General features: G+C 63.9%; 55 protein-coding genes and 2 pseudogenes (2 of these 57 cut by a window edge). 32 read left to right on the forward strand and 25 right to left on the reverse strand.

The genetic code is table 11. The annotated features are described in order from the left end of the window. Positions 1-203: the start of a redox-sensitive transcriptional activator SoxR gene (gene soxR, locus HOP51_RS15875; RefSeq protein WP_234274889.1), read on the reverse strand. Its footprint begins 247 nt before the window's first position; the window shows 203 of its 450 coding nt (coding positions 1-203); the start codon lies at positions 201-203; its stop codon lies off the left edge, out of view. Between the two features lie 320 nt (positions 204-523). On the opposite strand from soxR, the gene HOP51_RS15880 reads away from it, so the two are divergent. Further along, entirely contained in the window at positions 524-2,413 is a 1,890-nt protein-coding gene (locus HOP51_RS15880) for an ABC transporter ATP-binding protein (protein ID WP_234274890.1), read from the forward strand. A 34-nt stretch (positions 2,414-2,447) separates the two neighbouring features. Next, positions 2,448-2,864, forward strand: coding sequence for a RidA family protein (locus tag HOP51_RS15885; protein WP_234274891.1), 417 nt, complete (start codon positions 2,448-2,450; stop codon positions 2,862-2,864). 31 nt (positions 2,865-2,895) lie between these two features. On the opposite strand, the gene HOP51_RS15890 is transcribed toward HOP51_RS15885, so the two are convergent. Beyond that, positions 2,896-3,873 carry a LysR family transcriptional regulator gene (locus HOP51_RS15890; protein WP_234274892.1) on the reverse strand — a complete coding sequence of 326 codons (978 nt, stop codon included), beginning with the start codon at positions 3,871-3,873 and terminating at the stop codon, positions 2,896-2,898. Between the two features lie 312 nt (positions 3,874-4,185). On the opposite strand from HOP51_RS15890, the gene HOP51_RS15895 reads away from it, so the two are divergent. From HOP51_RS15895 to aroQ, 6 genes are all read left to right on the forward strand, one after another. Beyond that, the gene (locus HOP51_RS15895; protein WP_234274893.1) at positions 4,186-5,397 is read left to right on the forward strand and encodes an efflux RND transporter periplasmic adaptor subunit; all 1,212 of its coding nucleotides are present in this window, start codon (positions 4,186-4,188) and stop codon (positions 5,395-5,397) included. A 240-nt stretch (positions 5,398-5,637) separates the two neighbouring features. Beyond that, positions 5,638-8,811: an efflux RND transporter permease subunit gene (locus HOP51_RS15900; protein WP_234274894.1), complete on the forward strand. Its 3,174-nt coding sequence runs from the start codon at positions 5,638-5,640 to the stop codon at positions 8,809-8,811. After that, a complete protein-coding gene (locus HOP51_RS15905) occupies positions 8,804-10,282 on the forward strand; it encodes an efflux transporter outer membrane subunit (RefSeq protein WP_234274895.1) in 1,479 nt (492 codons plus the stop codon). The genes HOP51_RS15900 and HOP51_RS15905 overlap by 8 nt, the downstream gene beginning before the upstream one ends. A gap of 231 nt (positions 10,283-10,513) precedes the next feature. After that, a complete protein-coding gene (gene dbpA / locus HOP51_RS15910) occupies positions 10,514-11,914 on the forward strand; it encodes an ATP-dependent RNA helicase DbpA (RefSeq protein WP_234274896.1) in 1,401 nt (466 codons plus the stop codon). 27 nt (positions 11,915-11,941) lie between these two features. Then, entirely contained in the window at positions 11,942-12,844 is a 903-nt protein-coding gene (locus tag HOP51_RS15915; protein WP_234274897.1) for a PA4780 family RIO1-like protein kinase, read from the forward strand. Positions 12,845-12,897: 53 nt separating this feature from the next. Beyond that, the gene (aroQ, locus tag HOP51_RS15920; protein ID WP_234274898.1) at positions 12,898-13,491 is read left to right on the forward strand and encodes a gamma subclass chorismate mutase AroQ; all 594 of its coding nucleotides are present in this window, start codon (positions 12,898-12,900) and stop codon (positions 13,489-13,491) included. A 263-nt stretch (positions 13,492-13,754) separates the two neighbouring features. Here the strand turns inward: aroQ and HOP51_RS15925 are convergent, their stop codons facing one another. Further along, entirely contained in the window at positions 13,755-16,193 is a 2,439-nt protein-coding gene (locus HOP51_RS15925; RefSeq protein WP_234274899.1) for a membrane-bound PQQ-dependent dehydrogenase, glucose/quinate/shikimate family, read from the reverse strand. Positions 16,194-16,373: 180 nt separating this feature from the next. Here HOP51_RS15925 and HOP51_RS15930 point away from each other — a divergent pair, with 180 nt between their 5' ends. Genes HOP51_RS15930 through HOP51_RS15945 form a run of 4 tightly spaced genes read left to right on the forward strand, consistent with a single transcriptional unit; the run spans position 16,374 to position 23,187 of the window. Then, a complete protein-coding gene (locus HOP51_RS15930) occupies positions 16,374-18,302 on the forward strand; it encodes a TonB-dependent receptor plug domain-containing protein (protein WP_234274900.1) in 1,929 nt (642 codons plus the stop codon). Continuing rightward, on the forward strand, positions 18,302-22,384 hold the full coding sequence (cobN, locus tag HOP51_RS15935) for a cobaltochelatase subunit CobN (RefSeq protein ID WP_234274901.1): 4,083 nt from the start codon (positions 18,302-18,304) through the stop codon (positions 22,382-22,384). The genes HOP51_RS15930 and cobN overlap by 1 nt, the downstream gene beginning before the upstream one ends. A 15-nt stretch (positions 22,385-22,399) precedes the next feature. Beyond that, on the forward strand, positions 22,400-22,912 hold the full coding sequence (locus HOP51_RS15940; RefSeq protein WP_234274902.1) for a MotA/TolQ/ExbB proton channel family protein: 513 nt from the start codon (positions 22,400-22,402) through the stop codon (positions 22,910-22,912). Continuing rightward, on the forward strand, positions 22,909-23,187 hold the full coding sequence (locus HOP51_RS15945) for a DUF2149 domain-containing protein (protein ID WP_234274903.1): 279 nt from the start codon (positions 22,909-22,911) through the stop codon (positions 23,185-23,187). The genes HOP51_RS15940 and HOP51_RS15945 overlap by 4 nt, the downstream gene beginning before the upstream one ends. 10 nt (positions 23,188-23,197) lie before the next feature. On the opposite strand, the gene HOP51_RS15950 is transcribed toward HOP51_RS15945, so the two are convergent. Further along, positions 23,198-23,998, reverse strand: coding sequence for an AraC family transcriptional regulator (locus HOP51_RS15950; RefSeq protein WP_234274904.1), 801 nt, complete (start codon positions 23,996-23,998; stop codon positions 23,198-23,200). A gap of 94 nt (positions 23,999-24,092) precedes the next feature. Between HOP51_RS15950 and HOP51_RS15955 the strand changes: the two genes are divergently transcribed. The 3 genes from HOP51_RS15955 (at position 24,093) to HOP51_RS15965 (ending at position 27,240) form a co-directional block, all read left to right on the forward strand. Beyond that, positions 24,093-25,292, forward strand: coding sequence for an MFS transporter (locus HOP51_RS15955; RefSeq protein ID WP_234274905.1), 1,200 nt, complete (start codon positions 24,093-24,095; stop codon positions 25,290-25,292). 66 nt (positions 25,293-25,358) lie between these two features. Then, positions 25,359-26,177: an aminoglycoside adenylyltransferase family protein gene (locus tag HOP51_RS15960; protein WP_234274906.1), complete on the forward strand. Its 819-nt coding sequence runs from the start codon at positions 25,359-25,361 to the stop codon at positions 26,175-26,177. Between the two features lie 55 nt (positions 26,178-26,232). Further along, the gene (locus HOP51_RS15965; protein WP_234274907.1) at positions 26,233-27,240 is read left to right on the forward strand and encodes a zinc-dependent alcohol dehydrogenase family protein; all 1,008 of its coding nucleotides are present in this window, start codon (positions 26,233-26,235) and stop codon (positions 27,238-27,240) included. On the opposite strand, the gene HOP51_RS15970 is transcribed toward HOP51_RS15965, so the two are convergent. Continuing rightward, positions 27,237-28,046 (reverse strand): helix-turn-helix domain-containing protein, encoded by an 810-nt coding sequence (locus HOP51_RS15970; RefSeq protein WP_234274908.1) that lies wholly within the window; start codon positions 28,044-28,046, stop codon positions 27,237-27,239. The genes HOP51_RS15965 and HOP51_RS15970 overlap by 4 nt on opposite strands. 328 nt (positions 28,047-28,374) lie before the next feature. Between HOP51_RS15970 and HOP51_RS15975 the strand changes: the two genes are divergently transcribed. Further along, positions 28,375-28,695: a DUF1330 domain-containing protein gene (locus tag HOP51_RS15975; RefSeq protein ID WP_234274909.1), complete on the forward strand. Its 321-nt coding sequence runs from the start codon at positions 28,375-28,377 to the stop codon at positions 28,693-28,695. A gap of 162 nt (positions 28,696-28,857) precedes the next feature. Next, positions 28,858-29,295: an META domain-containing protein gene (locus HOP51_RS15980; protein ID WP_234274910.1), complete on the forward strand. Its 438-nt coding sequence runs from the start codon at positions 28,858-28,860 to the stop codon at positions 29,293-29,295. Here the strand turns inward: HOP51_RS15980 and HOP51_RS15985 are convergent. Further along, complete coding sequence (locus HOP51_RS15985) at positions 29,289-29,822, reverse strand: GrpB family protein (RefSeq protein WP_234274911.1); 534 nt, start codon at positions 29,820-29,822, stop codon at positions 29,289-29,291. The two genes, HOP51_RS15980 and HOP51_RS15985, sit on opposite strands and share 7 nt — an antisense overlap. Continuing rightward, positions 29,788-30,810: an AraC family transcriptional regulator gene (locus tag HOP51_RS15990; protein WP_234274912.1), complete on the reverse strand. Its 1,023-nt coding sequence runs from the start codon at positions 30,808-30,810 to the stop codon at positions 29,788-29,790. The genes HOP51_RS15985 and HOP51_RS15990 overlap by 35 nt, the downstream gene beginning before the upstream one ends. A 164-nt stretch (positions 30,811-30,974) precedes the next feature. On the opposite strand from HOP51_RS15990, the gene HOP51_RS15995 reads away from it, so the two are divergent. Continuing rightward, positions 30,975-32,159, forward strand: a complete 1,185-nt coding sequence (locus tag HOP51_RS15995; RefSeq protein ID WP_234274913.1) for an MFS transporter — start codon at positions 30,975-30,977, stop codon at positions 32,157-32,159. 123 nt (positions 32,160-32,282) lie between these two features. Next, positions 32,283-32,486 carry a putative motility protein gene (locus HOP51_RS16000; RefSeq protein ID WP_234274914.1) on the forward strand — a complete coding sequence of 68 codons (204 nt, stop codon included), beginning with the start codon at positions 32,283-32,285 and terminating at the stop codon, positions 32,484-32,486. A 257-nt stretch (positions 32,487-32,743) separates the two neighbouring features. On the opposite strand, the gene HOP51_RS16005 is transcribed toward HOP51_RS16000, so the two are convergent. From HOP51_RS16005 to HOP51_RS16020, 4 genes are read right to left on the reverse strand one after another with little or no spacing between them, the layout of a single operon-like run. After that, the gene (locus HOP51_RS16005) at positions 32,744-33,439 is read right to left on the reverse strand and encodes an aspartate/glutamate racemase family protein (RefSeq protein ID WP_234274950.1); all 696 of its coding nucleotides are present in this window, start codon (positions 33,437-33,439) and stop codon (positions 32,744-32,746) included. A gap of 51 nt (positions 33,440-33,490) precedes the next feature. After that, on the reverse strand, positions 33,491-34,198 hold the full coding sequence (locus HOP51_RS16010) for a DUF899 domain-containing protein (protein WP_234274915.1): 708 nt from the start codon (positions 34,196-34,198) through the stop codon (positions 33,491-33,493). Positions 34,199-34,211: 13 nt separating this feature from the next. Continuing rightward, positions 34,212-34,379 carry a hypothetical protein gene (locus tag HOP51_RS16015; RefSeq protein ID WP_234274916.1) on the reverse strand — a complete coding sequence of 56 codons (168 nt, stop codon included), beginning with the start codon at positions 34,377-34,379 and terminating at the stop codon, positions 34,212-34,214. Then, positions 34,372-34,737: an ArsR/SmtB family transcription factor gene (locus HOP51_RS16020; RefSeq protein ID WP_234274917.1), complete on the reverse strand. Its 366-nt coding sequence runs from the start codon at positions 34,735-34,737 to the stop codon at positions 34,372-34,374. Before HOP51_RS16020 ends, HOP51_RS16015 begins: the two co-directional genes overlap by 8 nt. A 181-nt stretch (positions 34,738-34,918) precedes the next feature. Here HOP51_RS16020 and HOP51_RS16025 point away from each other — a divergent pair, with 181 nt between their 5' ends. Next, the gene (locus HOP51_RS16025; protein ID WP_234274918.1) at positions 34,919-35,818 is read left to right on the forward strand and encodes an arylamine N-acetyltransferase family protein; all 900 of its coding nucleotides are present in this window, start codon (positions 34,919-34,921) and stop codon (positions 35,816-35,818) included. Between the two features lie 22 nt (positions 35,819-35,840). Here HOP51_RS16025 and HOP51_RS16030 read toward each other — a convergent pair whose 3' ends face one another. Together HOP51_RS16030 and HOP51_RS16035 are read right to left on the reverse strand one after the other, a co-directional pair. Further along, positions 35,841-36,560 (reverse strand): SDR family NAD(P)-dependent oxidoreductase, encoded by a 720-nt coding sequence (locus HOP51_RS16030; protein ID WP_234274919.1) that lies wholly within the window; start codon positions 36,558-36,560, stop codon positions 35,841-35,843. A 167-nt stretch (positions 36,561-36,727) separates the two neighbouring features. Next, the gene (locus tag HOP51_RS16035) at positions 36,728-36,967 is read right to left on the reverse strand and encodes a hypothetical protein (RefSeq protein ID WP_234274920.1); all 240 of its coding nucleotides are present in this window, start codon (positions 36,965-36,967) and stop codon (positions 36,728-36,730) included. Between the two features lie 160 nt (positions 36,968-37,127). Here HOP51_RS16035 and HOP51_RS16040 point away from each other — a divergent pair, with 160 nt between their 5' ends. Together HOP51_RS16040 and HOP51_RS16045 are read left to right on the forward strand one after the other, a co-directional pair. Further along, positions 37,128-38,054 carry a LysR substrate-binding domain-containing protein gene (locus HOP51_RS16040; protein ID WP_234274921.1) on the forward strand — a complete coding sequence of 309 codons (927 nt, stop codon included), beginning with the start codon at positions 37,128-37,130 and terminating at the stop codon, positions 38,052-38,054. Positions 38,055-38,295: 241 nt separating this feature from the next. After that, positions 38,296-38,466 (forward strand): annotated as a pseudogene (locus HOP51_RS16045) (transposase); the annotation flags it as partial. Between the two features lie 26 nt (positions 38,467-38,492). On the opposite strand, the gene HOP51_RS16050 reads toward HOP51_RS16045, so the two are convergent. Together HOP51_RS16050 and HOP51_RS16055 are read right to left on the reverse strand one after the other, a co-directional pair. Continuing rightward, a complete protein-coding gene (locus tag HOP51_RS16050; protein ID WP_234274922.1) occupies positions 38,493-39,488 on the reverse strand; it encodes an asparaginase in 996 nt (331 codons plus the stop codon). Positions 39,489-39,504: 16 nt separating this feature from the next. Next, entirely contained in the window at positions 39,505-40,638 is a 1,134-nt protein-coding gene (locus HOP51_RS16055; protein WP_234274923.1) for a DSD1 family PLP-dependent enzyme, read from the reverse strand. 98 nt (positions 40,639-40,736) lie between these two features. Here HOP51_RS16055 and HOP51_RS16060 point away from each other — a divergent pair, with 98 nt between their 5' ends. From HOP51_RS16060 to HOP51_RS16090, 9 genes and pseudogenes are all read left to right on the forward strand, one after another. Next, positions 40,737-41,366, forward strand: coding sequence for a helix-turn-helix transcriptional regulator (locus tag HOP51_RS16060; protein ID WP_234274924.1), 630 nt, complete (start codon positions 40,737-40,739; stop codon positions 41,364-41,366). A gap of 208 nt (positions 41,367-41,574) precedes the next feature. Further along, on the forward strand, positions 41,575-42,537 hold the full coding sequence (locus HOP51_RS16065) for a threo-3-hydroxy-L-aspartate ammonia-lyase (RefSeq protein WP_234274925.1): 963 nt from the start codon (positions 41,575-41,577) through the stop codon (positions 42,535-42,537). A 106-nt stretch (positions 42,538-42,643) separates the two neighbouring features. Further along, positions 42,644-43,057, forward strand: a complete 414-nt coding sequence (locus tag HOP51_RS16070; RefSeq protein ID WP_234274926.1) for a RidA family protein — start codon at positions 42,644-42,646, stop codon at positions 43,055-43,057. A gap of 192 nt (positions 43,058-43,249) precedes the next feature. Beyond that, on the forward strand, positions 43,250-44,464 hold the full coding sequence (locus tag HOP51_RS16075; RefSeq protein ID WP_234274927.1) for a GntP family permease: 1,215 nt from the start codon (positions 43,250-43,252) through the stop codon (positions 44,462-44,464). Further along, positions 44,448-44,675 (forward strand): GntT/GntP/DsdX family permease, encoded by a 228-nt coding sequence (locus HOP51_RS21080; protein WP_407061815.1) that lies wholly within the window; start codon positions 44,448-44,450, stop codon positions 44,673-44,675. The genes HOP51_RS16075 and HOP51_RS21080 overlap by 17 nt, the downstream gene beginning before the upstream one ends. A gap of 19 nt (positions 44,676-44,694) precedes the next feature. Beyond that, a complete protein-coding gene (locus tag HOP51_RS16080; RefSeq protein WP_234274928.1) occupies positions 44,695-45,384 on the forward strand; it encodes an asparaginase in 690 nt (229 codons plus the stop codon). Next, positions 45,384-45,677, forward strand: a complete 294-nt coding sequence (locus HOP51_RS21085; protein ID WP_407061816.1) for a hypothetical protein — start codon at positions 45,384-45,386, stop codon at positions 45,675-45,677. The genes HOP51_RS16080 and HOP51_RS21085 overlap by 1 nt, the downstream gene beginning before the upstream one ends. Before the next feature lie 165 nt (positions 45,678-45,842). After that, positions 45,843-45,956, forward strand: coding sequence for a hypothetical protein (locus tag HOP51_RS21090; RefSeq protein ID WP_407061817.1), 114 nt, complete (start codon positions 45,843-45,845; stop codon positions 45,954-45,956). Between the two features lie 282 nt (positions 45,957-46,238). Continuing rightward, positions 46,239-46,573: pseudogene (locus HOP51_RS16090) on the forward strand (transposase); the annotation flags it as partial. Between the two features lie 143 nt (positions 46,574-46,716). Here the strand turns inward: HOP51_RS16090 and HOP51_RS16095 are convergent. The 4 genes from HOP51_RS16095 to HOP51_RS16110 all read right to left on the reverse strand — a co-directional run bounded on the left by HOP51_RS16095 (position 46,717) and on the right by HOP51_RS16110 (position 49,428). Beyond that, positions 46,717-47,331, reverse strand: coding sequence for a cell wall hydrolase (locus HOP51_RS16095; RefSeq protein WP_234274929.1), 615 nt, complete (start codon positions 47,329-47,331; stop codon positions 46,717-46,719). A 134-nt stretch (positions 47,332-47,465) separates the two neighbouring features. Next, positions 47,466-48,428: an arsenic resistance protein gene (locus tag HOP51_RS16100; protein WP_234274930.1), complete on the reverse strand. Its 963-nt coding sequence runs from the start codon at positions 48,426-48,428 to the stop codon at positions 47,466-47,468. Positions 48,429-48,440: 12 nt separating this feature from the next. Beyond that, complete coding sequence (map, locus tag HOP51_RS16105; RefSeq protein ID WP_234274931.1) at positions 48,441-49,229, reverse strand: type I methionyl aminopeptidase; 789 nt, start codon at positions 49,227-49,229, stop codon at positions 48,441-48,443. Beyond that, complete coding sequence (locus HOP51_RS16110; RefSeq protein WP_234274932.1) at positions 49,222-49,428, reverse strand: ParD-like family protein; 207 nt, start codon at positions 49,426-49,428, stop codon at positions 49,222-49,224. Before HOP51_RS16110 ends, map begins: the two co-directional genes overlap by 8 nt. Before the next feature lie 165 nt (positions 49,429-49,593). Between HOP51_RS16110 and HOP51_RS16115 the strand changes: the two genes are divergently transcribed. Further along, positions 49,594-50,238 (forward strand): MBL fold metallo-hydrolase, encoded by a 645-nt coding sequence (locus HOP51_RS16115; protein ID WP_234274933.1) that lies wholly within the window; start codon positions 49,594-49,596, stop codon positions 50,236-50,238. A 43-nt stretch (positions 50,239-50,281) separates the two neighbouring features. Here the strand turns inward: HOP51_RS16115 and HOP51_RS16120 are convergent, their stop codons facing one another. From HOP51_RS16120 to HOP51_RS16145, 6 genes are all read right to left on the reverse strand, one after another. After that, positions 50,282-51,349, reverse strand: a complete 1,068-nt coding sequence (locus HOP51_RS16120) for a calcium/sodium antiporter (protein ID WP_234274934.1) — start codon at positions 51,347-51,349, stop codon at positions 50,282-50,284. Between the two features lie 73 nt (positions 51,350-51,422). After that, positions 51,423-52,166 (reverse strand): carbon-nitrogen hydrolase family protein, encoded by a 744-nt coding sequence (locus HOP51_RS16125; protein WP_234274935.1) that lies wholly within the window; start codon positions 52,164-52,166, stop codon positions 51,423-51,425. A gap of 53 nt (positions 52,167-52,219) precedes the next feature. Beyond that, complete coding sequence (locus HOP51_RS16130; protein ID WP_234274936.1) at positions 52,220-52,672, reverse strand: DMT family transporter; 453 nt, start codon at positions 52,670-52,672, stop codon at positions 52,220-52,222. Positions 52,673-52,771: 99 nt separating this feature from the next. Further along, positions 52,772-53,524, reverse strand: coding sequence for a class I SAM-dependent methyltransferase (locus HOP51_RS16135; RefSeq protein ID WP_234274937.1), 753 nt, complete (start codon positions 53,522-53,524; stop codon positions 52,772-52,774). Positions 53,525-53,636: 112 nt separating this feature from the next. Continuing rightward, complete coding sequence (locus HOP51_RS16140) at positions 53,637-54,896, reverse strand: hydroxymethylglutaryl-CoA reductase, degradative (RefSeq protein WP_234274938.1); 1,260 nt, start codon at positions 54,894-54,896, stop codon at positions 53,637-53,639. Positions 54,897-54,948: 52 nt separating this feature from the next. Continuing rightward, positions 54,949-56,149: the 3' portion of a tripartite tricarboxylate transporter permease gene (locus HOP51_RS16145; protein WP_234274939.1), read on the reverse strand. The gene runs 152 nt beyond the window's last position; only the last 1,201 of its 1,353 coding nucleotides appear in the window; the start codon falls outside the window, past its right edge; it ends in the stop codon at positions 54,949-54,951.

Raw genomic sequence — 56,149 nt, forward strand, 5'->3', positions numbered from 1 at the left:
GCTAGGGTGATGCCGGTACGCTGGGCGACCTTGATGATCGCCACGCGGCGCAGCACGTCGCGTGTGAAGCGACGCTGATTGCCAGCGTTGCGGCGGCTCTTGATCAGCCCCTTGGCCTCGTAGAAGTGGATGGCCGAAACCGCCAGGCCGCTACGCTTGGCAACTTCGCCGACGCTGAGGTCGCGCTGAAGGTAGGCCGGCATCTTGCGCCTCCGTGACTTCGATGGGGCAGACGTCTTTAACCTCCCTTCAAGTTCCTGACAAGACATGCCGATATTCCTCCAACGATTTTTTCCGATTTTAGATATATAAGGATGGGTGAGAAAAGAGATCAGGAAGTTTGGTTTTTTGCTCTTTTCTTTCCGCACATATTTTTCAATTGGGCTCTTGACCTAAATTTAAGTTTAGGTTTTAGCCTGCATCCTGTCAGCCCCGATGGACCGGTCAAGGGTGGGCCATCGGCTCCGGAAAGCGATATTGCCGGATTTCTCATTGCCTAAGTTTACTTGACGATGGAGTTGTCATGTTCCGTTACTTCGAAAATCTGGTTAACCCCTATCCTCCGGGCGTACCCGAAACGCCGCCGCGGGGGCTGGGCGCCTTCATCCTGCACTTCTCGCGCCCGGTACTGCCGCTGCTGATCGTGATGTCGCTGCTCACTGCGCTGGTCTCGGCCACCGAGGTGTTGTTCTTCAGCTATATGGGCGAGCTGGTCGACTGGCTGGCGGGGGCCGAGCGCGACGGTTTCTTCGCCGAGTACGGTTGGCGCCTGGCCGGGATGGCGGCACTGGTGGTGATCGGCTTGCCACTGCTGACCCTGCTGCAGTCTCTGATCACCCACCAGAGCATCTTCGGCAACTACCCGATGATCGGACGCTGGCTGGCGCATCGCCACATGCTGAGCCAGAGCATGGCCTTCTACCAGGACGAGTTCGCCGGGCGGGTCTCGCAGAAGGTGATGCAGACGGCACTGGCGATTCGCGAGACGGTGATGAAGCTGATGGACCTGCTGGTCTACGTGATCGTCTACTTCATTGGCGCCATGCTGCTGATGGGTAGCGCCGAGCCATGGCTAATGCTGCCGCTGGTGGCCTGGCTGGCCGGCTATATCGCGATCATGAAAGTGTTCGTGCCACGCCTGCGCCAGGTCTCCATGGAACAGGCCGACGCCCGCGCGCGGATGACCGGGCGCATCGTCGACAGCTACAGCAACATCCAGACTATCAAGCTGTTTGCCGATACCCAGCGCGAGCAGGACTACGCTCGGGATGCCATGGAGGGCTTCATGACTACCGTGCATCGTCAGATGCGCTTGGCCACCAAGCTGACGGTGAGCCTGACGCTGCTCAACTCGCTGCTGCTGGCGGGGGTGGCGGCGATCGCCATCGGTGCCTGGTATCTGGAGGCGGTGTCGCTCGGGGTGATCGCGGTCGCCATCGCCCTGGTGATGCGCATCCGGTTCATGTCCAACTGGATCCTTTGGGAGGTGGCGGGGCTGTTCGAGAACATCGGCACGGTGCAGGACGGCATCAACACCATCGCCCGCGAGACCGAGGTCAAGGACGCATCTCATGCCAAGTCGCTCGAGGTGTCACGCGGCGAGATACGCTTCGACGCATTGCGCTTCGGCTACTCCCGGCCCGATGGCGAGAAGAACCGCGTATTCGACGGCATGAATTTGACCATCGCGCCCGGAGAGAAGGTCGGCCTGATCGGGCGCTCCGGCGCCGGCAAGTCGACCTTGGCCAACTTGCTGCTGCGTTTCTACGACCTGGAAGGTGGGCGCATCCTGATCGATGGGCAGAACATCGCCGAGGTCACCCAGGAGTCGCTGCGCCGGCAGATCGGCATGGTGACCCAGGACACCTCGCTGCTACATCGCTCGGTGCGCGACAACATCCGCTACGGTAGCCCCGAGGCGACCGATGAGCAGGTACTGGAAGCCGTACGCCGGGCCCATGCCGAGTTCATTTTCGACCTGGTCGATCACAAGGGCCGCCGCGGTCTCGATGCACACGTCGGCGAGCGCGGGGTGAAGCTCTCCGGTGGTCAGCGTCAGCGTATCGCCATCTCCCGTGTGCTGCTCAAGGATGCACCGATCCTGGTGCTCGACGAGGCGACCTCGGCACTCGACTCCGAAGTCGAGGCGGCCATTCAGGAGCAGCTCGACACCCTGATGGTGGGTAAGACGGTGATCGCCATCGCGCACCGCCTGTCGACCATTGCCATGCTCGATCGACTTATCGTGCTGGATGAGGGAAACATCGTCGAGAGCGGCACGCACAGCGAACTGCTGGTGCGCAATGGCCTGTACGCCTCGCTGTGGCGTCGCCAGTCGGGTGGTTTCTTGGGACTGGACACCGAAGAAGAGGGCGAACGCCAGCATGGTCGGCCGCTGGACGTGGAATCCTGAGACAAGACGAACCCATGGCAGGAGGAGGAAAGGTATGAAGGGCGTGGAACGTGAAGTCATCAACCCGCGTGGTGTGCCCGATACGCTGCAGTACGGTTTCAGCCAGGCCGTGATGGTGAGGGGAGGCTATCGTGTGCATCTCTCGGGACAGGTCGGTGTCGATGCTCATGAGTGCCTGGTCGACCCCGACCTCGAGGGCCAGACCTTTGCCGCGCTGGACAATATCGAAGCGATCCTCGCCACGCTGGGAGGTGACCTGTCGCATGTGGTAATGCTGCGTATCTATATCACCGAGCCTGCCCGCTATGATCAGGAGGGAGTCGTGCAGGCGCTGCGCTCGCGCTTCCCTCAATCGCCGCCGGCAAGTTCATGGGTGATCGTCAGCGGCCTCTCCGAGCCGGAGTGGCTGATCGAGATCGAAGCCGAGGCGGTATTGGCTGACATCGAGTAAGGCAGCGGCATGCGGTGCCCCGGCAGCCGGCTCAAGCCGGCTCGTCGATGGCCTCGGTCGGGGTGCCGGTGTAAACCGGAGGCTGCCATGGCTCGGGTGCCGACAGGCTTTCGATTCGCATGCTCTCGACGACGAAGTCGACGAAGGTGCGCACCTTGGGTGAGACGAGGCTGCCGCCGGGAAAGACGGCATTCATTTCGACCATGGGGCCCTCCCAGCCTTCCAGGATGCGCCGTGGCCTCGTGGCTTCCGCACTGAGACAGATGACGAACTCGTTGGCGAGCATGATGCCTTGCCCGTCTTCGAGCATGCCGCGCAGGGCGAAGGGGTCGTTGGCAATGGCGACCGGATCGACCTCGACCTCGACGGTTTCCCGGCTCGCGCTGTTGCTCAACTGCCAGACGTAGCGTTGGCCGCGCTGTTCCATGGCCTTGGCCAGCACCGGGTGAGAAGCCAGGTCCGATGGCGTTCGAGGTTCGCCATGTCGAGCGAGGTAGGTTTCGCTGGCATAGACGAACGAGCGGAAGCGGGCCAGGGGGCGTGCCACCAGGCTGGAGTCCGGCAGTGGGCCGACCCGTAGCGCCACGTCGATCTGATTGGCCACCAGGTCGAGACGCTCGTTGGAGAGCACCAGATCGATGCGTACTTGGGGATGCAGCTGACGGAAATCCCGTATCAGTACCGAGGTGAACTCGGTGCACATGGTGAAGGGAGCAGTCACCCTGAGCCAGCCGCGGGGGCTTTCTTCCAAGTGGTGTACGGCCTTTTCTGCTTCACCCAGGTCGCGAACGATACGGTTGCAGTAATCGAAATAGATGGAGCCTGCCTCGGTGAGACTCAGCCTGCGGGTGGTGCGATGCAACAGGCGGGCACCCAGGCGCTGTTCGAGCATCTGTACCTTGCGGCTGACAGTGGTCTTGGAGAGGCGAAGCTGCTTGGCGGCGGCAATGAAGCTGCCCTGCTCCACGACCTTGGCAAAGATCAGGGCATCGTTGAGGTCTTGCAGCATGGTCATTGTCCTGTGCCGTGCATGCAATGTCAGGGGGGGGGAAACACCACAGAGCAAGAGAAGACGAGAACGGCTGCACGGTGACTGTCCCGCCAATGGGACAGTATTTCCCTGTTGGCCCGACTAATCAAGTGCCCCGTAACTCTATATGGTGACATTCGGCAAAGTTGGCAGTTGTCGATTAATAACGCCGCCCAACGACATGAGTCGTGATAGGGAAAAGGCTAAGCATAATTAATTCGTGAAGAGATTGTCGGCCAAGTCTTGTATCGGCACTGCGAATCGCTACTTGGTATAGGGAGAAAAGAAACGATGAACGTCCACAAGATGTTCGAGAAGAGAGACAGCCGGCGAACGCTCATGGTTATCGCCATGGTCGCCGGGCTCGTCGTTCTGACAGGATGCGAGAGCCAGGCCGACACTCAGGCGGGTGCCGAGCAGGGACCGCCGCCTCCTCAGGTTAGCGTGGCCCAGGTGCTGGTCGAAGACGTGGAACTGTGGGACGCCTTCACCGGCCGGATCGAGGCGGTGGAGACGGTCGACCTGCGTCCACGGGTGTCGGGCTACATCGAGAGCGTCAACTACAGCGAAGGCCAGGAAGTCGGGAAGGGCGACGTACTGTTCGTCATCGATCAGCGTCCCTATCGCGCCGAGCTGGAGCGAGCCGAGGCCGAGTTGCAGCGTGCCCGGGCGCGTGCCGAGCTGGCACGCAGCGAAGCCGCACGGGCCGAGGCGCTGTCGCAAACCCGCTCTATTTCGCGCGAGGAGCTGGATCAGCGTCGCGCGGCGGCGGCCACTGCGGAAGCCGATACTCTGGCGGCCCAGGCCATCGCCGAGACGGCCAGGCTCAACATGGAATTCACCGAGGTACGTGCGCCCATTGCCGGGCGCACCGGGCGGGCACTGGTCACGCCGGGCAACCTCGTTTCCGAAGCCACGCCGCTGACCCGGGTCGTCGCCCTGGACCGGGTTCATGTGCACTTCCATAGCGACGAGCAGGCCTACCTGCGCTACGAGGCGATGTCGCGCAACGGCGAGCGGGCGGAGTTCCGCGGCTCAAGTCTGCCGGTACGCGTCGGCTTGGCCAACGACGAGGGATATCCCTACCGCGGCGAGGTCGACTTCGTCGACAACCGTCTCGATGCCGAAGCCGGCACCATCCTGACCCGCGCCGTACTCGACAACAGCGAAGGCCGCTTCGCCCCCGGCATGTACGCCCGCGTACAGCTGCTGGCGGGCAGCGCCGAAGACACCTTGCTGATCGACGACAAGGCGGTGCTCACCGATCAGGACCGCAAGTACGTCTACGTGGTCGACGAAGAGGGGCGGGCCATGCGCCGCGACGTGCAGCTCGGGCGCATGGTCGGCGGGTTGCGGGTGGTGACGGCTGGGCTCGAACCCAGCGACCAGGTGGTAGTGAGCGGCGCGCAGCGGATCTTCTTCCCGGGTATGCCGGTAGCGGCGGAGAGCGTCGACATGCGCGGCTCGGGAGGCGCGGCCGGAGAATACGCCGCGATGCGTTGAGCTGCTGCACCGCCCCGCACGACTCCAGATAAGGAAATGCCGAACAAATCGGCGAGCGGAGTGAAGCGCAAGGCGCACGGAGCGCAGGAACCGGAGCCTATGCGGTATAGGTGAGGATTCCGAGCACCGCGCAACGCAGCGATTTGCCCGCGCAGGCATTTGTGCAGCGTTTCCTGACCATAACCCCCCCCTGACTTGTACGGGGCGGACCCAGTGTCCGTCCCGTAAGGGAGTCTTGTCATGAATTTCGCCAAGTTCTTCGTCGACCGGCCGATCTTTGCCGCGGTGCTGTCGATCCTGATATTCATTGCCGGCGCCATCACCATCCCGCTGCTGCCTATCAGCGAATACCCCGACGTGGTACCGCCCACCGTGCAGGTGCGCGCGGTCTATCCCGGCGCCAACCCGAGGGAGATCGCCGAAACGGTGGCCACGCCTTTGGAGGAGGCGATCACCGGAGTCGAGAACCTGATGTACATGAAGTCGGTGGCCGGCTCCGACGGGGTGTTGGCGATGACGCTGACCTTCCGTCCCGGTACCGACCCGGACGAGGCCCAGGTGCAGGTGCAGAACCGGGTCAGCCAGGCGCTGGCGCGGCTGCCCGAGGCGGTGCGCCGCCAGGGCGTGACCACCGACAAGCAGTCGCCCGATCTGACCATGGTGCCGCAGTTGATCTCGCCCGACGGCCGCTACGACAGTACCTACCTGCGCAACTATGCGGCGCTGCACGTGCGCGACGAGCTGGCACGCCTGCCCGGCGTGGGCCAGGCGATGATGTTCGGTGCCGGCGACTATGCCATGCGGGTGTGGATCGATCCTGACCGCGCCGCCGCGCGTGGGCTCACCGCCGGCGACGTGATCGCAGCGATCCGTGAGCAGAACGTGCAGGTTTCGGCCGGCCAGCTCGGTGCGCCGCCGACGCCGACCACGTCCGACTTCCTGGTCTCGATCAACGCCCAGGGACGCCTGACCACCGAGGAAGAGTTCGGCAACATCGTGGTCAAGGCGGGCAGCGACGGGCAGATCACCTACCTCTCCGACGTGGCGCGTATCGAACTCGGTGCCGCCGAGTATTCGCTGCGGGCGCTGCTCGACAACCAGCAGGCGGTGGCCATCGGTATCTTCCAGGCACCCGGTTCCAACGCCATTGCGCTATCCGATGCAGTGCGCGACAAGATGGAGGAACTCTCCCAGCGCTTCCCCGAAGGCGTGGAGTACACCATCGTCTACGATCCCACGGTGTTCGTGCGCGACTCGATCAAGTCGGTGATCAAGACCCTGCTCGAGGCGGTATTGCTGGTGGTGCTAGTGGTCACGCTGTTCCTGCAGACCTGGCGGGCTTCGGTGATCCCGCTGCTGGCGGTGCCGGTGTCGATCGTGGGCACCTTCGCCGTGCTCTATCTGCTCGGTTTCTCGATCAACAGCCTGACGCTGTTCGGCCTGGTACTGGCGATCGGTATCGTGGTTGATGACGCCATCGTGGTGGTGGAGAACGTCGAGCGCAACATCGAGGAAGGGCTGGCGCCGCTGGCAGCGGCCCACCAGGCCATGCGTGAGGTGAGCGGGCCGATCATCGCCATCTCGGTGGTCTTGTGCGCAGTGTTCGTGCCGATGGCCTTCCTCGAGGGCGTCACCGGCCAGTTCTATCGCCAGTTCGCGGTGACCATCGCTATCTCCACGGTGATCTCGGCGATCAACTCGCTGACGCTGTCGCCGGCGCTGGCGGCGATGCTGCTCAAGCCCCACGACGCGCCGAAGGATCGCCTGTCGCGGTTGATCGACTTCCTGTTCGGCTGGCTGTTCCGACCCTTCAACCGCTTCTTCACTGCCAGTTCCAACGGCTATCAGGGCGGCGTGGCGCGCAGCCTGCGCCGGCGCGGCGCGGTATTCGCCGTCTACGCGCTGCTGCTGGCGGGTACCGGCGTGATGTTCCAGATGGTGCCGGGGGGCTTCATTCCCACCCAGGACAAGATGTACCTGATCGGCGGTGCCAAGCTGCCCGAAGGGGCCTCGCTCGATCGTACCGAGGCGGTGATCCGGCGCATGACCGAGCTGGCCCTGGAGACCGAAGGAGTCGAGGCGGCAGTGGCGTTTCCGGGCCTCAATCCTCTGCAGTTCACCAACACGCCCAATTCCGGCACGGTGTTCTTTGGCCTGGAAGCATTCGGCGACCGCCAGCGCAGTGCCGAGGAGATCACCGCCGAGCTCAACGGCAAGTTCGCTGCCCTGCAGGAGGCCTTCAGCTTCGCCTTCATGCCGCCGGCGATCCTGGGGCTCGGCTCCGGTTCGGGATTCTCGCTGTTCGTGCAGGATCGCGCCAACCTTGGCTACGGCGAGTTGCAGAACGCCGTCGATGGCCTTAGCGGGGCGCTGGCGCAGACCCCGGGAATGGGCTACCCGATCACCTCCTACCAGTCCAACGTGCCGCAGCTCGACCTGAACGTCGACCGGGTCAAGGCCAAGACCCAGGGCGTGGCGCTGACCGACCTGTTCGAGACCTTGCAGGTCTACCTTGGCTCGGTCTACGTCAACGACTTCAACCGCTTCGGACGTACCTGGCAGGTGATGGCCCAGGCCGATGGCGATTTCCGCATGGACGTGGCCAACATCGATCGCCTGCGTACCCGTAACGTCTATGGGGAGATGGTGCCGATTGGCAGCATGATCCGCATCGACCAGAGCTTCGGCCCCGACCCGGTGATTCGTTACAACGGCTACCCGGCGGCGGATCTGATGGGCGAGGCCGACCCGCGCGTGCTGTCGTCGAGCCAGGCCATCCAGGTGGTGGAGCAGCTCGCCGCGGGGGGGCTGCCTGCCGGCATGGCCTTCGAATGGACCGACCTGAGCTATCAGCAGGTCAACCAGGGCGGGGCGGCGCTGATCGTGTTCCCGCTGGCCATCCTACTGGTGTTCCTGGCGCTCGCCGCGCTCTATGAGAGCTGGACGTTGCCGCTGGCGGTGATCCTGATCGTGCCGATGTGCATGCTCTCGGCGCTGATCGGCGTGAAGCTAACCGGTGGCGACAACAACATCTTCGTCCAGGTGGGCCTGGTGGTGTTGATCGGCCTGGCGTGCAAGAACGCCATCCTGATCGTCGAGTTCGCTCGCGAGCTGGAGATGCAGGGACGCGGCATCGTCGAGGCGGCGCTGGAGGCGTGCCGCCTGCGCCTGCGCCCGATCATCATGACCTCGATCACCTTCACCGCCGCGGTGGTGCCGCTGATGCTGGCTGGCGGTGCCGGCGCCGAGGTGCGCCAGGCACTGGGCACGGCGGTGTTCGCCGGCATGCTCGGCGTGACTCTGTTCGGCCTGTTCCTGACCCCGGTGTTCTACGTCGCCCTGCGCAAGCTGGTCACGCGTGGGCAGGCCGAACCCGGCGATGCACAACCCGTGGAGGGCGCCTACCATGCCTGATCTGGCCAAACCCATGAGAGCCATGCGTAACCTGCTGCCGTTGCCGCTCGTTCTGGCGCTGGCCGCCTGTGCGGTGGGGCCCGACTACCGCGCGCCGACACTGCCCGAGCCCGCTGCTTTGGTACGCGCGGAGCCGGGGCTGGTCACAATGGAAGCAGTCGAGCGGGAATTCTGGCGCGGCTTCGACGATGCGCTGCTGACCGAGCTGGTCGAGGAGGCCTTCGATGCCAACCACGACCTGCGCATCGCCCTGGCGCGCCATGACCGCAGCCTGGCGCTACTGCGCCAGTCGCGTCGCGACCTGGCGCCCAGCGTCACCGCCCAGGGCGGCGCCGCCCACCAGCGTGTCAGCGCCGACCAGATGCCCGAGGCGACGCGCTCCCAGCGCGACTTCGAGAGCTATGACGCCGGCGTCGCCGCGCTGTGGGAGCTCGACTTCTTCGGCCGCGTGCGGCGCGCCGTGGAAGCCCAGCAGGCCGAAGTGGAAGCATCGGCTGCGGATGTGCGCGCCATGCAGGTGGTGGTGGTCGGCGAGCTGGTAGATCAGTACATGCGCCTGCGCGGCCTGCAGGAGCAACTGCGCGTGGCCGAGGACAATGCCGACTACCAGCGTGAGTCGCTGGAATTGGTGGATGCACGGCTGGAGGCCGGACGCGGCACCGAGTTCGACAGCGTGCGCGCCCGGGCGCAGCTCGAAAGCACGCTTTCGCGCATCCCGGCACTCGAGGCTGAGATCGCTGCCATCACCCATCGCCTGGCGGTGCTGACCGGGCGCGAGCCCGCCGCACTGGTCGCCCGACTGGAGGCACCCGCGCCGCTACCGGCACTGCCTGACCAGGTGGCAGCCGGGCTGCCCGGCGAACTGCTGCGCCGCCGGCCCGATATCGCCGCCTCCGAGCGACGCCTGCATGCCGCCACCGCCAGCATCGGCGTGGCCACAGCCGACCTCTACCCGCGTTTCACCCTGAGTGGCTTGCTCGGTACCCAAGCCGCCAGCACCGGCGAGCTGTTCGGCCGCGACAGCGAGACCCGGCTGGTGGCGCTGGGGGTGGATTGGTCGTTCCTCGACAGCGGCCGGGTGCGCGCACGCATGGCCGCCGCCGATGCCGAGGCCGAGGCCAACCTGGCGCGCTACGAGCAGACCATACTGCTGGCGCTGGAAGAAGCCGAGACGGCACTTGCCCGCTACGCCCAGTTGCTGCGTGAACGTGAGCACTTGGCGGCGGCCGCCGAGGCCAGCACCGAGGCGGCCCGTCAGGCGCGGGTACGCTTCGAGGTCGGCGTGATCGATTTCCTCGAGGTGATCGACAGCGAGCGTTCGCGACTCGAGGCCGAGGATGGCCTGGCGCGAGCCAACGTGCGCGCTTCCACCGCCCTGGTGGGACTCTACCGGGCGCTGGCTGGCGGCTGGGAGGAGCGCATGAACGAGCCGCGCCAGGCGAGTGCCGAACCCGCGCTGACCTCCACCTGAGAGGGCGAGCCTCCGGCTTGCCCGCATGATGACGAGACGGCATGGCGCCATGCGCCGTGCCGGCTCAACCTGTTCCACGTTCCGCCGTACACCCCCAGTAAGCACTCGCTGACCCGGCACTGCCGGTAGGAAGATGCGTTTCACCATTTTCTGCTATGCTGCTCGCCTTCCTTTAGACGAAGCCCAGCCTCGGCCGGTGCCTTCGCCATTCATTCTCGTAGGTCCATTTCCGTGTCCGACTCTCCCAATGATGGGGCCTTTGTCTCGCTGCCGCTGGCACCAGAGCTGCTGACCAATCTCGATTCGCTCGGCTACCACGCCATGACGCCGATCCAGGCCGCCAGCCTGCCGCCGGTGTTGGAGGGCCGCGATGTGATTGCCCAAGCCAGGACCGGCTCGGGCAAGACGGCGACGTTCGGCCTGGGGCTGCTCTCGCGCCTCGATATCCCGCGCTTTCAGGTTCAGGCACTGGTGCTCTGTCCCACCCGCGAGCTGGCCGATCAGGTGGCCGGCGAGATCCGGCGGCTGGCGCGCACGCTGCCCAACGTCAAGGTGCTGACCTTGTGCGGCGGGGCGCCCTTCGGCCCGCAGCTGGCCTCGCTGGCCCACGGCGCGCATGTGGTGGTGGGAACGCCCGGCCGCATCGAAGAGCACGTGCGCAAGGGCGCGCTCGATCTCGCCGCGCTCGACGTGTTAGTACTGGACGAAGCCGACCGCATGCTCGACATGGGTTTTCAGCCCAGTCTGGAGTCAATCGTCGGTGCGACGCCCGCCAGCCGTCAGACCCTGCTGTTCAGCGCCACCTTCAGCGACGAGATTCGGGGCATCGCCCAGGGTCTGATGCGTGACCCGGCCGAGGTGGCGGTGGCCGAAAGCCATGATGAAAACACCATCCGCCAGCGCGTCTACCGGGTGGCCGGCGAGGCGGAGCGCTTCGAAGCCCTGCGCGGGCTGTTGCTACAGCATCGGCCGACCGCAAGCGTGGTGTTCTGCAACACCCGGCGCGAAACCCAGGAGTTGGCCGATGCCCTGTGTGAAGCGGGCTTTAGCGCCCTGGCGCTGCACGGCGACCTGGAGCAGCGCGATCGCGACCGCATCCTGGTACTGTTCGCCAACCGCAGCGTCTCCATCCTGGTGGCCACCGACGTGGCGGCCCGCGGGCTGGATATCGCCGCGCTGGATGCGGTATTCAACTACCAGATCGCCCGCGACCTCGAAGTCCACGTGCATCGCGTCGGGCGTACCGGCCGCGCCGGCGGTTCCGGCATCGCCTGCACCCTGGTCAGCGAGAGCGAGGCCTATCGCCTCGAGCGGCTGAACGAGTTCCTCGGTGAACCTCTCGAGGAGGCACCGCTGCCGCCGCGCGACGTGCTGACGCGGGAGCCCTTCCTGACGGAGATGGCCACGCTGCAGCTCGATGGCGGCAAGAAGCAGAAGGTGCGCCCCGGCGATATTCTCGGCGCACTGACCGGCGAGGGTGGCATCGAGGGGAAGCAGGTGGGCAAGATCAAGGTGCTGGAGCGCAGCGCCTACGTCGCCGTGCAGCGCGAGGTCGCCAAGGCAGCTCTCGCCCAGCTCGGCACGGGCAAACTCAAGGGGCGTTCGTTTCGCGCCCGGCGCGTCAGTCGCTGATAGCGGCTGAGAACAGAAGGAGGATAGGTGAAGGTACCTAAGCGATTGCAGCCGCTGATCGACGACGGCTTGATCGACGCAGTCGAAAGCCAACTGATGAGCGGCAAGGAGGCCCAGGTCTACGTGGTGATTTCCCACGGCGAGCGTCGCTGCGCCAAGGTCTTCAAGGAGGCCAAGCAGTGCAGCTTCAAGCAGGCGGTGCAGTACCAGGAGGGACGCCGCGAACGCAACAGCCGCCGCGCGCGGGCCATGGCCAAGAAGACCCGTTATGGCCAGAAGGAGCAGGAACAGGCCTGGCTCAACGCCGAGGTCGACGCCCTCTACCGGCTGGCGGCGGCCGACGTGCGAGTGCCGCAGCCCTACGGTTTCATTGATGGCGTGCTGCTGATGGAGATGATCAGCGATGCCGAGGGCCTGACCGCCCCGCGCCTGGACGACGTGATCCTGAGCCCCGAGCAGGCCCGCGAGTACTACGCCAAGATCCTGCGCGACGTGGTCAAGATGCTGTGTGCCGGCCTGGTGCACGGGGATCTTTCCGAGTTCAACGTGCTGCTGGCCACCGACGGTCCGGTGATCATCGACCTGCCCCAGGCGGTGGACGCCGCCGGCAACAACAGCGCCGAATGGATGTTCGAGCGCGACGTGGACAACATGCGCCGCTACTTCGGCCGCTTCGCTCCGGAGTTGCTCGGCACCGACTACGGTAAGGAGATCTGGGCGCTCTATGAATCCGGCGAGTTGCATCCCGAGAGCCGACTGACCGGCTGCTTCGAGCATGACATCGGCACCGTGGACGTGGAGGAACTGATGAGCGTGATCGAGGACGTGCGCGAGGAGGAGGCCTATCGCCAGGGGACACGCAACCGCGGTGATGAACCCGGCGTTGAGGAGGCCGCCGAGGAGTGGCGGGAATCCCAGCGAGAGCGTTGAGCCGAATTGGAGTACCCTTTCGAATCATCTCCAATAACCGAGCGAGGATCGCCATGTCGTTGCGTAAGACGTTGCCCATCCATTCCGGACGCTGGCTTGCCATTGCCTTGGCCCTGCTGCTGGCAGGGTGCCAGATGCAGCCACCGGAGCCACCCGACGAGGACAAGGCGGCCATCGACCGTATGCTGGGGCTGATCGACGAGCGGCTCGACGTGGCGCCGCTGGTGGCCCAGTCCAAGTGGAACAGTGGCGCGCCCATCGAGGCACCCGAACGTGAGGCGCAGATCCTCGACCAGGTGGCGGAGGATGCCGAAGCCGCCGGCGTCGATGAGGACTTCGCCCGGCGCTTCTTCGACAAGCAGTTCGAAGCCAGCAAGCAGATCCAACGGCGCCTGCACCATCAATGGCTGCAGGAGGGGCGTTCCACTTTCGCCGACCCGCCCGACCTCGCCGAGGAGGTGCGCCCGGTGCTCGACCGCCTGACGCCGCAACTGATCGAATCATTGGCCGACATCGAGCGTATCGCCGCGGTCGAAGGTTCGGGTCGCTATCTCGAACGGCGCGCGACAGAGCTGATCCAGGACGACTTCGACGGCGAGCCGCGTGACGTCTCGATCCAACCGTTGGTGGAGCGCCTCACACCCTAGCGCAAGGGGATGAGTCAGAGCGTCCAGGCTGCGGGGTGCCCAGGCTTGAGCGCGCCCTGTTCGTCCCAGTCGTCCCAACCGGCGAAGGGAATCGGCGCCTCGTCGTCGAGCCCTTCCAGCCGCCGTGCCCAGGCGGGCTTCTCCGCTTTCAGGCGCTCACGGAATGCCGCCTCGTCCTGGTAGCTGAGCCCGCCGCCCGCGTGGAAATCGCGGTACTAAGTGCCGAGCCAACCAGCTCTTCAACCTCTCCCAGCGAGGCCGGTTCACTCCTCGGGCAGGGCGTAGGCCATCACGCTGTCGCCCAGGCTGGTCTCGGCCTGAAAGGCTCCGCCCGCGGCAATCACCACGTATTGACGTCCCTCGTGCATATAAGTCATCGGCGTCGCCTGGCCGCCTGCTGGCAGGCGCGCCTCCCACAGCATGTCGCCGCTGGTGTTGTTGAAGGCGCGGATATAGTCATCCATGGTGGCCCCGATGAAGGTTACGCCGCCGGCGGTTGTTACCGGGCCGGCACTGGTGGGAGCGCCCACGGTCATTTTCAATCGCGTGGGAATGCCCCAGGGGCCCTGGTCGAAGCTGGTACCGATCGGCCGGGACCAGACCAGTTCGCCGGTGGCGAGGTCGGTGGCGCTGAGAAAGCCCCAGGGCGGCGCGGTACAGGGCATGTCCAGCGGCGAGAGCCAGGCACCGCGCTCTGCGGCTACCGGTGCGCCGAGCATCGGCTGTGCTTCCTGGTCGATGTAGCTGGCGTCTTCCTCGCCGATCGGTGCGATGTTCTCCATCTCCTCGGCTTCCTCGCGCGGATAGAGTACGACGCTCGATGGCATGCGGTTGTTGTTGACGATCATCAGGCCGTTGTCGAGATCGAAGGCGGCGCTACCCCAGTTGATGCCGCCGAGAATGCCCGGGAACTGTAGCATCCCGCCGGGATGATCGAGGGTCGGCGGGGTGAACATGCCCTCGTAGCGCATGCGTTCGAATTGGATGCGGCAGTAGAGATGGTCGAGCGGTGTGGTGCCCCAGGTATGGGCACCGGTGAAGTATTCGACCTCCTGGCCGGGTATCGATCCGAAGTTGGGCATGCCCGGTGAGAAGCGCTGCACTTCGGCCGTCCAGTCACCCTCAATGGTGCCCTGCGGTACCGGGCGCTCCTCGATGGGCAGCAGCGGTTCGCCGGTTTCCCGATCAAAGACGAACACCTGCCCGTATTTGGTCGCCTGAACGACGGCGGGGCGAGGGCCTTCGGCGGTGGGAAAATCGATCAGCGCGGGTTGGGCACCCAGGTCGTAGTCCCACAGGTCGTGGAGCACCGTGGTGAACTTCCAACGTACCTCGCCGCTATCGGCCTCCACTGCAACCAGCGTAGCGGTGAATTCATCCTCATCGGGGCTGCGACCGCCACCGTACTGGTCGTTGGTAGGGTTGCCGGTTGGCAGGTAGACCAGCCCCAGCTCTTCGTCGGCGGAGATCGCTGACCACACGTTGGGTGTGCCGCGTGGGTAGACCTCGCCTTCAGGCGGCTGCCGGTCCGGAGTGGTCCATACGGCATCCCAAGTCCATTGCCACTCGCCGGTAATGGCATCGTAGGCGCGTACGGCGCCGGAAGGCGCGTCGCGACGCTGGTTATCGGTAACCTGATGGCCGACCACGACGATGCCGTTCACCACGGTCGGTCCGGAGGTGTTGGAGAGCAGCCCCAACGCCTGCGGATCCATACGGTCGTTGAGGTCGACAGTGCCGTTATCGCCGAAATCGCTGCACGGTGAACCGTCATCGGTGTCCAGCGCCATCAGCCGTCCATCCAGCGTACCCAGGAGCAGTCGGCGTGGGCACTCTTCCACCGGCTCGGGAGCTTCGAAATAGGCTACCGAACGACAGGCAGTCGAGAAGACATGTTCCTGGGCTTCCACGGTGACCTGCGGATCGAAGTGCCACTGCTGCTCACCGGTGCCCGGGGCGAGGGCGAAGACCTGGTTACTCTGGGTGCAGACATAGAGGCTGTCGCCGATTTTCAGCGGGGTGTTCTGAAAGGCGTAAGGGGCGGCTTCGCTGGGCGGTTCGTCGCCGGTATTGAACTCCCAGGCGACCTCAAGCCGATCGGCATTGTGCGGCGTGATCTGATCGGCCGGCGAGAAGCGCTGAGCCAGGTTGCTGCCGCCATAGGCAACCCAGTCGGTGGAGTCGGGAGCGCTTGGTTGGCGGATATCTTCGGCCGCCACCGTGGTGGGGGCGTCGGGACCGGAGTCGAAAACGAGCCATAGCACCGACCCGAAATAGCCGGCAAGAATCAGCACGCCGAGCAGTGGACCGGCGTAGGGCAATCTGGGCTGGTAGTAGCCGCGGCGGTATATCGCGGGCAACAGCAGCAGGGCAATGGCCAGCAGGACGGCCATGAACCCGGTGCGTGCCATCAGGTCGATGTGCCAGGCCGGCATCCAGCCCTTGCTCGCGATCTCCCATAGCGACCAGAGGAAGGTGCCCGCCACGGTAGCGGCATAGAGCCAAACTCCCGATGGCAAACCAAGCAAGAGCATGACGGAAGCCACCAGCGTGGCAATGCCGGCCAGGAGAAAATAGATCGTACCGCCGAGATAGAGCAGATAAGCGCCGCCCAGCGACATGGCCAGGCCGAGCAACAGCAGAACGACAGCGAGAACGGTGACGGCCCAGCCGGCCACACCACGTGAGGAATGCGCATCCATGGCAGTACCCGTTGTGTTGTCAGGGCGAGGAGCTGTCCGCTTGTTGGACACGCCTAACCCTAGGTCACATCGGGGGTTGGCGCCATGAACTCAGCCAAGGAATCGAGTGTATTTGCCATGTGATTATCTAGTTATGTTATAACGTTTCGTCTATCGCATACGCTTGCAGGGGGAAATCGAATGGGACGGCAACGACATACCTGGCTGGGCGGAAGTCTGGCCTGCCTGCTGATGGGGCCGGTGGCCTGGGCCGACATGGGGGAAGCCGGCGAGCCGCGCACCCTCTCGCCATTAGTGGTCACCGCCACCCGCACCGAGATCCGCCGCGAGGAGGCGCCCACCGGCTACTCCGAGATCAGCCGCGAGGACATCCAGCGCACGCCGGCGGCGACGCTGGCCGATATGCTGCGCGATGTGCCGGGTATCTCGCTGGAAGAAGAGCGCGATGGTCGCAGCCTGATCAGCGTGCGCGGCCTCAATCCCGAGCACACCCTGATCCTGCTCAATGGTCGCCGGCTCAACGTCACCGACGAACTGATCGGACACAGCGACTTCCGCATGGCGCAGATTCCCGTGGCCGCCATCGAGCGTATCGAGGTGGTGCGCGGCCCCACCTCGTCTCTTTATGGCGCCGATGCGCTGGGCGGGGTGATCAACGTCATCACCCGCACGCCGGAGGAATGGACCACTACCCTGGGCACGCGCTACGGCTGGGTGGAGCGCCAGAGCGGCGGCAGCGAGCGTGTCGCCAGCCTGTTCACCGGCGGGCCGATCGGCGAGCGGGTGGGGGCCACCTTCGGCCTGGACGTGTACGATCGCAGTCCGGCTCGCGACCGCCAGGACCCGGAGATGGATCACCGCGAGGGGCGCGACGCCTTCACCGGCTACGGCAGCCTCGACTTCCGCCCCAACGAGGCGAGCCGCTGGGAGCTGTTCCTCAACGTCAGCGACGACGAGCGCGACACCATCACCGGGCCGGGCCCCGACGACTGGCGCGAACTGGACCTGCAACGCTACAGCGTCGGCATTCGCCACGACTACCAGGGCGATACCTGGAGCTCGCGGGTCGATCTCTACCGCTCGCGCAGCGACTCCGAGGAGGTCCAGATCTCCCGCGAGGAAGTGCACACCGACGACGTGCTGGATATCAGCGCTAGCCGCGACTGGGGCGGGCACCACACCCTCACCCTGGCCGGCGACGTACGCTTCGAGAGCTTCCAGCGCGAGCGCGCGGGAGTCCAGGAGCTGGACGAGAGCGTGCGTCACCGAGGCGCCCTAGTGCAGAACCGCAGCTACCTGCTGGACGACCGCCTGATCCTCACCCTGGGCACGCGGCTCGACGACCATAGCCGCTACGACAGCCAATTGAGTCCGCGCGTGGGCGGCGTCTACGCGCTCACCGACAGTACCCGGCTGAAGGCGGACTATGCCCGGGGCTTCGCCGCGCCGGACCTGCGCCGCTCCTCGCCGGACTTCATCGGCGGCCCACCCATGCCGTGGCTGGAGTTCGTCGGCAATCCCGACCTCGAACCGGAGCGCACCGACAGCTACGCCCTCGGCATCGAGCACGACGCCGGACCCTGGCACGCCTCGGCGACGCTGTTCCGCAACGACGTCAAGGACCTGATCGACGCCGCCTGCATCGCCAACTGCGGCAGCCGCAGCCCCATGGCGCCGGAGATCCACGAATACAGCAACGTCGAGCGGGCGCGCACCCAGGGCGTGGAGCTGGAGCTCGGCTGGCAGCCCGGCGAGACCTGGCGGCTACGCGGCAACTACACCTACCTGGAGGCCCGCGACCGCCAGACCGACCAGCGCCTGGAGCGCCGCCCCCGCCAGCGGTTCAACCTGCTGGCCGAGGCGGAACTGTGGCAGGACGGCCGGCTCAACCTGCGCGGCGAATACATCGGCGACCAGCGCATCAATGACGAGAACGCCTCCGGCTACACCCTGTGGCACGTCGGGGTCAGCCAGCGACTGACGCCGCAGCTTAGCCTGCGCGCCGGCGTCGAGAATCTCACCGACCGGCAATTGCATGAGGTGGACGACGCCTACGGCCACGAGATTCGCGGGCGTTTTTATCATGTAGCCGCCAATTGGGAGTTCTGATGGTCAGGCCGTTGTGGGGGGCGGTGTGGGTGCTGGTGGCGTGCCTGTTCTCCAGCGCGGCGTCGGGCGCTGTTATGAGCACAGCGGCGAGTGCCGGCGAGCCTCGTCTGTCGCTGATCGCCAACAATCCGGTGCGTCCCGGCCTGCTGAGCCAGATGGAGGCACTGGGCCGGGAGGCGGGGGTGAGGGTGGAGGCGCGCCACGCCCGTGAGCTGGGCGGCAGCGCCGAGCGGCTGGAGGTCGGGGCCGACCTGACGCTGTTCTTCGCCCCGGCCCACGAGCGCGACGACCAGGCGCTGGTGGAGGCACTGCGCGCCCGCGCCGCCGAGTTGGGCGCGAAGGCGGTCTTCGTCCAACGCGACGAGGTGAGCGCCGTGGGCGTGGCGCCGGAACGGGCGGAGCGGCTTGCCGCCTACCTGAGCGAGGGCGGCCCCGGCAACCTGCGGGCCTTCTTCGCCTACCTCACCGGCCCGCTGCTGGGGCGGCATGACGAGGCGGTGCCCGAGCCGCGGCGTTTTCCCGACCTTGGCATCTACCACCCTCGCTACGATGGCCTGATTTTCGACGACCTGGACGCCTACCGGCAGTGGTATGCGCAAGCATCGGGGCATGAGTGGTCGCCCCGGGCCCCGGTGATCGGCGTGGCGGTGCACGACAGCCACGTGCGCTATGGCCTCACCGATTGGATCGACGCCACCGTCGCCCATGTCGAGACGGCCGGCGCGGTGCCGCTGGTGTTCTACTTTCCCGAGATGGCCCCGCCGGAACACGGTATGGCGGCGCTGCTGCGCGAGAACGGCGAAACTGTCGTCGACGCCCTGCTCAACTACCGCATCACCCTCAACCCCGAAGGGCGCCGCGACGACCTCGAACGCTTGGGTGTGCCGGTACTGCAGGGGCTCTATACGCCCGGCGACGAAGCCGAGTGGCGCGCCGACCCCGAGGGCTATCCGCGCACCCGCACGCCGGTCTACTTCGCCACCGCCGAGATGGCGGGCATCACCGACCCCACGGTGGTCGCCGCCGAGCGTGCCAGCGACCGGCAACTGGTGCCCATCGAGCCGGAGCTGGGCAGCCTGGTGCGCCGGGCGCTCAATCACGCCGCCCTGGCGCACCTGGACAATGCCGACAAGCGGCTCGGCATCTACCTCTACAACTACCCGCCGGGGCGCGGCAATTTCTCCGCCTCCCACCTCAACGTGCCGGAGAGCCTGGCGGCCTTCTCCGCCGCGCTGGAAGAGGCCGGTTACGCGGTGCGCGCCGTGGAAGCGCAGCGACTCGTGGAGGCGGGGCGGCAACTGGTCAAGATCTTCTATCCCGTACCCCCGGATGGGCCAGAACTTCAGGCCGGGCCAGAACCCCAGAGCGGTCCAGAACGTGACGAGGCGCGGGCGGCCCTGGAGGCCCTGGAGCAAGCCGGGCTGGCCGAGCGCTTTCCGGTGGCGGAGTACCTGGCCTGGCTGGAGCGTCAGGACCCGGCGCTGCGCGACGCGGTGGAAGCGCAGTGGGGCGGCGTCGAGCGGGCCCGCACCTGGGTGGAGGACGACGGCGAGGCGTATTTCGTCATCCCGCGCCTGAGCCTCGGCAACGCCGTGGTGCTGCCCCAGCCGCCGCGCCATATACATGACGCCGGGGTGGAGCACGTCCACGGCTATCACGACACCGACCTGCCCTTCAGCCACGACTACCTGGCCGGCTACGCCTGGCTGCAGGCACGCTTCGGCGCCCACGCGCTGATCCACTTCGGCACCCACGGCACGGCGGAGTACGGCCCCGGCAAGGCGCGCGGCCTGGCCCGTGGCGATGCGCCCCACACGGTGATTGGCGAGCTGCCGCACGTCTATCCCTACATCGTCGACAACCTCGCCGAGGCGACCCTGGCCCGGCGCCGCGCCCGGGCCACCATCGTCTCTCACCAGACTCCGCCCTTCGCCCCCGCGGCGCTCTATTTCGAGCTGGTGGACCTGCACGACCTGGTCCACGACTGGGAGCAGATGGACGACGGCCCGGCGCGGCGGCGGGTCGGCGAGCGTATCCTCGAACTGGGCGAGGAGCTGGGCGTGAACGACGACCTGGGCCACGGCGGCGGTATCGGCGAGGCGGAATTCCCCGCCTATCTGGAGCGGCTGCACGACTATATCCACGAGCTCGCCGTGCAGAGCGAGCCGCTGGGGCTGCACACCTTCGGCCGGCCGGCGCGGGACGAGCACCTGATCGCCACCGTGATGCAGATGCTCGGCGAACCCTATTACAGCGTGCTGGAGGCGGACGCCCACGCGCGCGAGGAGCTATTCAGCGGCGACGCCGAAAACGCGGTGCAGGATTCCCTGCCCTACCAGGTGCTCCACCGGGCGCTGATCGAAGGGGCGCCCAGCGACGACCCGGCGCTGCAACCCTGGATCGAGCGCGGCGACGCCTATCTCGCCGACCTGCGCCAACAGAACGAACTGCCCGCCTTGCTGGCGGCGCTGGAAGGGCACTTCATCGAACCCTCGGTGGGCGGCGATCCGCTGCGCAACCCGGACTCGTTGCCCACCGGGTGCAACCTCTACGGCTTCGACCCCTCGCGGGTACCTACCCGCGCCGCCTACCAGACCGGCGCAGAGCTGTTCGAGGAACTGCTCGCCGGGCATATCGAGGCCCATGGCCGGCCGCCCCGGCGCATCGCCTTCTCGCTATGGGCCATGGAGGCGATGCGTCACCACGGAGTGATCGAAGGGCAGGCGCTGGCGGCGCTGGGCGTCGAGCCGCGCTGGGACGAACGCGGGCGCCTGGCCGGGGTACGCGTGATTCCCCAGGAGGAGTTGGGCCGCCCGCGGGTGGACGTGGTGCTGCAAGCCACCGGCCTCTATCGTGACTCCTTCGCCGACGCCATGGCGCTGCTGGCCGAGGCCGTGGCGGAGGTGGCGGTGCTGGACGAACCGGACAACCCGGTGCGCCGCGCCAGCCGGGTGCTGGAGAACCGGCTGCGGGCGGCGGGGCTCGACGCCGAGGACGCTCGGCGGCTCTCCCGGGCACGGCTGTTCTCCTCCGCCAGCGGCGAATACGGCAGCGGCATGGCGGATGTCGCCGCCGACGTGGACGCCTGGTCCGGCGCCGAGGGCAACGACGAAGCGGCGCTGGGGCGGATCTTCCTGGAGCGCTTCGACCACGTCTACGGCCCCGACCCGACCCACTGGGGCGAGCGGGTGCCCCAGTTCGACCTCTTCGCCACGCAACTCGCCGGGGTGGAGAGCGCCGTGCTGGCGCGCAGCTCCCACCTCTTCGGCCTGCTCAGCACCGACGACCCCTTCTCCTACCTGGGCGGGCTCTCCGCCGCCGTGCATGCCGCGGGCGGCGAGCGGCCGGCGCTGATGATCAGCAACCTGCGCGACCCCGGCGCCGGGCGCATCGAGACGGCTAGCCACTTCCTCTCCCGCGAGCTGCGCACCCGCTATCACCACCCGCGCTGGCTGACCAGCATGATGGAAGAGGGCTACGCCGGCACCACCCAACTGCAGGCCACCGTGGATAACCTCTGGGGCTGGCAGGCCACCGCGCCGGAGATGGTGCGCGACGACCAGTGGCAGCGCTTCCACGACATCTACCTGCGCGACGTCTATGAACTGGGGCTGGAGGTGTGGTTCCGCGAGCACAACCCTGAAGCCTTCCTCAACATGACCGAGCGGATGCTGGACGCGGTGCGCACCGGTCATTGGGACGCGGACGACGCCACCCGGCGCTCCCTGGCCGAACTGCACCGGGAGTGGCGCCAGCTCGCCGAGCACGTGCCCACCAGCGCCGCGCGGGAAGCCTTTATCGCCGACCTGGCGGCGGACTTCGATAGCGAGGGAGAGAACAACGAAGCGGCAACCGGCTTCGGGCGGGAAGGCCAGGCGCCGCAAGCGGTACCGGTGGTGGGCGAACTCATCCAGCCGTTACCGGAAGCGCCCCCCGAGCCCGGCCAGGCCGGCGCAAGCCCCCTGTGGCGGGAGCTGGCCTATCTCATCGCGCTGGCGCTGCTGGTCGCGGCGGGCATGGCGCACCAGTGGCGACGCGCCCACGCGCACTCCGCCTCCCTCCATCAATCCATGCAACTTTGACCATGAAGTCCTGATATGACCACTCTCGAACTCTGGATGTACGAACTGGGGCGGCTGTTTCTGCTGCCGGTGCTGGCGCTGATCCTGCTGCTTTTCGCCTACTCCTTCTACGCGCTGGGCAGCTTCCTGATGGAAACCTGGCAGCGCCGCCGGGGCGACCACGCCTGTCCGCTGGCGCGCTGGTGCCGCGAACACGGCAGCGACGACAGCGACGGGTTGGAACTGCTCATCCTGCGCCGCCTGGAACCGCTGCGCATCGTCTCGCGCACCGCGCCCATGCTGGGCCTGGTGGCCACCATGATCCCGCTGGGGCCGGCGCTGCTGGCGCTGGGCGACGGCGACCTCGCCAGCGTCGGCGAGCAACTGGTGGTGGCCTTCGCGGCGGTGATCCTGGCGCTGATCACCGCGTCCATTACCTACTGGATCGTCACCGTGCGGCGGCGCTGGCTGCTCGCTTCGCTGCACCGCATCGAGCGTGAGCGCGCCGTGCCCGTGGCCGGGACGCGGGGCGTGGGAGGAACGGCATGAGGCGCTTCCTGGATATGGAGGACGACGATCCGCTGCTCTCGGTGGTCAACGTCATCGATGTCTTCCTGGTGATGATCGTGCTGCTGCTGATCGTCGTCGCCCAGCGCGAGGCGGCGTATCACGCCGACAGCGAGGGCGGCGTGGCCAGCGAGCGCAGCGAGACGCTGGAGCGCTTCGAATCCAGCGGCACCCTCGGCGAGGGACAGGGCGTGCGTGCCGGCACCACCTACCGCCTGCCCGATGGCTCCCTGGTGCTGGTGCCGGACGGCGACTGATCGTCCGGTTTCAAGCGCCCTCGGGCGGGCGGGAGAAGTAACGTCCGGGGCTGGTCCCCAGGCTGCGTCGGAAAGCGGCGATGAAGGCGCTCGTCGATTCGTAGCCGACCTCCTGGGCCACGGCCGTGACCGAGTGCCCTTCCGCCAGCAGGGGCAGGGCGGCGAGCAGGCGGGCCTGCTGTCGCCAGGCAGCGAATCCCATGCCTGTCTGCGCCTGGAAGCGTCGCGCCAGGGTGCGTGGCGAGGCGCCGACCGTGCGGCCCCAGGTGGTCAGGTCGTCCCGGTTTGCCGGGTCGTCGCGCAGGGCGTCGCAGATCCGCCGCAGCGCGGGGTCGTGGGGTTCGGGGAGGTGCAGCGGCAGCGTGGGCCCTTCGTGCAGTTCGTCCAGCAGCACCGCGACCAGTCGCGCGCCGACACCGTGGGCGGTCGTCTCGGCCGGCAGTTCCATCAAGCGCAATATCAACTCGCGCAGCAATGGCGAGACGTTGATCACGCGCGGCTGGGTGGGTAACCCCGGTAGGCGCTCATCGAGATAGAGCGTACGCAGCTTCACGGCCCGGTGCATCAGCAGGGCATGTTCCTGGCGAGCCGGTATCCATACCGCGAGCTGGGGCGGCACCATCCATCGTCCTGCCGGGGTCGATACCGTCATCACGCCGTGGGTGGCGAAGACGAGCTGAGTGCGCACGTGATGATGGAGCCCGGTATCCCAGCCGGCGGGATAGTCGCAGGCATAGGGTTGCACGGGGCCTGGAGCGCTCTCGATGCGTCGCTGCAGCTCGTCGCGTGGCAGGGGAGTGGCGTGGGTCATGTTGTCCGTTGCGCGATATATCCTGTCGGAATGGCGAGAGAAGCCGCTTCGAATCCAGTTTAGCCTGAAAGACCGGCAACCCTGGAGCCTGCCCATGAGCGGCAATCGCATTCGGTTACTGTTCCTCAACGTGGGGCATGCCTATGCCCACTATTTCATGCTGATACACCCTACGGTGGCGGTGGCGCTCGAGAGCCGTGGCCAGGGCGATTACGGTGCATTGTTGCTGCCGGCCACGGCGGGCTTCGTCGCTTTCGCCGCCTTCACCCTGCCGGCGGGCTGGCTGGGCGACCGCTGGAGCCGCCAAGGCATGATGGCCGTGATGTTCCTGGGGCTCGGTGTGGCTTCCCTGCTCACCGGCTTCGCCAGCGGCCCCTACCAGATGGCCGCCGGCCTGTTCCTCATGGGCAGCTTCGCGGCGATCTATCATCCCGTCGGCATCGCCCTGGTCGCGGAGAGCGGCGAAGGGGTTGGCCAGGCGCTGGGCGTGAACGGCGTGTGGGGCAACATGGGCGTCGCGGCGGCGCCGCTGGTGACCGGTGCGCTCGCGGGCATGCTCGGCTGGCAGGCGGCCTTCCTGATTCCCGGTGCGCTGTGCCTGGCGAGCGGCATCGCCTACCTGGCGCTGGTTCCGGCCGAACGCGGTGCGCGCGGGGTGTCTGCCGCCGCCGAACCCCCGGCAGCGGTGCAGACCTCGGCGGCGCTGCCCGGGCGAATCCTCGCCTATCTGGTCGTCACGGCCTTGATGGGTGGGCTCGTGTTCGCGGCCACCACCGTCGTGCTGCCCAAGATCATGGAGGACGCCTTCAGCGGTGGCGGGAATGGTCTGGTCAGCGCTGCCGGCCTGGCATCGCTGGTCTTTGCCTGCGCCTCCATGGCGCAACTCGTCACCGGCAAGGCCGTGGACAGGGTCTCGCCTCGATGGTTGATGCTGCTGCTGGCGCTGTTGCAGATGCCGCTGTTCCTGCTGATGGGGCAAGTTGGGCAGTGGTGGGTAGTGGCGTTGTCGCTAGGGTTGATGATAACGGTGTTCGGTGTCATCCCCGTGCAGGACGCCATCGTGGCGCGTCATACCGCAAGCGGCTGGCGGGCGCGGGTCTATGCCGTGAAATATGTGCTGTCGCTGGGCGTCGGTGCCCTGGCCGTGCCGATCGTGGCCTGGGGGTACGATCCGGCCAGCGGTTTCGTCCGGCTCTACCTGCTGCTGGCCGCCTGTGCCGTCGGCGTGGCGATGGCCGCGCTGTTGCTGCCGGCCCGGCGCTACGCGCAGGCGGCCCTGGGCGACAACGCATAACGCCGACCGCCGGGCGCCTGCCCTGGCAGAGGCTCGGGGCATGGCAGGAGGCAATGGAGATAACGAATGAAGCGCTCTTCCCAGGCGACCGAACGGCTGTTACCCAAGGAGGCCGTGGCCGCCTTCGACATCATCGTTCGCGAGCTGGGCGAGAGCGTGGTCGGCGTCTATCTGTTCGGCTCGGTGCTGACCGGCGGCCTGCGCCCCAATAGCGATGTGGATGTGCTGGTAATCGTCAGCCAGTCACCCGAGGAGCCGGTGCGTCGGCGCCTGATCGAGGCGTTGATGCGAGTCTCCGGTAGCCCTGCGAACGACGGCTCGCCCCGGCCTTTGGAGGTGACGGTGCTGTGCCGGCAGGCGCTGGTGCCGTGGCACTACCCGCCGAGGAGCGAGCTGGTCTACGGTGAATGGCTGCGGGACGAGTTCGAGCAGGGCCGGATACCGCCGGCGACTACCGACCCCGACCTGGCCGTGGTGCTGACCACCGCCAGGCAGTCGAGCCTGGTCCTGTACGGGCCGGAACTCGCGGAGCTGATCGCGCCGATTCCCGAGGCGGACCTGCGGCGGGCAATCATCGATTCGCTGCCCAGCTTGATCGATGGATTGCCGGGCGACGAGCGCAACGTGCTGCTGACCCTGGCACGGATGTGGATGACCCTCGTAACGGGAGAGATCGCGCCCAAGGATGTGGCCGCCGCCTGGGCGTTGGAACGCCTGCCTCCCGAGCACCAGGCCGTGATGGCGCTGGCGCGGCGCGGTTATCTCGAAGGGGAACGTCTCGAAGGGAGTGGTGAGGGTTGGGCACAGCGCAAGCCGCAGGTGGAAGCGCTGGCGGTCTACCTGCAGCGCGCCATCGCTTGCGCTTCCTCCGGCATGATGGACTAGTCTCTTGGCACTCTTAGTAAATGCCAAAGGCAGTGAAAGATAGAGGAGTGTCGATATGAAAGTGGTAACCCTGAAGAGCCCCGGTGGGTTGGAACATCTGCGAATCGTCGAGCGGGAGGCGCCCGGCGAGCCGGGCCCTGGCGAGATTCGTGTGCGCGTGCATGCCAGTTCGCTCAATTTTCATGACTACGGCGTGGTGGCCGGCAAGATGCCAACCGAGGATGGCCGCATTCCCATGTCCGACGGTGCAGGCGTGGTCGAGGCGGTGGGCGAGGGCGTCGAGGAGTTCGCCGTGGGCGATGCGGTGGTCTCCACCTTCTTCCCCTACTGGCTCGACGGCCCGGCGCGGGTTGGCGATTTCAAGACCACCCCCGGCGACGGTGTCGATGGCTACGCCCGCGAGCAGGTCATTCGCCCGGCTACCTGGTTCACCCATGCGCCCCAAGGCTACAGCCATGAGGAAGCCGCCACGCTGACCACCGCGGGCCTCACCGCCTGGCGCGCGCTGGTGGTGGATGGCAACCTCAAGGCCGGCGATACCATCCTCACCCTGGGTACCGGCGGCGTTTCCATCTTCGCCCTGCAGTTCGCCAAGGCGATGGGCGCGCGGGTGATCTCCACCTCATCCTCCGACGAGAAGATCGAAAGGCTCAAGCAGCTCGGCGCCGATCACACCATCAACTACAAGGCCGAGCCGGAGTGGGGCAAGAAGGTGAAGGCGCTCACCGACGGCCAGGGCGTCGATCATGTGATCGAGGTCGGGGGACCGGGTACGCTGCCGCAGTCCATCGACGCCGTGCGCATCGGCGGTCATATTTCGCTGATCGGCGTGTTGACCGGGCGTGGGGGCGAGGTACCCACCGCCAAGCTGATGGCCAAGCAGGCGCGCCTGCAGGGGCTGATCGTCGGCAGCCGTATCCACCAGCAGGAGATGGTGCGCGGCATCGAGGCCAGTGGCGTACGCCCGATCATCGACAGTCGTTTTTCTCTGGAAGAGATCGCCGACGCCTTCCGCCACGAGGAGGCGGGGCGTCACTTCGGCAAGATCTGCTTATCTTGCTAGCCGGAGGAAGCCGCCGCCAACTGCTGCAGCGCGCCCTGGGTGTCGGCGTCCGCGGGGAAGAACGACTCGATGGCGAGTTCCTCCAGGGTGATGTCGAGCGGGGTGCCGAACACCGTGGTGGTGCTCAACAGCGACAGCACGCGGCCATCCGGCATGACCAGCTCCAGCGGCACGACGATCCCGCCGTGGCACGACGGTACGCTGGCCAGGTGGGGGCGAGCGCCGGCCGGTGCCGGGTAGCCCTTCAACTCCTCGCCGAGCGAGGCCAGCGCCGGATCGGCGGTCGTCTCGGCCTGGCGTGCCAGTCGCTCGAGAATATGGGTGCGCCATTCACGGAAATTGCCGATGCGCGATGCCAGCCCCTGGGGATGCAGCGTGAGCCGCAGCACGTTGACCGGGGGCTTCAGCAGTTCGGTGTCGATTCCGTTGAGCAACGCCTCGAGCGGCCGATTGGCCATCAGCAAGTGCCAGTGGCGGTCGACGGCCAGCGCAGGGTAGGGGGCATGGCTCGCCAACAGCCGTTCGATCACGCCGCGCACCGCGCCCAGCTCGGGCGCGTCGATGCCGCGCTCGCCGAAGGCAGGAGCGTAACCGGCGGCGAGCAGCAGCCGGTTGCGCTCGCGCAGGGGAATGCCCAACTGCTCCGCCAGGCGCAGCAGCATCTCCCGGCTGGGCGTGGCGCGGCCGGATTCGACGAAACTCAGGTGGCGCTGGGAGATGTCGGCCTCGGCGGCGAGTGCGAGCTGGCTCAGCCGCCGCCGCTGGCGCCACATCTTCAACAGCTGCCCGGGGGTAGTGGAGTTCATGGTCATGGCATCAGATTAGGGAAACACTGCGCAAATGCCTACACAAGCGAATCGCTGCGTTGCGCGGCGCGCGGAATCCTCACATATACCCCATATGCTCCGGTTGACTCGCAGCCTCCGGCTTCTCGCCCCTTCGGGGCCAGCCTACGGCTGTTTGTCGCTTCGCTCGGTTCTGTGCTCCGTGCGCCTTGCGCTTCATCTCGCTCGGCTATTTGTCCAGCATTTCCTTCGCGCCAAGCGATATGCTTGACTATTACCTTGTAGGTAATCGCCAGGCTGCACGAGGTGGACGAAGCTGTCGAGGCAAACCCACCACAGGAGCAACGCCATGACCGCCTACGCCATCGCCCGCCTGCAGGATGTCGCCATGGGCCCCGAGATCGTCGAGTACCTGGAGAAGATCGATGCCACCCTCGCGCCCTACGGCGGCCGCTACCTGGTCCACGGCGGCAACACCGAAGTGCTGGAAGGCAACTGGCAGGGCGACACGATCATGCTCGGCTTCCCCAGCCTGGAACAGGCCCGGGCCTGGTATCGCTCCGAGGCCTACCGGCGCATTCTGCCGCTTCGCACCGCCAACGCTATGGGCGACGTCATTCTGGTGGAAGGTGTCGAGGAAGGACACCGAGGCATTGATATTCTTGATTAGATACTCCAGACGGTGTCAGCCTGGCCTTGTGGCTGAGGGCGCGAAATCCCCAGTATCTGCGTAATTCAGGCTGGCTATTCGCCGCGGCTTCTCCGACATTACGGCACATGGAACCCGTTGCGATAGCGGCGGGAGTCGAGACTGCTTGCCGAGGGAACGAGAATGAAAAAGCGCTTTGCCACCTTGTTGAGTTCACTGGCCATCGTGCTGATGGGCTGTACCGCCATGGAGGGCTCGATGACCCACGACGAGCCACTGGAGAACACCTACTGGAAACTGACCCAGGTCAGCGATGCGACCCCTGAGGCGGTGGACAACCAGCGCGAGGCGCATTTCGTGCTGCACACCGAGGAGAACCGCGTGGCGGGCTCCACCGGATGCAACCACCTGGCGGGCAACTATCGGCTGGAGAGCGACGCTCTTCACTTCGGCCCCTTGATCACCACGCGCATGGCCTGCCTGCAAGGCGGCGAGACCGAGCAGGCCTTCCTGGCCGCACTGGAGGCGACGGCGACCTGGCAGATCGAAGGCCAGACGCTGACTCTGCGCGATGCGTCAGGCACTGCCGTGGCGCACTTCGAGGCCGTACATCTTTACTGAGCGATGACTGACCTTACGAATTCCCCCTTGGCTCGGGTATAGGCTTCGCGATCCGTGTGGTGACGCGAAGCCAACTCGCGCTTGAGGGCGGCATAGCGCTCGGCCAGTGCCGCATCGGTGCACAGGGCGTCGCGAAAGGCCAGCCGCTTGTGCCACAGGTTGCCTCCGTGCACCACCACGTGCAGGTGGTGGGTGCGGCGACCGTTGACGTGGCGCATGAACCAGCGGCGGTCGGTCAGGCAGGTGTTGAACTCGACCGAGGTCACGTAGCCGTGATCGAGAATGAGCTCGAACAGAGAATCGGCCATGGCCATGGAGGCAACCCCGGCCATGACGTCGATGATGGGCTTGGCCGGCATGCCGGGGATGGCGGTGCTGCCGATATGCTGCACGTCGATCAGCGCGGTGGGGAAGCGCTCCAGCAGACGCTTGCGCTCGGCCTCGAAGCGTGCCGGCCAGGCGGGGTCGTACTCCGCCAGGCGCACCGGCTCGTCAATGGCCTGCTGCAGCGACTGGGCTTCGTTCATGGGGGCTCTCGGAAGCGGAGGTTTGCTGGAGGGGGGCGGGCTCGCGCTGATGACGCAGGGCGCCGGGTGGATGGCCGTAAATGCGCTTGAAGGCGCGGCTGAAGGCCGCGGTACTGCCGTAGCCCAGGCGGTAGGCGACGGTTTCGATGGGTTGGCGCTCGCGGCCGATCCACTGAGCTGCCAGGCGCATGCGCAGCTCGGTCACGTAGCGGTGCGGCGTCATGCCCGTTACCGCCAGGAAGCGCTCGGCAAATACCGAGCGCGAGTTGCCCATCTCGGCGGCGAGTTCCGCCACCGTCCAGTTGCGCCCCGGCTCGCGATGCAGCGCGGCAATGACGCGGCCCAGGCGCGGGTCGCGCAGCGCCTCGATCCAGCCGCTGGCATCGCCACAGCCGCACTCCACCCAGCCGCGCACGATGAAGGCCGCCATCACATCGGCGAGCCGCGCCAGAATGGCGGCATAACCCGCACGCTCGTTCTTCGCCTCACGCTCCATCGCCTCGAGCATGGGCAGGATTTCGGGCTGGCGCTCGAGCAGGGTGCCGACGTACATCACTTCGGGCATCAGCGAAACCAGGGCGTGCATGCTGCCCAGGTCGAACTCCATGCAGCCGCTGAAGGTCAGGGCGCCGTCGAGGGTGCAATTCTTCGGGCAGGCGCGAATCGCACTGACTGCCTCGCACAGCCTGGCGCTTTCGAAGGCGGCAACATCCTGGGCCGGCTGGTCGGGGGAGGAGAGCAGCGCATGCAGGCCGCCGCGTGGCAGCAATAGCGCATCGCCGGTCGAGAGGGTATGAACGCTGCCGCTGGGGCTGCGCAGGTAGACGGGGCCGCGGGCCACGAAGTGGAACTGCGCCCAGCCCGCCACCTGGCCGAACTCCACCCCCATTGGGAGTGAGAGCTGGATGCGGCGATAGGCGATGCCTCGCAGGCGCATGCCGAGCAGCAGCTCACTGACCAGGTCGTTGGGTAATTCCGGTTTCGGCATCTCGCGCTCCTCCTCATCGTATCTGCGCAACCACCTTCAGCGCCCGTTCATGCTATTCCGGATGAACGATCAATTATTCGAGAGCTTCTAGCATAGATCGTCCGGCTCGGTCCCTCTAGTCTTCTCGTTCCTGATGAAAGCTTCTCTAGGAAAGGAGAACGAGAATGAACGAGTTGGCACCACGGGCACGGCCCGCTTGGGGGGCAGTCGTTTCGATGGCCCTCGGTGTGTTCGGGCTGGTGACGGCGGAGTTCTTGCCCGCCAGCCTGCTGACACCCATGGCGGCAGACTTGGGCATTACCGAAGGCATGGCGGGTCAGGCAGTAACGGTTACCGCGGCGGTGGCGCTGCTGACCAGCCTGCTGATCTCCACCGCCACCCGCCGCATCGACCGTCGCCATGTGCTGCTGGGCTTCTCGATGCTGCTGGTTGCCTCGAATCTGTTGGTCGCCTTCGCGCCCAACCTGACGGTACTGCTGATTGGGCGCGTGCTGTTGGGGATGGCGCTGGGCGGATTCTGGACCATGTCGATCGCCACCATGATGCGCTTGGTGCCCGAAGATCTGGTACCACGGGGGCTTTCGATCATGTTCAGCGGGGTTTCCGCGGCGACCATCGCCGCGGCGCCGCTGGGCAGCTACTTCGGCGACCTGCTCGGCTGGCGCGACGTATTCCGCATGGCGGCGCTACTGGGCGTGCTGGCGCTGATCGTGCAATTTCTCACCCTGCCGCGCATGGCACCCAGTGGCATGACTCGCCTGCGTACCCTGTTCGACGTGCTGATGCGTCCGCGAGTGGGCCTGGGCATGCTGGCCGCAGCACTGGTCTTCACCGGCCACTTCGCTTTCTTCACCTACATTCGCCCATTCCTCGAAACCGTGACGGGGGTTGGTGTGAATGGAGTGGCCACTATCCTGCTGGGCTTCGGCATGGCCAACTTCCTTGGCAACTACCTGGGTAGCTGGATGGTCGAGCGCAACCTGCGGCTGACCATGATCGCGATGCCGCTGCTGATGGGCGCGCTTGGGGTGGCACTGGTGGTGCTGGAAAGCACGCCGGCTACGGACGCCGCGCTGATGGCGCTGTGGGGGCTGGCTTTCGGCGCCATTCCCGTGGCGTGGTCGACCTGGCTCACCCGCACGGTGCCCGACGAAGCCGAGAGCGCCAGCGGCCTGCTGGTGGCCGCCATCAACCTGGCGATCGCGACCGGGGCAGCGGCCGGCGGTGTCATCTTCGACCTGGGCGGAGCCCTCAACGTGTTCGCCGCCAGTGGTGCGGTGCTGTTGCTGGCCGCGCTGATGATCCTGATGGGCGTACGGACACGGCCACTGGCGACCGCCGGAACCTGAAAACCGTTTCAACAGGAACACTGCCTGAAAGTGCGGCCCGCTTCGGCGGGCTGCGTTTTTGCCTTCGCCTTTGTTAGCTGTTAGCGTGGCTTAACAGAAGAAGTAAAAATGGGAGCAAGTCATATGGATTCAGCCGTCAACGCCATCGTCGGCCAAGCCTTGGTCATGCAGCAGGCCCAAGCCGCACAGCAGGTGCAGCTCGAGGTCTACAAGGATGCCCTGGATATGCAGAAGGACCAGGTTGCCGCACTCATGGCCTCGGCTTCACTGCAGCCGCAGCTGGCCAATGAAGGGATGGTGGGTACCCAGATCAATACTTACGCCTAGTCTTGGCTGAAAAATTTCTGCACTTGGCCATACGGCGTTAAAAATCAGCTCGTGCGCGAGTCCGATCAAAGTACTCATTTACAACCTGTAAACTCCGCTTTTGGACTCGCGACATCCCTGTCGCTCGCTCTTCGAGCAGCAGAGCTGTCCAAATCGGCTTTCCTGCCGTTGCGACCCACAGGGATGTGGGAAGTGCGTTGGCCCGTAGGGAACGGGCCTAAGCCCTGGCCTTCGCTCGAAGATTTTTCAGCTCAAGCCTATCCCTGTAGTGCCCACTTCACTGCCTCTTCGGCGTGTATGGCCGTGGTGTCGTAGAGCGGCACCTCGGTATGGCGCTGCTGCACCAGCAGGGCGATTTCGGTACAGCCGAGGATCACCGCCTCGGCGCCCCGCTCGCGTAGCGATTGGATGATCTCCAGGTAACGCTGGCGCGATGTCTCCTTCACCTGCCCCAGGCACAGTTCGGTGTAGATCACCTCGTGCACCAGGTCGCGCTGAGCCTCATCGGGCACCAGCACCTCGATGCCGAAGCCTTCGGCGATTCGCCCCTTGTAGAAGTCCTGCTCCATGGTGAAGCGGGTGCCAAGCAGGCCGACGCGACGAATGCCGTCGGTGGCCAGACGCTGTGCCGTGGCATCGGCAATATGTAGCAGCGGGATCGAGACCGCTTCAGCCACCTGCGGCGCGACCTTGTGCATGGTGTTGGTGCCGATCAGCAGGAAATCCGCGCCGCCGGCTTCCACGCTGCGGGCGGCCCGGCTCAGGATCTCGGCGGTGGCGTCCCAGTCGCCGGCGTGCTGCAGCCGTTCGATCTCGGCGAAGTCGACGCTGTACAGACACAGCTTGGCCGAGTGAAATCCGCCCAGGGCGGCCTTCACCCCTTCGTTGAGCGCACGGTAGTAGCTTACGGTGGATTCCCAGCTCATGCCGCCGAGCAGGCCGATGGTCTTCATGGTCATGGTTTCCCTCTGTTGTCGTTGTTTCCTGGCTCGCCGTACGCGTGATCACGTCTCGTATTCGTCGTGACGCCGGTTCCACACGTAGGGTGGCGTTTGCGGCCAGCCGGGGGGCGAGTCCTCCCAGGTTTCCTGACGGCCGTAGGGCGTCAGGTCCAGGTAGGTCCATAGGCTGCCCAGGTACTCCACGCCGCGCTTGCCGCTGAAGTAGGTACGATACACCCGCTCGCCGTCGCGCAGAAAAACGCTGATACCATGCCGTTCGCCGCGGTCGGTGTCGGGGGCGTCGCAGTGGCAGCTCGTCACGCCCATGTCCTGGTTGAAACGACTATTCAGCGACGAGTACCACGTCGGGTGCTGCCAGCCCATACGCGCCTGGTAGCGTATGAGCTTCTCCCGTGGCGCCCGGGAGACCAGCACCAGGGTGGTATCGCGGGCGTTCAGGTGGGCGGGGTGGGTCATGGCGTCCACCACCCAGGAGCAGCCGTCGCAGCCGGCCTCCCAGTCGGGCCCGAACATGAAATGGTAAACGATCAACTGGCGGCGCCCCTCGAACAGGTCGAGCAGGGTGGCTTCGCCCTGTGGCCCTTCGAAGGCGTAATCGGTGCGCACCTCGGTCATCGGCAAATGGCGCCGCGCGGCGTTGAGCCTGTCGCGTTCACGCGTATGGGCCTTTTCACGCGCGACCTGTTCCTCCAGGGCGCTGCGCCACGCCTCTTCGGAGACGATGGAAGGCAGGGCGGTAGACCGGTTCATGGTGTTTCTCCACTCAGGACAGGTTGACTGGCGCATTTCCATGGCGACGGGAGGCCAGCCACAGGCCGCGCTTGTCGGATTCGGTCAGGAAGGCCCAGACCCGCTCGATGGGGCCTGGCAGCAGGCGCTCGAAGCGGATGCTGTCTTCGGCAATATCCTTACCGTAGCCGCTGTCATCCATCTTGCCTCTCTCCCTTCGTCGATTCGCCGCCGGGATCGGCTTTGAGCGCCGCTTCCAGCGCGTTCAGGCGTTGGCTCCAGAACCCTTCGTAGAAGCTTAGCCATTGTTCCGCCTCGGCCAATGGCTCCGGCCGCAGCCTGCAGTAGTGGGTACGTCCTTCGATACGCCGTTCCACCAGCCCGGCCTGTTCCAGCACGCGCACGTGCTTGGAAACGGCGGCCAGAGAAATGGGGAACGGCGCGGCCAGCTCGCCGATCTTGCGCTCACCGACCGCCAGCCGTTCGAGCAGGGCGCGTCGGGTCGGATCGGCCAGGGCATGGAAGACCCGGTCCAGATGCGATTCGTCATATTCAACCATATGGTTGATATAGGCGCAGTGAAAGGTATTGTCAACCTTTTGGTTGAATAATGTTCAAGACTCTAACGAGGGGATTGCCTCTGGCTATGAGAGCGATTGAGTTTTCTCCGCTTTACCTGAAGTTGACTTGAGGTATTAGCCTGCGCCTAACGATTGCCCTTGAGAGAAAAAGGAGAACGACATGCAGGCTGTACGGAACGCTCAACCACGCCATGAATCGGCCCGGTGGGAGACAGCGGCGCTCGATCTCGAGGCCTATCTGGCACGCATCGACTATCGGGGGCCCCTTACGCCCAGCGTGGAGACTCTCAAGGCCCTGCAGCAGGCGCACCTCGCCGCAGTGCCGTTCGAGAACCTGGAAATCGTCACCGGCGGCAAGATCCGCATCGACCTGGAAGGCCTTCAGGACAAGCTGGTACGGCGCCGGCGCGGCGGTTATTGCCATGAGCACAACACGCTATTCGCCACGGTGCTGGACCGGCTGGGCTTCGAGGTCGCCGGGCGCAACGCGAGAATGCTGATGGGCGAGGACGCGAGCATCGTCACTCCGCTCGGTCATACGATGTTGGTGGTAAAAGCGGAAGGTAACGACTGGATGGTCGATGTCGGGGTGGGCAATATCGGCCCGCGTGAGCCGATCCTGCTCGAAGTGAACAGCGAGGCGAGCCATGGCCCCTGGGAGTATCGCCTGGAGCGCTCGCCACTGGGGTATTGGCTGCTGCGTCATAAGCGCCTCGGTGAATGGTTCAACATCTATCAGTTCAGTAACGAACCCAACTACCGTGCCGACTCTGGCGAATACAACTATCTGGCCTCTCACCATCCCGGATCGCCCTTCGTGCGGCGAATCGTGGCTCAGCACAACGGCGCCGAGGTACGGCTTGCGCTCACCGATCTCGAGCTGAAAATCTTCCACCCGGGCAAGGCGCCGGAGCTGCACCGGATCGCAGCCGGTGAACTGCCCAGCGTGCTGCGCGAGCGGTTCGGGCTGGCGCTGACCCAGGAGCAGGAGCGCGTGCTGCTGCGGCGAGCCGAGACGCTCGCCGACACCACCTCCGAAGGTGAGCAGCTTGGCACCTGAGTAAGTGGCTAGAGAGGAGCCGCTAGAAGCGCGCATCGCCTATTGCCGGCATCACCACCTCCTTCACATAGGCACTTGGTGATAGCGTCAGCAGGGTGCGCACCAACTGCACCACGTCGTGCATGGGGATGAGTTCGCCGTTGCCGCGCTGGGCCGCGCGTTCGGGTGGCACGCCCAGGCCGTCTTCAGTATTGAGGTGGCCGAGCTGCAGGCAGGTCACCGCCAGGCGCTGCTCGCGAAAGCCCTCGCGCAGTGCCTCGGCAATGCCGCGCAGGGCGAACTTGGTGGCGCTGAAGGCGACCTCCGGCCGGCCGTGGCCGGGCAGCGCGGAGGTCGAGCCGGTGAGTACGATGCGCGGGGAACGGGAGCGCAACAGCGCAGGAAGCAGCGCCTGGATCAGCAGGATGGCGCCGCTGACGTTGACCGTGACGATGTGCTGGATCTCGGCGGGGCTGTCAGCCAGGAAGCGGTAGTCCGGCTCGAAGGCCCGGCTTTCCCACAGCCCCAGGTTGTAGATCAGCACGTCGAGCCCGCTTGCTTCCACGGCCTCAGCCAGCGTGGCGGCCGCTCGCTCGGGAGCGGCCAGGTCGGCGGCAATCCAGTCGATCTCGATGCCGGCGCGTTCCGGCAGCCTCGTCGGAACGCTGCGCGACACGCCGATCAGGTGATCGCCTTTGTTGCCCAGCCCCTCGATGAAGGCCCGGCCCAGGCCCTGGCTCGCTCCCACGGTCATGATGCGCATGCTTTTTCCTCTCGCTGCGGTGATGGTGTCAGGACCGTACGACCTCAAGCGCAGCTGAGGTCAAGCGGGTTGCGCTAACGTCGACGCCTCTGCTGCGCTGCCTTGCGTATCGTCCGGCGCTGCATCAGCGCTTCTGTGGCGTCTTCCTTCAGCGGCAGGCGCGAGGCTCAGAGAATGTCCTCACGGCGGTGTCCCATGTCCTCGAGCATATGGTCGTCGTGCGCCAGCAGCGGCAGGAAGCGCTGGCGAAACCGCCGCCGGCGCAGGTAGTCCTGCCACTTGGTCTCGAGGGCGTGGATTAGCCCCAGCGGGGGCATGGCCGGCATGTAGAAGTCTGGCTGGGGCGGTGGGGCCGGGCGCTTCCTGGCGGTTGGCTGGGGCTGGCGCAGCGGTTCGTACTGGCTCATGTCGCACCTCCTGACGGGCAGCCGCCGTCGGGGCGGTTGCCGGGTCAATTTGTGGAAAAGGAGGGTCGCGACCTCTTGAGGAAGAGCTTGGCTTGGTCTATTGGATCAATCAAACGAAAAGGTCTACATTGTCCTTTAAGAAAAATTGAAAGGTCGAGACATGACTCAAGTTGCCTCTCCCCATACCGCCGCTCTTCAGGCTTCCGTTTCTCAGGGCTCCGTTTCTCAGGGCGTGCCACTTCTCGATAGCGACGTGCTGCGCAGCTTCGTCGCGATTGCCGAGTGCGGTAGCTTTACCCGAGCCGCACGCCAGGTGTTCCGCACCCCTTCGGCACTCAGCATGCAGATCAAGCGCCTGGAGGAAACGCTCGGCCAGGCGCTCTTCGTGCGCGAGGCCCGCCAGGTGCGGCTGACCCCGGAAGGGGAGGTGCTGCTCGGCTACGGGCGGCGCCTGCTCAAGCTCAACGAGGAGGCGGTGACACAGTTCCTGGCGCCCAGCGTCTCGGGCCGGCTGGGCTTTGGCACCACCGACGACGTAGGCACACGCATCCTGCCGGGCGTGCTGGCGCAGTTCGCCCGCTCTCACCCGGCGGTGCAGGTCGATGTGGTGGTAGGTAGCAGTCGTGAAATGCTCTCCCGACTGGATGCCGGCGAACTCGACCTGGTACTGGTCACGGCGGGCAACCCTGGACAGGAGGCGCGCGGCGAGATCGTGCACAGCGAGCCGCTGGTGTGGGCGGGTCGGGAAGGCGGGGTGGCCGCCCAGCGCTCGCCGCTACCGGTAGCGCTGGCACATCAGGGCTGCGCCTGGCGAGGCATGGCGCTGGAAGTGCTGGATCGGGCCGGCTTGAGCTACCGCATCGCCTATTCCTGCGAACACTGTGCCGGTCAGGAGGCTGCCATGATCGCCGACCTGGCGGTATCTCCGTTCCCGCAGAGCCTGGTGCGCCCACCGTTGCGGCGTATCGACCCCAGCCTGCTGCCGCCGTTGGGCGAATATCAGCTAACGCTGGTCAAGCGGCCCGGAGCCAGCCAGGCCTGCGAAACGCTGGTGGGCTACGTAATGGGGGCTTTTGTGAACTATTGAGGTGCCCCTACTGGGCAGGAGATACCTGGCCGATGTTTGGTGCAGCCAGTAGCGTCAGGCGGCCCAGCGAGCCGGCCCGATCAGCTGTGCTCGGCGCGGAGACGGTTGATTGATCTGATTATTGTGTTGTTTGTTTATGATTTATTGGGTATCCGGAATATTTGGTTGATTTCGTGTTATCGCTAGAAGGCACCTACTCGCAGCCTCTACGGATTTCGTCTTGGATTCCCCTGGGGGGGGCGACAAGCCCAAGTATCGACAGCGCAATTTGGTCGAGCGTGCCTTTAGCTGGCTCAAGGTACTACGGCGAATAGCTACGCGCTATGACAAGCCGGCCCGTAGCTTTCGCGCCATGGTATGCCTGGCTTGCATAAGCCGCTGCCTACGCGCTGACTTTTCGTACAGAACCTAATCCTCGATTGCGCTATCTGCGATAACTCAAAGCGGGTCGATCGCTCTTTCGCAGAGTTTGAGGAGCAGCGCAACCCGGGCCTTCACCGGCGATAGATCCACCTCTACAGACAAAGATGCGTTTGGAGCAGGAAGGATCCGCCCCTCAGCACACCGCGTGGCGACTATCACCTCAATGCCGGCGGCCTGAGCCCGAAGCGCGGCGTTCTCCAAATCATGGTGCAGGCTGCCGTTGCCTGTCGCGCCCAGCACGATTCCCGCCACTGCGGCAGGATGCCCTTCCTGCCGTTCGCGGATGAGCGTATCGATCAACTTGCCGCTAGCGCCGGCATGGCTGAGAACGATCTCTACCCGGGGCCATCTATCAGCGGTCGGCAGGGTAATTGATGCGTTCGTTTTGTTTAATGCGCCTTCTCGCGGCCAGCGCCGCAGCAGTCGTACTTGTCCCTCTTCCACATAACCGATGGGGCCGGCATCCCCGGAGCCGAACGCATTCAGACGATAGGGATGATCCTTGCGTATATCCACCGTGCCGTGTACCTCTCCTGCGCACACTACGACTACACCCGTTGCCCCTGCTGTAGTCGCCACGGCTATCGCGTCGCACAGATTTTGCGGCCCATCCGGAGCGGAGGAGGTGGAGGGGCGCATCGCGCAAGTGAGCACAACGGGTTTGGACGACTGAATCACCGAGTGCAGGAAGAACGATGTTTCCTCGATGGTGTCCGTTCCATGCGTGATGACCAGTCCCGCGACATCATCTTGCGCCAGCCAGTGTTCGCTGCGTACACGCAAGGCGTGCCAGGTCGCGAAATCCATGTCCTTGCTATCCAGTTGAGCAATCTGCTCCGCATGCAGAGTGAACCCGTCCGGAGCGGGGATGCCGCCGAGCAGTTCGCTCACGGGCACAGTCCCAGCGACGTAGCCAATGTTGTCACCGGCCTGTGGGGAGGAACCGGCGATGGTGCCACCGGTACCGAGAACAACGATGCGGCGGGAACCGCTAGATGTTGCGTTTTTCATGATGTCGACTCCTTGATTACCAGCCGTAGAAGCGAAGCCAAGTCTCGGTATTGCCATCGGACATCACGGCCTGGTACTCAGGATGTTGCGCACCGGTCGCGCACGCATGATTGGGCAGGATGCGCAACCGCATGCCGATGGGGAAACGTTCCGCAATGCTGCGGTCCGGCTCACCGGTACGGGACAGGATCCCATGCTCCTGGTTGGCACCGCTCAGGATATAACCTTCCAGCACCTTCCCGTCTGCGGAGCACACTTGGCCGTAGCCGAAGTCATGCTGCTGTTTTTGTGTGCCGCGATCACGGCTCATCGCCATCCAACCGGCATCGACGATGGCCCACCCCTTCTCTTCCTGGTGGCCAATGACGGTCGTGAGGACACTCAGTGCGATGTCGTCTACCGTGCACACGCCAACATTGCGCATCACCAGGTCGAAAAACACGTAGACGCCGGCCCGCACCTCAGTCACATCGTCGAAATGTTCGGCCGACAAAGCCGTCGGAGTCGATCCGACGCTAACAACAGGGCACGACAAGCCAACATCACGAAGTCTCTGAGCCGCACGCACGGCGCCCGCCCGTTCCTGTTCAGCGATAGCCAGCAAGGCTGCAGGGTTGTCGTAGTCGTAGCTGGATCCCGCATGGGTCATGATGCCACCCAGGCGCATGCCAGCATCCTGAAGCACACTCGCCACCTCCAGCAGGACATCTTCTTCTGGCTTGATGCCTGAGCGGTGACCGTCGGTGTCGATCTCGATCCATACCTCAAAAACTTCCCCATGCGCTTTACCGAAGCTTCCGATTTCCCGGGCCGCTGCGGCATTGTCCGCGAGGATCTTCAGATCGCAGCCACGTTGACGAAGCGCGAGCGCTGGCGGGAGCTTGCTCGGCACCATGCCAACGGCATACAGGATGTCGGTAATCCCTGCGTCGAAGAACTGCTCGGCCTCCTTGAGCGTCGAGACGGTGATGCCCTGCGCCCCGGCTGCTATCTGCGCCCACGCGACGGACGGGCACTTGCTGGTCTTGACATGTGGGCGGAAGCGCACTCCGAGGGCGTTCATGCGCTCCTGCATGCGTTCGATGTTGTGCTGCATGCGCTGCGTGTCGATGAGGGCGGTGGGCGTGCCAAGTTCTTGCATGGTGGTCATGGGAGGCGCTCGCTCAGGAAACGTGGTGAAGTTGTATGTTGACAGATTGTCCATCTTTGGACAAACTGTCAAAAACATCAACGACACCGGCCCTTGCCATGACACAACGTACTCAGGAGCAGCGGTTGCTGCTCGAGCAACTCAAACAGGTCGCTGACGGGCTCGCCAAGACGTTCGCTCCATTCTGCGAGGTCGTGGTGCACGACCTGCTGGACCCCTCACACGCCGTGCTCGCGATCCACAACAACCTTTCTGGCCGCGAAGTCGGCCATCCGGCCACCGAGCTCGGACTTGCCCGCATCATGGATGCCGAGTTCGAGCAGGTCATCGCCAACTATCCCAATAGCTTCTCAGATGGCCGCCAGGTCAAGAGCACCTCGATCGGCATCAAGGATTCCGATGGGCGATACATTGCAGCGCTCTGTATGAACGTCGACCTCACCGTGTTCCAGGGCTTTCAAGGCATGTTGAATCAGTTCGTCGATATTCAGATGGCCCCCCCCGCCAAAGAGTCGCTGGACCCTACGGGCGCAGACGCCATCCGTGCCCGCATCGATGAGTTCGCAGCACGCCTGGCCACCACGCCGCGAGCCCTTAAGGCGGAAGACCGTCGCACCCTAGTCAAGGAGTTGAAGGCGGAGGGCTTGCTGGAGTTACGTCGCGCGATGGAAATCGTTGCCGCGCACTTGGGGGTCTCCCGCGCATCGGTATACAGCTATGCGAAGTGACAGCCGCATCTTGAGCTTTTGGAGTACAGACGCGGCTCATTCCGGACGAGGTGTTTTGGTCATTCGCGAGGTCCCTGAGCCGCATTCGACATGACTGAATTTGTGCTGCAGGAGCTGAGCGTAGATCGGCTCATTTACCAAAAGCATCCGCGGTCGGCGCGGGTATCGGCACTGTATGGCCTAGGAGACAGGCCAAGAGAGGACTCCAATGATCAATCTTCCCACTTTCGATGACGTGTCCGCAGCGTCTGAGCGTATCAAGGGCCAGGCCCACAAGACGCCGGTGATGACATCCCGCACCGTCGACGAAGCGCTTGGCGCCCAGGTGTTCTTCAAATGTGAGAACTTCCAGCGCATGGGGGCCTTTAAGTTCCGCGGCGCTTTCAACGCCCTGTCGAAATTCAGCCCCGAGCAGCGCAAGGCCGGTGTCGTCGCGTTCTCCTCCGGCAACCATGCCCAGGCCATTGCGCTATCAGCCAAGATCCTGGGCATTCCGGCAACGATCGTCATGCCGCACGATGCGCCGGCAGCCAAGGTGGCAGCAACACAAGGCTATGGCGGCAATGTGGTGTTCTACGACCGCTATACCGAGGATCGTGAGCAGATCGGTCGCGACCTGGCCGAGAAGCATGGCCAGACGCTAATTCCCTCTTACGATCATCCCGACGTGCTCAGTGGCCAGGGGACGGCCGCGAAGGAGCTGTTTGAGGAAGTCGGCTCTCTGGATGCCTTTTTCGTGCCATTGGGGGGCGGTGGGCTGCTATCCGGCTGTGCGCTGGCCACGCGGGAATTGTCGCCGAGTTGCAAGTTGTACGGCGTCGAGCCAGAGGCGGGAAATGACGGCCAGCGCTCGTTCCGCACTGGCAGCATCGTCCACATCGACACGCCCAAGACCATCGCCGATGGGGCGCAGACCCAGTATCTCGGTCAGGTGACCTTCCCCATCATCCAGCGTGATGTCGATGACATTCTGACCGCGTCGGATGCTGAGCTCATCGACTGCATGGCCTTTATGGCAACGCGCATGAAACTCGTTGTCGAGCCAACTGGTTGCCTTGGCTTCGCCGCGGCCCGGCAGATGAAAACCGAGCTGCAAGGCAAGCGTATAGGCGTGCTCATAAGTGGCGGCAACGTTGATATGGCGCGGTTCGCTAACTTACTGACTTCGTAATCTTCTGATGGCCCGTAACCGGGCCGTCCACTCAATTTACTTCCGGCCTTCAATCCTTCGATTGGAGGGTAAAGGCCCCTTTGTCTCTCATAAGGAGAACCACTTAATGAACCAAGCTAATCAACACGTCGATATCCTTTGTAAGAACAGTTCAGAAATCGTACCTCCGGCAGGACACTACTCCCACGTATGCGTGGCAGGCGACCAGGTGTTTATCTCGGGTCAGCTCCCGATCCAGCAGGATGGCACGCCTCTAAGCGATGCCTCATTCGAGGAACAGGCTCATCAAGTGCTTGAGAACCTTGACGCTTGCCTAGCATGCGTAGGCCTTGACAAGACAAGGCTGACGCAGGTGCGTATCTACGTCACTGAAATTAGCAACTGGCCGCTGTTCAACGAGATTTATGCAAGCTGGCTTGATAATCATCGCCCTGCTCGCGCCGTTGCGGGAGTCAAGGAACTTCACTTCGGTGCTGCGGTGGAAATAGAAGCCACAGCGGTGATGAAGAAGACGCTCTAAGACCAACATTACCCTCCCGAAGGAGTCGATACTTTCGCGCCCTATTCCAATGCAAAGAGAGGTTATAGACGCAAAGTAAGAGCCCCGTAGCTTGAGTGCATCAGGCACCGAAAAGAGCCGTATAACGATAACTTTAGTTGTTTATATGAACCTATTGATAATTTGCTAACAAAAGATATAAGAGAGGTCAAAATGTTCAGCACAATAATGGTTTTCTTGGCAGGTATCATTGCGCTGCTAGTCTTGGTAGGGAAGTTCAGACTTAGCGCTTTTCTAGGATTGCTGACTGCAGCCATGGTCATTGGCGTCCTCAGTGGCTTGGGACCGTCGGATAGCCTCGGGGCGATCCAGGAAGGCTTTTCCGGAACTATTCTGGACATCGGGTTAGTAATCATTTTCGGCACGATGCTAGGCAAGCTCCTGGAAGCCTCTGGCGCGACTACCCGCATCTCGTTCGCCCTCATAAACGTGGTCGGAAAGAAGCTTTCCTCGCTGGGAATGGCAATCTCAGGCTACATTATCTCGATTCCAGTCTTCAGCGACGCGGCTTTCGTCATGCTTTCCCCCCTAGTACGTTCCGTTGCTCGGAACGCGAAACAGCACCGTGCGGTAATCGGCGTTTCGCTCGCCAGCGGTCTTCTAGCCACTAATGTCTTTTTCCCTCCCACCCCAGGCCCGCTGGCTGCAGCCGCTCTACTCGACATCGACATTGGCAAGGTAATGATTTTCGGCGGAATCCTTGCGATCATTTACACCGTCTTCGGTTGGGGCTATGCCCACTTCTTTCTGGCCAGAAAGCCAAAAGAGTACTTCGTCTATGACAATGAGCTACCCGCTGCACATGAAGATGATGAATTGCTTGGTGCTGGCTTTGAGGAGCAAGAAGCAACAGTACGTGGGGGAAACAAGCAACCCGCAGCTGAAGGCAGCCAATCACCAAGAGAAGTTGGACAGCTTAGGGAGCTCAGTGCTGCCGCCGCATTCCTACCCTTGGCCGTCCCCCTTTTTATGATTCTACTGAATACACTAACCACAGCATTTTATGCTGAGAACTCGGGAATCGTCGAGATTACATCCTTCATCGGTGACCCGACCATGGCTCTGGTTATCGGCGTCATCGTCTCAGCTCTTGTCTATCATAAGCATATTGATAAGGGCATGAGTGGAATCATCAACTCATCTCTAAGCGATGCAGGCCCTATCGTCTTTATAGTCGCGGCAGGCGGCGCGCTTGCAGCGATCCTCCGTTCCTCAGGGGTCGGTGAATCACTCGCCAATTCCATTGTTGACACCGGGATGCCATTTATCCTCGTTCCATTCACCATCGCCGCAATCATCAAGTTAATCAACGGATCGGGCACCACATCCTTAATCACGACAGTCACGATTTGTGCCCCCCCTGGTTAACGTTTTGGATATCGATCCGATCCTGCTCTTCCTGTCCGCGGCTACAGGGGCCAGTATCGCTTGCCACGTCAACGATAGCTTCTTTTGGGTCTACAACAACACGCTCGGATTTAACATGAACACCTCATTGAAGACCCTTACGGTCGCCAACGTTATTTCAGCTCTAGGAGCACTCTTCGGGCTCTTCCTCATCGAAATATTCTTTTTCTAGAGAAGAAGGAAACTCAACAATGCCATCAAGAACTGTAGCTATCATCACCACCGGTGGTACTATCTCTGCCGCCGGGGCCCCCGGCGCCACCACTAACTACAAAGACGGTGTGTTCGAAGTCGATGCCTTGGCCGGTTCGGTGCCTGGGCTATCCGACCTTGCACAAATCAAGGGCGAGAACTTCTGCAGCCAATCCAGTACGGATCTGACCGCAGACCAATGGCTAGGGTTGGCAGCAAGGGTCGTCGAGTTAACAGCAACCGACGTGGATGGGATAGTGATCACCCATGGAACCGACACTCTGGATGAGATTGCCTATTTTCTACATCTGACCTGCCACACCGACAAACCCATAGTGATTACCGGGGCAATGCGCCCCGCGACAGCAACTAGCGCTGACGGACCACTGAACCTGTACCAGGCCGTAGCGGTCGCGGCGCACCCAGAATCGGCAGGACGAGGCGCGTTAGTTGTGTTCCAAGACACCATTTACTCCGCTCGGGATGTTCAAAAGCTCAGCACGTTCAAAGTTGACGCCTTCGGAGGTCGAGAGTACGGGTGCCTCGGCTACATCCGTGATCATGATCTCCATTACCTGTACCGATCAGAAAAGCGCCATACATCATCGTCAGAATTTGATCTAAACACCGTAACTCAACTGCCGTCTGTCCCCGTGCTCTTCTTCGGCCAGCACAGCCCCTCCACATAGTGGATTACTACGCCAGCCAGTTCACGGGTCTGGTAGTAGCAGGAGCGGGAGGATCAGCAATCAGCCGTCCTTGGCGAGAAGCGCTTAGGCGAGCCACCGATGCAGGTATTGTTGTGATCCGATCTAGCCGAACCCTCAATGGACTTACCGTTATTGACGACGTCATGGACGGGGAATCCGGAACAATCCCCTCGTATACGTTGCCGCCTCAAAAAGCTAGCGTTCTTCTCAAGCTTGCTCTGACACGCAGTCGTGACCGAACGGAGGTTGAGCGGATGTTTCGAGAGTACTGATTTCAGGTGGCGATCTCAGGCCGAGCCAACTGCGCTCACCTTACTACAAGGGCGCAAAGCTCTGACTCGCGCCTTCCTACATTCGGTAGCAACGAAATAGGATGGCGTCGAGTCTGAAACCCAGAAATGTCGAGGAGTACTGCGCTTTACCAAGGCGTAGTTGCAGTGTTCATCGCACAGGCCTATGGTGTCGACCTGAGCATCAGCCAGTATCTGACCATCGTGCTGACCGCGACGCTGGCATTGATCGGATCCTCGATATGGCGCGCACGTCGATGAACGTAGTAGGCGACTGCGCTGTAACCTGCCTGGTCGCTCGCAGTGAAGGTGAACTCGATCAAGCCGCCTACGATACTCCCCATGTGCTCAAATCCGAGGCAATAATCGAACACGGGGGTAGTGGGGAACAACCGGACACAACCCTCACTTGAGCCCACCTCGGCCTATCCCTGTGCGGGGCGGATTCCGCTCCGCACTCCACACTTCCGCTGGCACCTGGGCATCGGCAAAGGCATTTCAGTATCAACCGCACGCCATGCACCAGCACCTTCGAGTACGTTGACAACATCGCAGGGGCAGAAGGAAGTCTGGAAGAATCTTATCAGTGCCGTGAATGGCGTGAGGAGATGCTGACCTTCTTCGAGACCGACATCCCAGTCACCAACTCCTTCACAGAGTCGATCAACAGGCTGGCCAAGGACAAGAACCGCGATGGCCGGGGCTCCTCATTCGAGGTGATGCGGGCCCGGATGCTCAATACCACCAAGCACAAGAAGAAGGCCCCCCAGACCAAGGAGTCCCCGTTCCTGGGCAAGGCCACCAAGACCTACGGCAGGGGGCTCTCCGAGCCCGAGAAGAACTTCGGCGTCGACCTATCAACCTTCTTGGAAGATTAAGGTTTTGGTGGATCAGAAGGGATCGTCAACCACTTAATTCGGATACCCGTTTTATTTCCACATGGTGAAGCTTTGCGACGAGCCGCGTCAAACCGAACTCGGCCGTAAAATATGCTGCTTCACACAAGTTGGCGAGAAAGTGTTCATTCTGCATCGGTGACGTCGGGGCGGTAGAAGATGAAGGCTTCGGTCTCGGCGGTCAGCAGGAATTCGTTCGCCCAGGGTGGGTGAACGGTACGGTCGTGAAAATAGAGCGCTCCGTCGGTATGGTCGGGTAACTCCTGATTGAGCGCCCGGCGGGCAACTTCCTTGGCTACTTCATAGGCGTCGCCTTCCATCACCTCGTCGGGCCTGCCGTCACACCACCAGGAGAACTGGCATGGGCTCTGCTCGGAGCCTTGTCTCACCACTTCGCAGATGGTGTTGGGAAACTCCTCGCTGGCCAGCCGGTTCATCACCACGTTGGCCACCGATTCCATGTCTCGGCCCGGTACACCCTTCGCTTCCCAGTAGATGGTGCGTGCCAGGCAGGTCAGCGGTTCTTCCAGCGGGTCGCTGCCCTCCGGGTCGACGACCTGTGCCTCCTGCTCGTCGAGCGGCTCCACGGGCTCGCTGACCTGTACATCGGGGGCCGCGACCTGCTCCAGTATCTCGGCCTTGCGCGCTGCCTCGTCTGCCTGGGGGGCAGGATTGACGACGGCCACCGCCACCACGGGCAGGGAAAGAAGCAGCCAACCGATAAGCCGGGAGGGGAGCATGGGAAGAACCTTTTTGTATCGTTATGGTGCTGTTCTCTTGGGTGTCCAATCGGTGCGTAACGTAACGAGTATAGTTTTCCCGAGTGACTCGCACTCCATGCCAATTTGGCATTGGGTGCGGATGCCTGGCTGAATCAGGAGGCAGCGGGAAAGAGGCGCCGGGGTACCCACCACAGGAAGATCGCCATGCCGATAAGTTCGACCAGCGACTGGAACACGATGGCAACCACCGCCAGTTCGTAGGAAGCGGGAAGAGAGAGCGCCAGGGGCAGAACGACGAAGGAGTTGCGCGTGCCCAGGCTGAAGGCCAGTACGCGTCCCTGGGCAGTGGGGAGGCCGAACGCTCGGGCCAACAGGCGAGCCAGCAGTGCGGCGGCGATCAGAAAAGCGGTGAAGGCCAGTAGCAGCCCGCTGAGTAGGGGTAACGAATCGGCAACGACGCCGACCTGGGTAGCGGCGATGCTGAACACTACCAGGGCTAGCAGCGGCACCGGCAGCCATCCCAGGCGCTCGATGCCAGCTTCGCGCCTGTGGCGTCCCTGAGCCCAGGTCTCGGTCACGAAGGCCAGCAGCAAGGGCAGCAGGATCAACCCCGCAAAGGCCAGCAGCAGTTCATGCCGTACCATGGCGAGACGCAGGTTTTCGTCCAGGAACAGCCAGAGATAGACGGGCAGCAGCGCGATTTGCAGCAGCAGGCTGATCGGCGAGAGAGCGATGGCATAGTGCGTCCTGCCACCACCCAGGTGGGAAAAGGTGATGAACCAATCCGTGCATGGCACCAGCAATACCAGCAGCATGCCCAGGCGAACCGCCGGCTCGGCAGCGAAAAGGCTCGCCAACCCCCAGGCGACCAAGGGTAGCAGCAGGAAATTGCCCGCCACTGCGGCCACCATGAAGCGCGTATCGCGCCATGCGCCGCGCAGCCGCGTCAATGGCACCTGGGTGAAGGTGACGTAGAGCAGCGCCCCCAGCAGCGGCCACAGCAGGGCTTCCAGCATGCCAACCCGCCCCGGCAGGGCCGTGCCCAGAGCCAAGCCCATGGCGATGAACGCTAAATAGACCAGCACCTGATATTTCTCGAGCGTTTGGCGGGTCAAGGTAGAGGACTCTTACGGGCCAGAACGGGGGAGACGTTCATCATCACGCAGGGTCAACACTTCATAGCCATCTGCTGTCACTGCGATCGTATGCTCCCACTGGGCAGATAACATCTTGTCGCTGGTGACCACGGTCCAGCCATCGCGCTTCGTTTTTACCTTGGCCTTGCCTTGATTGATCATCGGCTCGATGGTGAAGGTCATGCCTTCCTGTAGCACCAGGCCTTGCCCAGGTTGACCGTAGTGCAAGACTTGGGGAGCCTCGTGCATCTCCCTGCCGATACCGTGCCCACAATAATCACGGACTACGGAATAGCCATATGCGGTGGCATGCCGTTGGATCGCATAGCCAATATCACCGAGAGTCGCCCCAGGTTTCACGACCCCGATGCCCTGCCACATGGCCTCGTAGGTGGCACTCACCAACCGCTTGGCAGCCGGTGAAACGGCACCGATCATGTACATCTTGCTGGAGTCGGTGATGAAACCATGCTTCTCGAGGGTGATGTCGACATTGACGATATCGCCGGACTTGAGAAGCTTCGTTGCCGACGGCATGCCATGGCAGACAACGTGGTTCAAGGAGGAATTGAGAACGAAGGGGAAGCCGTATTGCCCCCTGCTTGAGGGGCGGGCCTGCAGGGTGTGGGTAATGTACTCCTCCGCCCAATCATTGATCTGCATGGTCGATACGCCGGCCTCGATATGGGCGTCGAGGTAGGTGAATACCGAGGCGAGCAACCGCCCCGACTGGCGCATCAGGTCGAGTTCTTCGGGCTCTTTGATGACTACCTCATCCATGGATGACCTGTTTGACATTCACCGAGGCTGCCTTCAACTGTCCCTTCATGATGTCACGAAATGTCATTTCAGGATGGGTTTCGGCGAGCATGCCAATCTTTATCCAATACTCGGCCTGAGCGTTGATGGAACGGAGCATAGGGCTGCTGGCCTTGCGGATCTCATCATGCAGCTCATCGCTGATCTTTACGATACCCATAGGATCACCAATATACGATTGATATATGAATCGTATGTTTACAAGGAGTGGAATTCAAGCAACCTGTCGGCGATGAGACATAGCGGGCAACCGGAGGCATCCATTGACCTGTATTTAACTTGAGGTTTTACGCTCCGGTAGTGTAGCCATACAAAGGAGCGAACCATGCAACGCGTGCAACCGGATATCTGGGAAACCGAAGTCGAGAGCCCCTTTCCTGGGCTGACCGTGCATGCCTATCTGCTGACTCGTGACGAGGGCAACGTGCTTTTCTACAACACCGGCCATCAGCATGAGTTCGACAGGATGGAGGAGCTGGGCGGCGTGGCCTATCAGTATCTGAGCCACCGGGACGAACTGGGGGAAACGCTTGTGACGATCCATCAGCGACTCGGGGCCAAGCTGGGCGGCCATCGCGCCGAGCTTGACGATTTTGCCCGCTACCGCACGCCTGACATCCTGTTCGAGCGGCGCGAGATGCACCTGGGCAACGTCGAGGTGATCCCCACTCCGGGACACAGCCCAGGCAGCACCTGTTTCCTGGTGCACTCGCCCCATGGCAAGCGCTATCTGTTCACCGGCGACACGCTCTACCGTGGCGAGCAGGGCGACTGGTGCGCCGGCTTCATTCCAGGCCACAACGATGAAAGAGATCGGCAAACGCTGGCCGAGAGCCTCAGGCTGCTGCGTGAGCTCGAGCCGGATGTGGTGTTTGGCAGTGCTTTTCTCGGCGACACGGGCTTCCAGGAAACGACGCCAGAGGACTGGAAGCGTCATGTGGACGGTGCCCTGGCGCGACTGCTGTGCTGAATCGCGCGAGCCATGGCAGAGGGGGCTTGGCCGCCCCCTGCCTCTAGCGAGTCGGGTTCCGGCGCAGCTCCGGAACGACCAGCACGGCGAGCGTCAGAGCGGTAATTGGCAGCACGAAGTAGAGCATCAGGGCGCTGAATCCGGCTAGTGCGTCGTGGTGGGTGGCGGCCAGGATCAGGTAGGCGGTATAGGCCAGGTAGTAACCCAACAGCACGGCACCTTCCCAGCGGTCGATGGCACGGGCGGTAAAACAGATCGGCAGGCAGGCCACGGCCACGGCGACCATCACCGGCAGGTCGAGGCTGAGCATGGCTTCGGTCACGGCAATGCCGGCTGGGGCAATCAGGCCGGTGAGGCCCAGCACGCCGAGCAGGTTGAAGATGTTGCTGCCCACCACGTTGCCCACGGCGATGTCCCGCTGGCCGCGCAGGGCTGCGACGATCGAGGTCACGACCTCGGGCAGCGAAGTGCCCGCCGCCACCACGGTCAGGCCGACCACCTGATCGCTGACACCGAACCAGGCGGCCATCACCACGGCCGAGTCGACGAACAGGCGTGAGCCCGCCACCAGCATGGCGAGCCCACCAATGACATAAAGCGCGTCTTGCCACCCGGGGCGGGGGCTTGCCTCGCGGTTGTCGACTGCCGGCTCGTTGGCGGGCGCCTGGCGCCGGCCCTGCCGCAGCAGAAAGCCGGTGTAGGCCACCAGGCCCAGAACCAGCAGCCCACCGTCCAGCCGGCCGATGCTGCCATCCAGCGCCATCGCCAGCACGACCAGGGAGAGCACGATCATCAGCGGAATATCCAGGCGGATCAGCTGCTGGGCCACCGCGAGCGGCACGATCAGCGCCGAGACTCCCAGGATGAACAGCACGTTGAAGATGTTGCTGCCCACCACGTTGCCCATGGCAATGCCCGCCTGGCCGCTGAAAGCCGCCTTGAGGCTGACGACGAGTTCCGGGGCGCTGGTGCCGAAGGCCACCACGGTGAGACCGATGATCAGCGGGGAAAGGCCCAGGCGAGCCGCCAGGCGCGATGCGCCCTGTACCAGACCCTCCGCGCCCAGGATCAACAGTACCAGGCCGAGAGCCAACAGCAGCAGCGTTACCATCGGTGGGTTCCTTGTCTTGTGGTCGAGGAGTGCGCGTCCCCATGGGGGCCGGCGCGGGTGCGAAAGGAAACGGCTAGGCGGCAGGGGCGGGCAGGGACAGGACGCGGGTGGCCAGCGTGGCGGTATCCAGCAGCAGCATGGCTTCCTGCGCGCCATCGAGGGTGGCGACCCGCTTGCCCTGGTCGATCCAGGCCGCCGAACGGCCGCCGCCGGTTTCGCCATCGCAGGGACCGATGCAGTTGGCCATCAGTATCGTCATGGCGTGCTCGCGGGCGAAGGTGGCGTAGTAGGCGTAGGCCTCGTCCATGCGCGGCGAGAGCTTGGCCACGCTGGCGAGGTACACATCCGCGCCGAGACTTGCCGCCGTGGCGACATGATCGGGCTGCAGCGACTCATAGCAGATCGCCAGGGCCAGGCGATGTTCGCGGGTTTCGATCAGCATCGGCTGCTCGCCGGCCGAGAAGTAGGGCAGTTCGTCGTCGTGCAGCAGCTGCTTGGCATAGGCCTGGCGCCCCACATGGGGCTGGAACACCACCATGCCGATCTGCGGCTTGGTCGAGGTGACCAGCGGCAGCCCGGCGGCGATGGTGATCTCATGGGTGTCGCTCAGGAGCTGGAACGCATCCAGCCGTGGATCCTCCACGTGAGTGGCCAGCGCCTTGGCCAGCGAGGGCTCATAGCCGGTCAGCGAGAGCTCGGGGAAAAAGATCAGCTCGATATCGTGCGCTGCCGCCTGCTCGATGAACGCCACGTGGCGCTTCAGGTTGGCCTCGATATCGCCCGTCACGGAGGCGTACTGCACGGCACACAGCTTCATCGGCTCGCTCCCTCTCGCCTGGCTTTCCGGTAAGCGTAAGCCATTTTTCGAAACTACCACAACGGCCTGCCGTCGATGGCCGTAAGCCCAAGCCCGATCAGCCCCATCCCGGCCAGATGGCGCCACTCCAGCCGCTCACCCAGCACGAAGATACCCAGCAAGATGGCGCTGGCCGGAATCAGAAACGTGACTAGCAGCAGGTTGGTCGCCCCTGCGCTTGCCAGCAGGCGAAAATAGATCAGGTAGGCCAACGTGGTGGAGGACAGCACCAGGCCGAACACCGCCGCCCAGATATCCAGCCCCGGCCACTGCCAGAAGCGCTCCACCAGCAGCGCCAAGGGCAAGAGCACCAGCGCCGCCAGCCCCACGCGCAGGGCCACGATGGTGAGCGGCCCCAACTCCGCGATCGCCACCCCGACGAAAAAGAAGGAGCCACCCCACAGCACCGACAAGGCCAGCAGCAAAACCCACTCCGTGAGCCCCATGCTGCGATCGATCGTCTTCATCGCTGCCACTCCGGTTGGTAGACGATGCCAACCTAGGGCAGCAAGGCGACGAGAGAACTCTGCTTTTTGCTCTGGAAGTTGCGCGGGCGAGTGCTCAGTTCAGCGCCTCGCTTCGACCGTGATCATCTGGCAACCTTGCCGGGGCGGCTCCTCGCTATAGTCGCCATAGAGCCGTACATGCGTGAAGCCAAGTTGTTCCAGGAGCAGAGTGAGCTCTTGCAGGCCCCACCAACGCAGAGAGAATCGCTCCAGTTCGCTGAGTACCAAGCGCCCCTCGACCCAGTGTTCATAGCGCAACAGGGCATGGGTTCGCTGCGCCAGGTAATCCACCTCCGGAGGCGAGGCGGCAAGCGTGAGCAGCTCGCTCTCGCCGACCGGCCAACTGCGCTGTCCACCCTTGTCCTCGATGAGCGAATCCGCGGCATCCAGATCCAGCAGCAAGCGGCCGTCGGGCATCAGATGTTCATGAAATCTCAGCAGGGTAACGCGAGCTTGCTCGAAGTTCAGCAACTGGAAGGAGCCGGCCGGTACGATGATGGCTTCGAAACGTTCGGAATAATGGAACGCCTCAAAGCGCTGATGGCTAAGTACCGCCGTCAGCTCTCGGCTAGCGCAATGCTCTTGGCAGCGAACCAGCATCTCTTCCGAGGCATCGAACCCTACCATTCGCAAACCTTGTTCCAGCAAGGGGATGAAAATACGCCCATTGCCCACGGCGGGCTCTAGAATGGCGCCACTGCATCCTTCCAACTGACGGCCATAGAACTCGATGTCGCCGAAGCTGCGGCCTATGGGCTTATCCAGGTCATAGACCCAAGCCGCCAGCGAGCCGTAACGGTTGTCGATTTTCACGTCTCGTTCCTGCAAGCACTGCGAGAGAGCGACGAGTATACGCTGCAATACACGAAAAGCGCCCGGCGAGCTAGGTTCGCCGGGCCTCCAAGAGGTTGCGATCGCGAACGGCTCAGCGCTGGCGCAGCTTGGCCAGCTCGCTCTCGGCAACGTCGACCCGCACGCTGCCCTTCTGCACCAGCAGATCGGCAATGATGGCCACTTCGTCACCCTTGGCGCCCGCCATCAGCGCGATGTTCTTGGCGTGCAGCGCCATGTGACCCTTCTGGATGCCGGTGGTGGCCAGTGCCTTGAGGGCAGCGAAGTTTTGTGCCAGGCCCACCGCCACGATGATCCGGGCCAGGCGTTCGGCCTGGGTCACGCCGAGGATCTCCAGACAGTAGCGCGCGGTAGGATGAGCCCGCGTGGCGCCACCGATCAGGCCGACCGGCATCGGCAATTCCAGCGTACCGGTGAGGTTGCCTTCGCTGTCCATCTCCCAATGAGTGAGAGAGCGATAGCGCCCCGTGCATGCGGCAAAGGCATGCGCACCAGCCTCCACGGCTCGGGTGTCGTTGCCCGTGGCCAGCACCACAGCGCTGACCCCGTTCATGATGCCCTTGTTGTGCGTGGCCGCCCGGTAAGGGTCGAGATCGGCGAAGCGGTAGGCCGAGAGCATGCCGTCGCGTACCTCCTTCCCGCCGATCTGGTCAAGGCGCCAGGTAGCCCGGGCCCGTACCAGTCGCCGATCGGCCAGATTGGAGAGAATGCGCAGCCGACTCTTGCCTCCGCTCCACTCCGCCAATGAAGGTGCCACTGCCTCGGCCATGGAGTTAACTGCGTTGGCGCCCATGGCGTCGCGCACGTCCACTAGCAGATGCACGATCAGCATGTCGTCTAGCACGCGTACCTCGAGGTCGCGAAAACCACCGCCATGCTTGAGCAGCACGGGATCGGTGGCATCGCAGATCTGGCGGATTCGCTCGCGTGCCTCCAACAGCTTGAGACGTGCGAACTCAGGATTGGGCACTTCGACGAGCTGCACCTGGGCGATCATCACCGGTGCCGACGCATCGGTAACGAAACCACCGGATTCCCGACACTGGCGCGCCGCATTGCATACTGCCGCTACCACCGAGGACTCCTCCGTGGCCATCGGTACCAACTGCTCCTCGCCATCGATGATCAGGTTCGTGGCGATACCCAGCGGTATATTCAGCGTGCCGATTACGTTCTCGATCATCGAGTCGGCGGTTTCCGGGTCGATGTTGCCCATATTGGTAAAGTGTGCCACACCCGTGTCGTCGAGACCCGTGATTTCGGCCACCTGGGCGAGCCGCTCCTGAGGCGAGAGCTGATAGAAGCCGGCGATTCGGGAAGTGCTATGAGCCATGTCGATACCTGTCAAAAGCAATGAAAGACGATACGAAAGAAAACCAAGGGCCTCAGGCCAGCAGCCCCATCAGCCACGGGGCGGCGTAGAGTGTCATGAACTGCACGCCGTAGTTCACGCCCCAGCGGTTCAGCAGGCCCGCCACCAGGGCCAGTACCATCACGCCGAGGATGCCCATCACCCCGGCATCCATGTAGGCCAGCAGCATGACCAGGGCGAAAAACATGGCGAGGAAGGCTTCATGGGGGATATGGCGGAACACAAAGACGCAAATCTGGCGTGCGTAGCGAACCGCGATGGGGTAGGTGATCAGCAATGCGATACCGGCGCCGAGAATGCTGGCAATGGCAATTTCGGAGAAGCTCATCAGGTGATGTGCGTTCTGCTCCAGGGTGAGCACCGGCGGGGCATTGAAGAAGGCATTGCCCGGGCCGATAGCCATGGGGCTCATGGGAATGCCCAGTGCCGCCAGGGGAATCAGGATGCCAGCGATATAGGCAGCATTGGTCACGGCGTCCATGGAGGAGAGCGCCCGACTGGCCTTCTCGACGGTACCCTTCACCCAGCTCGACATCACTTCACCGAGGAAGATGGTGATGCCTACCGGGCTCATGAAGAAGGTGACCGAGCCCAACACCGAACTGGCGGCGGCCGAGGCCGTTTCCTGCCGTGTGAGGATGCGGAAGGGATTGGGTAGCTTGTGCTCGTCGTCAGTCTTGTAGATCTGGATGGTCTTGGGTTCGGTCACCGTCATGGCCCGACGCTCGCGGTTCACCAGAAGCTGCGCCAGGTTGAACATCATCGGGCCGATGGTGATGCCGAGGAAGAACGAGATGAATACCACCCGCCCCTCGGGGATCACGCCCATGCCCCAGTAGAAGTGGCGCAGCGCCTGAATCAGCGCCGCCAGTACCACGATGCTGACCAGGCTGATGACCTTCTCGCGGCTCATCAGCGCCAGGAACACCGCGCCGAGGAAGAAGATCTGGCTGGCATACTGGCCCAGCACATCCGCCAGCGGAGTGAGCAGGAAGGCGAGAAACAAGCTGATCGGCACCGCGACCAAGGTACCGATCACCGAGCCGGAGGCCATCTTGCGGATCGCCAGGGTGGCCTGTCCTTCGCGCTTCAGCGTCATGGCGTGCTCCACCATTGGCGCCGACATCACGCCGCCGGGAATGCCTGCCACCGAAACAGGAATGGAATCGGTCAGCTTCTTGGCCACGATGGCCGCCATGAAGAAAGCCAGCACC

It is taken from the genome of Billgrantia zhangzhouensis (genome assembly GCF_021404465.1).
Taxonomy (GTDB): Bacteria; Pseudomonadota; Gammaproteobacteria; order Pseudomonadales; family Halomonadaceae; genus Halomonas; species Halomonas zhangzhouensis.

Bases quoted from the DNA above. Each gene is read 5' to 3' on its own strand.
- HOP51_RS15880 (WP_234274890.1), top strand. From the start codon at position 524: ATGTTCCGTTACTTCGAAAATCTGGTTAACCCCTATCCTCCGGGCGTA.
- HOP51_RS15885 (WP_234274891.1), top strand. From the start codon at position 2,448: ATGAAGGGCGTGGAACGTGAAGTCATCAACCCGCGTGGTGTGCCCGAT.
- HOP51_RS15890 (WP_234274892.1), bottom strand. From the start codon at position 3,873: ATGCTGCAAGACCTCAACGATGCCCTGATCTTTGCCAAGGTCGTGGAG.
- HOP51_RS15895 (WP_234274893.1), top strand. From the start codon at position 4,186: ATGAACGTCCACAAGATGTTCGAGAAGAGAGACAGCCGGCGAACGCTC.
- HOP51_RS15900 (WP_234274894.1), top strand. From the start codon at position 5,638: ATGAATTTCGCCAAGTTCTTCGTCGACCGGCCGATCTTTGCCGCGGTG.
- HOP51_RS15905 (WP_234274895.1), top strand. From the start codon at position 8,804: ATGCCTGATCTGGCCAAACCCATGAGAGCCATGCGTAACCTGCTGCCG.
- aroQ (WP_234274898.1), top strand. From the start codon at position 12,898: ATGTCGTTGCGTAAGACGTTGCCCATCCATTCCGGACGCTGGCTTGCC.
- HOP51_RS15925 (WP_234274899.1), bottom strand. From the start codon at position 16,193: ATGGATGCGCATTCCTCACGTGGTGTGGCCGGCTGGGCCGTCACCGTT.
- HOP51_RS15930 (WP_234274900.1), top strand. From the start codon at position 16,374: ATGGGACGGCAACGACATACCTGGCTGGGCGGAAGTCTGGCCTGCCTG.
- cobN (WP_234274901.1), top strand. From the start codon at position 18,302: ATGGTCAGGCCGTTGTGGGGGGCGGTGTGGGTGCTGGTGGCGTGCCTG.
- HOP51_RS15940 (WP_234274902.1), top strand. From the start codon at position 22,400: ATGACCACTCTCGAACTCTGGATGTACGAACTGGGGCGGCTGTTTCTG.
- HOP51_RS15945 (WP_234274903.1), top strand. From the start codon at position 22,909: ATGAGGCGCTTCCTGGATATGGAGGACGACGATCCGCTGCTCTCGGTG.
- HOP51_RS15950 (WP_234274904.1), bottom strand. From the start codon at position 23,998: ATGACCCACGCCACTCCCCTGCCACGCGACGAGCTGCAGCGACGCATC.
- HOP51_RS15955 (WP_234274905.1), top strand. From the start codon at position 24,093: ATGAGCGGCAATCGCATTCGGTTACTGTTCCTCAACGTGGGGCATGCC.
- HOP51_RS15960 (WP_234274906.1), top strand. From the start codon at position 25,359: ATGAAGCGCTCTTCCCAGGCGACCGAACGGCTGTTACCCAAGGAGGCC.
- HOP51_RS15965 (WP_234274907.1), top strand. From the start codon at position 26,233: ATGAAAGTGGTAACCCTGAAGAGCCCCGGTGGGTTGGAACATCTGCGA.
- HOP51_RS15970 (WP_234274908.1), bottom strand. From the start codon at position 28,046: ATGAACTCCACTACCCCCGGGCAGCTGTTGAAGATGTGGCGCCAGCGG.
- HOP51_RS15975 (WP_234274909.1), top strand. From the start codon at position 28,375: ATGACCGCCTACGCCATCGCCCGCCTGCAGGATGTCGCCATGGGCCCC.
- HOP51_RS15980 (WP_234274910.1), top strand. From the start codon at position 28,858: ATGAAAAAGCGCTTTGCCACCTTGTTGAGTTCACTGGCCATCGTGCTG.
- HOP51_RS15985 (WP_234274911.1), bottom strand. From the start codon at position 29,822: ATGAACGAAGCCCAGTCGCTGCAGCAGGCCATTGACGAGCCGGTGCGC.
- HOP51_RS15990 (WP_234274912.1), bottom strand. From the start codon at position 30,810: ATGCCGAAACCGGAATTACCCAACGACCTGGTCAGTGAGCTGCTGCTC.
- HOP51_RS15995 (WP_234274913.1), top strand. From the start codon at position 30,975: ATGAACGAGTTGGCACCACGGGCACGGCCCGCTTGGGGGGCAGTCGTT.
- HOP51_RS16000 (WP_234274914.1), top strand. From the start codon at position 32,283: ATGGATTCAGCCGTCAACGCCATCGTCGGCCAAGCCTTGGTCATGCAG.
- HOP51_RS16005 (WP_234274950.1), bottom strand. From the start codon at position 33,439: ATGAAGACCATCGGCCTGCTCGGCGGCATGAGCTGGGAATCCACCGTA.
- HOP51_RS16010 (WP_234274915.1), bottom strand. From the start codon at position 34,198: ATGAACCGGTCTACCGCCCTGCCTTCCATCGTCTCCGAAGAGGCGTGG.
- HOP51_RS16015 (WP_234274916.1), bottom strand. From the start codon at position 34,379: ATGGATGACAGCGGCTACGGTAAGGATATTGCCGAAGACAGCATCCGC.
- HOP51_RS16020 (WP_234274917.1), bottom strand. From the start codon at position 34,737: ATGGTTGAATATGACGAATCGCATCTGGACCGGGTCTTCCATGCCCTG.
- HOP51_RS16025 (WP_234274918.1), top strand. From the start codon at position 34,919: ATGCAGGCTGTACGGAACGCTCAACCACGCCATGAATCGGCCCGGTGG.
- HOP51_RS16030 (WP_234274919.1), bottom strand. From the start codon at position 36,560: ATGCGCATCATGACCGTGGGAGCGAGCCAGGGCCTGGGCCGGGCCTTC.
- HOP51_RS16035 (WP_234274920.1), bottom strand. From the start codon at position 36,967: ATGAGCCAGTACGAACCGCTGCGCCAGCCCCAGCCAACCGCCAGGAAG.
- HOP51_RS16040 (WP_234274921.1), top strand. From the start codon at position 37,128: ATGACTCAAGTTGCCTCTCCCCATACCGCCGCTCTTCAGGCTTCCGTT.
- HOP51_RS16050 (WP_234274922.1), bottom strand. From the start codon at position 39,488: ATGAAAAACGCAACATCTAGCGGTTCCCGCCGCATCGTTGTTCTCGGT.
- HOP51_RS16055 (WP_234274923.1), bottom strand. From the start codon at position 40,638: ATGACCACCATGCAAGAACTTGGCACGCCCACCGCCCTCATCGACACG.
- HOP51_RS16060 (WP_234274924.1), top strand. From the start codon at position 40,737: ATGACACAACGTACTCAGGAGCAGCGGTTGCTGCTCGAGCAACTCAAA.
- HOP51_RS16065 (WP_234274925.1), top strand. From the start codon at position 41,575: ATGATCAATCTTCCCACTTTCGATGACGTGTCCGCAGCGTCTGAGCGT.
- HOP51_RS16070 (WP_234274926.1), top strand. From the start codon at position 42,644: ATGAACCAAGCTAATCAACACGTCGATATCCTTTGTAAGAACAGTTCA.
- HOP51_RS16075 (WP_234274927.1), top strand. From the start codon at position 43,250: ATGTTCAGCACAATAATGGTTTTCTTGGCAGGTATCATTGCGCTGCTA.
- HOP51_RS16080 (WP_234274928.1), top strand. From the start codon at position 44,695: ATGCCATCAAGAACTGTAGCTATCATCACCACCGGTGGTACTATCTCT.
- HOP51_RS16095 (WP_234274929.1), bottom strand. From the start codon at position 47,331: ATGCTCCCCTCCCGGCTTATCGGTTGGCTGCTTCTTTCCCTGCCCGTG.
- map (WP_234274931.1), bottom strand. From the start codon at position 49,229: ATGGATGAGGTAGTCATCAAAGAGCCCGAAGAACTCGACCTGATGCGC.
- HOP51_RS16110 (WP_234274932.1), bottom strand. From the start codon at position 49,428: ATGGGTATCGTAAAGATCAGCGATGAGCTGCATGATGAGATCCGCAAG.
- HOP51_RS16115 (WP_234274933.1), top strand. From the start codon at position 49,594: ATGCAACGCGTGCAACCGGATATCTGGGAAACCGAAGTCGAGAGCCCC.
- HOP51_RS16120 (WP_234274934.1), bottom strand. From the start codon at position 51,349: ATGGTAACGCTGCTGCTGTTGGCTCTCGGCCTGGTACTGTTGATCCTG.
- HOP51_RS16125 (WP_234274935.1), bottom strand. From the start codon at position 52,166: ATGAAGCTGTGTGCCGTGCAGTACGCCTCCGTGACGGGCGATATCGAG.
- HOP51_RS16130 (WP_234274936.1), bottom strand. From the start codon at position 52,672: ATGAAGACGATCGATCGCAGCATGGGGCTCACGGAGTGGGTTTTGCTG.
- HOP51_RS16140 (WP_234274938.1), bottom strand. From the start codon at position 54,896: ATGGCTCATAGCACTTCCCGAATCGCCGGCTTCTATCAGCTCTCGCCT.